Raw genomic sequence first — 57,671 nt, 5'->3', positions numbered from 1 at the left:
TCCACATGGTGGAGATGGAGTTCCGTCAGCATTCGCTCGTACATTCGCGCGCATTGGAAGATATTCGTGAGCACGGCTTACATGGGGAGCGTGGTCCTCTGCAACCGATGACTCGTGAAGTTCTTGACACTTTCCGCGCTTTGGGAGCAATTCAAAAGCGGAACGGAATGAGAGCGGCTCGCCGTTACATTATTTCCTTCGCAAAGTCTGCTCAGCATGTTCGCGATGTATTTGAGCTTAATCGCCTTGCGTTCGCGCATCCACAGGATGCTCCAACAATTGACGTAATACCACTTTTTGAGCAGCTAGAAGATTTGCAGAATTCGGTTAATGTTCTGGAAGAAATCATTAAGATTCCAGAAGTCCAAGCTCGCTTAAAGGCTACTGGCAGAAAGATGGAAGTTATGCTCGGCTACTCCGATTCTTCCAAAGACGCAGGTCCTACTTCTGCAACACTTGCTTTACATTCTGCTCAAGAACGTATTGCAAAGTGGGCTAAGGATAATGACATTGATTTGACACTGTTCCACGGTAGAGGAGGAGCTGTTGGACGAGGCGGTGGTCCTGCAAACCGTGCTGTTTTGGCTCAGCCAGTTGGATCAGTAAATTGCCGATTTAAGCTTACTGAACAGGGTGAGGTTATTTTCGCTCGCTACGGAAACCCAATTCTTGCCATTCGTCACTTGGAATCAGTGGCTGCAGCAACTTTGCTTCAGTCTGCTCCAAGTGTTGAGAAAACAAATACAGAGATGACGCATAAGTATGCGGATATGGCTCAAAAGCTTGATGTTGCAGCGCATAATCGTTTTATTGATTTGCTTCAAACAGATGACTTTACGCCTTGGTTCTCAACTGTTACTCCGCTTAGTGAGATTGGTTTGCTTCCAATCGGCTCTCGCCCTGCAAAGCGTGGTTTAGGAGCAAAGTCTTTGGACGATTTGCGCACGATTCCATGGGTGTTCTCTTGGGCACAAGCTCGAATCAACTTGGCAGCGTGGTATGGCTTGGGTACTGCTTGCGAAAAGTTTGGCGACTTGGAAACTTTGCGCAGAGCTTACGAAGAGTGGCCGCTGTTTAGTACTTTTATTGACAATATTGAGATGTCTTTGGCTAAAACAGATGAGCGAATTGCTCGCATGTATCTAAGCCTTGGAGATCGTGAAGATTTGAGCAATAAGGTGCTTTCGGAGATGCAGCTTACGCGCAAGTGGGTTTTGCAAATTGTTGACGACAAGTGGCCGTTGCAACATCGCCATGTGCTTGGTCAAGCGATTCGCGTGCGCTCGCCTTATGTTGATGCTCTGTCTGTAATTCAGTCACTTGCTCTGCATAAGCTTCGCAACAAGGTAGATAAGGAAGAATTGAGCGAAAGCCAGCAGGCAGAGTTCATCTACCTGATTCTCTGCACTGTTTCTGGTGTTGCTGCAGGCTTGCAAAACACTGGATGATTTTAATAAATTACTGAATCAAGAAGGCTCTCGTATTTGCGAATTGCAATACGGGAGCTTTTTTGATAATAGGCTTATATTCTTAAACAAAATTCTTATTTACTACGAAAGATACAATATATTCTAAGTCAAAAATTTTAAACTTTAAGCAACTGAAAATATTGCCAATGCCAGTGTAGGAGGTAATAATGCAAGAAGAAGTCAGCGAAGATTTTGCTAATGAAGAGTCAATTTTAGCTACATCGGTATTAAGCGCAATGCTTGCGGGGAATCGCAAATTTGCAGACGGCAATTCAGCGCATGCAGGCGTAAATTCAGAATCGCGCATGAAACTTATTGACGGTCAGCATCCTGGAGCTGTTGTGCTTTCGTGCGCAGATTCACGAGTTGCTCCAGAATTTATATTCGACGCCGGTTTGGGCGATATTTTTTCTGTTCGCACAGCTGGAGAAGTGTTGGATGATGCCGTAATAGCTTCGCTAGAATACGCTGTAAGTGATTTGGGAGTAAAAGTGTTGGTTGTGCTCGGTCATGAGCATTGCGGTGCCGTACGGGCTGTTTTGCCGAACGTGCAAAAGCTGGTTTCTGAATACGGTGAAGATAAAACAAGCGAAATAATTGAGTCGAGCGAGTCAATATTGCTGCGTTCTTTAGGGCCTGCTGCGCTCGCAGGTGTTGAGGAAAATTTAGATACAGATGATATTGAACGTATTCACGTGTCTAATATTTTGGCTGAAATTTGCGAAAAATCACAAATAATTCGCGAAGCTGTTTTCAAAGACACTTTGATGCTTGTTGGAGCAAGGTATCGAATGAGTGACGGCTTGGTGGAAGTGTTGTCATGCTAAAAACAGAAACCGAAGCAAAAACAACGAGCCAAGTAGAAAAAGCAAGTAAAGCAAGTAAAGCAAATTCTGCAAACTATCTTTTTTTGATTGCAGGAGTGCCTTTTGCAGCTCTTATTATTGCAATGCTTCCAGCTTTGCAAGCGCGCAACCCGTGGATGCCTGTAAACACTATTATTAGGGGTGTTTCTGGGCTACTTTTGCAAGCTGTTCCTTTTACGCTAATTGGCGTGCTTGTTTCTGCTGCTGTAGAAACGTGGATTACAGCAGATTTTATTGAAAAACATGCTCCAAAGTCTATTGCAAATGGGTTTTTAGCAGCAATTCTTGCTGGAGTCTGTGTGCCAGTATGTGATTGTGTTGTTGTTCCAACGTTTTCTCGTCTTGTGGCTCGAAGATTGCCATTGCCTTGTGCTGTAACGTTTTTGTGCGCTGTGCCAGTAGTGAACCCTGTTTCTATTTGGGCAACTTGGTACGCATTTGCGGATGTTCCAGCAGTTGCTGTAACTCGAGTGGCTTTGGGTGTTGGTGTGGCTCTTTTAGTGGGGATTAGCTTTGTGATTTTTCCAGTAAAATCATTTGTTTTAAGAGAAAAATTTTTTATAAAATCATGTGGATCAACATGTGATTCTTGTGATTCTTGTGATTCTGACAATAATGATGGACCTTTAATAAGTTTTAAAGATCATTTAAAAGTTTATGCTCATCACATCTATGCGGATTTTATGCGATTAATGCCAATAATATTGTTTGGAACAACTGTAGCTTCGATTATTCGCGTTTGGCTTGGATCAGATCCTGCATCAAAAATAAACACAACAACAGTTTTTGTGGCGATTCCAGCAATGATGCTAATAGCATACGCAAGCTCCTTATGCTCAAGCTCCGACGCAGTAATTGCGCGCTCTTTGGCCGCTTCTCTTCCAATGAGTTCAGTAATCGTTTTTCTACTTTTTGGACCAATGCTAGATATTAAAAATACTCTTATGCTTGTTGAGGATTGCAAAGGAAAATTTGTGATACGTCTAACAGCAACTATTGCTGTTATTTGCTTACTCGCAGCGCTTCTTGTGCACCTTGCATGGGGTGTGATGCTATGAGTAGTGTAAATGTTGTATGCAATGCTGATTGTAATAATGTGGATTGCAATAAAACTAAGCATAAAATTACTTTTGTTCAGATTGTGCAATCGTTGTGTTTTCTTTGCTTTTCAACCACACTAATGTGGAGCGCGTTAAGTGGATGCTACACAATTCTTACCACTCCGCGCGCATTCGTATACCTTATTTTTGCTGCGATTTTAATGATTTGTTTAAGCATTTGCTCGCTTTTTGGTATTATTCCAGTTTTTGCAAAAGATTCCAAACGCTTGCTTGTTTCTCTAATAATTCCAATGCTCGTGATTTTAATTCCACTTCAAATGTCAAAATCGGCATTAGATCAAGGTTTTACAAAGTCTGCAGGTTTTGACGAGTACGCTTCTGGGCGCGCAATAGCAATCGCGTCTAATCGTAAAAATAATAAAAAAACTTTAAGCGGATTAGATGTAGATAATAAAAAAATTATTATTTCAGACGATGATTTTGGAAATTGGTATGACGAAATTGACCATAATTTAGAGAAATATCAGGGATATGAAATTGTGGTAAAAGGTTTTATAAGTCGAGAAAACACGCTTTCTAAAAATCAGGTTCGCATATCTAGACAATTCATGTCGTGCTGCATTCTAGATATGTCTCCATTTGGGTTTGTTGCAGATTTTTCTAAAAACTTACGATTTAAAAATCACCAATGGGTGATTGTAAAAGCTAATATTTCACTAGGTAATATTGGTGTTAGTGGATATTCACACAAAGGTGTGGTTCTTAAAGTTGAATCCATTAAAGAGATAAGTAAAGCCCCATCTGGTTATTTTTATAGAACCTGATTGTGTATATTATTTCGATATTAAGCACAAAGCTTTTTATATATGTTAAATTCAACTAAGATAGCAAGTATGTCGTTGGGTTTTAACATTGCACTTATTGTGATTTTCCTACTGTTCGGCTCCATTTTTGCTGCCACTGAACTTGCGCTAGTTAATTTGCGAACATCGCAATTAGACCGTATGGAAACGCAGGATGCTCGTGGGAAAAGAGTTGCAAAAATAGCCCGAGATCCAAATACTTTTCTTTCCACTCTTCAAATTGGTGTTACGCTTTCGGGATTTCTTTCGGCGTCTTTTGGCGAATCTGCAATCGCACCTCATATTGTGCCAATTGTAAAGTCTTGGGGAGTTCCAAATCACATTGCAGGACCATTAACGACTCTTGTTTTAACGCTTATAATATCGTATTTTTCAATAGTAATTTCTGAACTTGTGCCAAAGAGAATAGCAATGCAGCGCTCTGAGCAAATCGCTCGAGCAGTTGTTCCAGCAGTAGATATATTCTCCAAAATATGCAAGCCGCTAATATGGTTGATTGCTAAGAATACCAACGGTTTTGTGCGACTTCTTGGATTCGATCCAAACGAAAAGGAAAGTGAAGTTTCCGACGAAGAGCTACGTGTTTTAGTTAACTCGAATAAAAAGCTTAGCCAAGATGAGCGCACAATTTTAGACGATGTTTTTGATGCTTCTGAAACGATTGTTGCCGAAGTTATGCGTCCTCGTGCAGACGTTGAGTTTTTGGACGGATCTTTAAGTCTTGAAGAAGCTGCTGCAAAAATTAGAGAATTGCCATATTCTAGATATCCTGTAACAGGCAAAGATTTTGACGATGTTATTGGATTTGTGCATGTACGCGATTTGTTAGATGTTAGAGATCCTAATGCTAAAACAGTTGCAGATGTAACTCGAGAAGGAATAAGTCTTCCTGGAACGTCTAAATTGCTTCCAAGCTTGGAGCTGCTCAGAAAACGTGGAATACATCTTGCTGTTGTTATTGACGAGTATGGCGGAACGGATGGAATAGTAACTCTTGAAGACATGACCGAGGAATTGGTTGGAGATATTAGAGATGAATACGATTTGCCAGACGAGTCAGATTTGAAGCGTGATAGTAAAGCTACTGTGTTTGTAAACGGAGTGGCTACGGTTGACGGTGGAATGACTATAGAAGATTTTGCAGATGTGACTGGAATTGAGCTAGAGGATGGACCTTATGAAACGGTTGCAGGCTATTTCCTTGCTCATACTGGCTCAATGGGCAAAGTTGGAGCTATTTTGCACGATGCAGATGGCTACGATATGACAGTTACGGAGGTTGATGGGCGTAGAATAGCTACGATTGAAGTCAGAAAAACCGAAGTAAATTAAAGATTTGAATAAAATTAAACAAAAATAAACAAAAAATGGAGGATACCAATATGGCTTTAACTCATATTGTGCCAGGTCTTGATGAATCGTCTAGCGAGAAAGCAATCGATATTTTGCAGAATCGCTTAAGTCACGAGCAGGAAGCTGCTTTAATTTTAAAGCATGCACATTGGAATGTTACGGGTCCAGATTTTATTGCAGTTCATGAAATGCTTGATCCTCAGGTGGCAGAAGTTTTAGCTCAAGCAGATGAAACAGCTGAGCGAATTGCAACGCTTGGTGGATCCCCACTTGGTCGTGCAGACGATGTTGTAGCTTCGCGTACTTGGAAGCGTTTTGCTCTTAGTGGTAGAAAGTCTACCAAAGAGTATTTGCAAGCATTAATTGAGTATTACAACGATATGATTGCAGATGATCGTAAGGCGATTTCTCAGCTTGATGATCTTGATATTGTTAGCTCTAATATTATTCAAGATCATGTTCAGCAGCTTGAAAAGTTCCAGTGGTTTATGCGCAGTCATTTAGAATAATTTTGCGACACGCTTAGATTTGCTATTTGACATTTTTATTTCATGTGCTAATCTAACTACTTGTATGTTTTCAACATACAAGTTGGGCCCGTAGCTCAGGTGGTTAGAGCGCATCCCTGATAAGGATGAGGTCGGAGGTTCAAGTCCTCCCGGGCCCACGATAGAATGAACATCATTCTTTCGAATGGGGCTATGGCGCAGCTGGTAGCGCATCTGCTTTGCAAGCAGAGGGTCAGGAGTTCGAGTCTCCTTAGCTCCACAAATAGGGTTTCTAGCCAATCGCTAGAAACCCTTTTTCATACATTCGCAATGCTGTCTTCTCGCGTGTGTTCCTTGTTCTTGCGGGCATATTGTTATATGAGAATGTTTCTCATCAAGGCGTTTTGCTAAACTGAACGCTAATAAGTGAATATAGATATCTTTACGCCGTGTATTGTGCATGCTTAAGTGGGTGCTCAATGGGTTAACAAGGCGTGAAATCGTGTGTTAACAACGTTTATACGCGGTTAACCTGATCAGCGTAAGGAAAGTGTATGCGTAGATTTTTATCGTATTGCCGTCGTGCTCCGCAATTAGTAGCTGCTTTAGTTTCATTACCGTTTATTGCAGTGTTTTATTCTAGTAATCTGACTTTTATACTCGATTTTTGCAAAGTTATAAGCAAAGCGTTAAATTGCCTGCTTTCGTTAATAAAAGTTGATTTTAATGCGCAAATAAGCCTTACAGTTGGGCAAAGCATAATAACATGTTTAGTTCTATACACATGTGTTAAGTCGCTTTTAAGTATGGTTGACGACTTAACGCATGGCACGCTTGGAATTGACCTGCTGGCGTTTGTTGCATTGCTTTCCACGCTTTGCATAGGCGAATTTTGGGCAAGTTATTTGATTGTTGTAATGGTGTTTACGGGTGAGGCAATAGAAGACTTTGCACAAAATGCGGCGCAAAAAAATCTGTCTCTTTTAGTGAGCGCATCACCTCAAACAGCACATTTAATGACGCTTCCTGGAATTGGATGCTGTGGATTGAGCGAAGAATCGGGGTGTGAATCGGGGTGTGAATCCTGCAAGGAGTGTGCTCTACTTGAACATAACCATTTTAGAAGAGTAAGCGAGGATTCTGCACCAGAGATTGAATTAGATTCCAACAATCATGAATTATGTGAAAAATGTCATAATCATTCTCAAAAGTGCCCAATATTGCAATCAACCAAATCCTCTGAACAATTACAAAGATTTAAAACAGTTCCAGTTGAGGATTTAAAAATAGGAAACGTAATACTTGTTCTTCCAGGAGAAACAGTTCCAGTAGACGGACAACTTTTAAGCGGTTCCGCGGTTCTTGACACAAGCGCAATAAACGGAGAGTCTCTTCCGCGCGAAGTTTTTGCAGGAGCACATATATTATCTGGCTGTGTAAATGGCGGTGTTGTGCTGATTATGCGCGTAACTAAATTGTCAGAAAATTCACAATACCAAAAAATCATGAAGCTGGTGGAATCTGCAAGATCTTCTAAAGCTGCAGTAGTGCGATTTGCGGATATGCTTTCTGTGCCTTTTACTGTGCTTTCATTTGTGATTGCAGGCATTGCCTGGGCAGTATCTGGGCAAGCTTTAAGATTTGCGCAAGTTTTGGTATTGGCTACTCCTTGCCCGCTCTTGATCGCTGTTCCAGTGGCGTTTATGGCAGGAACAGGAAGACTCGCAAAACTTGGTATTGTGGTAAAAAGCCAAGATGTTTTAGAGCAGCTAAGCAGAGTAACAGATGTGTTCTTTGACAAAACGGGTACGCTTACAATAAAGCAACCTCAGGTTGTTAGAGTGGATTTAGCGAATCATCAAGATAGCGAAAATCATGAAAATAGTGGGTTGCAAAATAGAATACTAATGTTTGCTGGTGTTCTAGAAACATACTCACAACACATTCTTGCAGGAGGAATTGCAAAAGCAGGATCGGATCTTTGGCAAAACACGCATCCATCTGCCGTTCCGCAACTTCCAAGCGTGAGAGAATATCCTGTTGTGCAGAATGTCAAAGAAACAGCAGGTCAGGGCATACGCGGAGTTGTGGATGGAATAAACGTTAGAGTAGGTCGCAAAAAATATGTTTTGCAGGCGTCAGCTGGCAATCCCGAGGATAAGTCGCCAGCAACCGAAGATAAAGCCAAACGCGCAAATATAGAAAATATAGAAAACAATTTTGAAGAGCTTTCTGCCGACGAAATGGCGACATACGTTTCTTTTAATGGCAAACTTGTTGGGCGAATTGTTCTAAAAGACGTTCCGCGAGAAAATGCAAAATCTACAATTCAAAAACTCAGAGAACTTGGTGTTCGTTCAATAAGCATGCTTACTGGAGATGGTCTGCAAGCGGCTCAAACAATAGCAAAAAGCGTTGGAATTGAGAATGTGAAAGCGAATTTGCTTCCAGAAGACAAGCTTGAGTGCGTAAAACAGCACTATAAGAATATGGATAGTGTTAATGCGGATAATAAGTATTCGGAAGATAGCACAGGGTTGCTAGGTGCGGAAGCTTTCGACTTTTCTGGCGGAAAAACACAAAAACGTAGCATAACGATGATGGTTGGAGATGGAGTAAACGATGCACCAGTTTTGGCTGCAGCAAGCATCGGAGTGGCTTTGACAGATGGCACAGACACGGCTGCATCAGAATGTGCACAAGTTGTGATTATGAACAACAATATTTATGCTGTAGCAAACGCAGTGAGTGTAGCCAAACGCACAAAGCGTGTTATGGTTCAGGCTGTTATGTTGGGAATCGGTTTAGCTGTTATAAGCATGATTGCGGCGGCTTTTGGTCTAATTCCTGCGGTTCTTGGGGCTATGATGCAAGAGATGATTGATGTTGTGTCTATTTTATGGGCGCTTACTGCATTGAGATCTAAGTAAACAAGCTAGTTTGGTAATAGCTAAAATTAATGCAAGATAATTTGAGTCAATGCTAGATAATGTTAGATAATTCTAAATAATTCTAGTAAAACCTTAATAGTCTGCGTTAGTGAGCGTATTAGCAGCTTTAGTGACAATATTTTATTTAGTGACAATATTCACTTGAGTCTTTTCTCAAACCAATCAAGGCGATAATCTATTTATTGGAGCATTTAAGGAAGCGACTTATAAAACAGTTTACAAAAGAGTTCAAAAATGCTTAAGAATGCTTGAAATACTCAATATGGGGAAATTTTATGGAAACGAATTATAATGCGGATGCGAGCGAATTGCGAATCGCAGTTATTGGCGCGGGGCCTGCTGGAATATACTCGTCAGATATTTTTCTTCGTCAGCTTAAAAAATTGGGTGACGAAATGGGATTAGGTACGAGCGCTAGAATCGATTTATTTGAAAAACTACCAGTTCCATTCGGGCTGGTTCGATATGGAGTTGCGCCAGACCATCCGAGCATAAAATTCATTGCAGATGCTTTGGCTAAAACGCTTGATAATCCAAATATTCACTTGTATGCGAATGTTGAATTTGGCAAAGATATTACGCTAGAAGATTTATTGCCTCGCTACGATGCAATTCTGTTTGCTACTGGCGCTGTAGAAGATAAGCCGCTTAGTATTCCAGGAGCATCATTAAACGGCGTTTATGGCGCTGCAAAGTTTGTGGAATGGTACGACGGATATCCTACCAGCGAGCGTACGTGGCCGCTTGATGCAAGCGAAGTGGCTGTTATTGGTGGTGGAAATGTTGCTATGGATGTTGCGCGCGAGCTTTTGCGAGATGCAGATTATCTTAGAGAACACACGGATATTTCCGACGACGTTTACAATGGTTTGCTTAAAAACCAGGCTAAAACATTGCACTTGTTTATTCGACGAGGCGTTGCTCAAGCTAAATTCTCCGTGCAAGAATTGCGCGAGATGGAAAAGCTTTCTGGCGTGCAAATAGTTGTAAATGAAAACGATTTTGACTTGGATGACGAAACGATTGATGTTGCTGGAAAAGACAAATTGACTCGTCAAATGGTAGAAGAGCTTTTTGCTATACGCGATTTGAGCGAAGATATGGAAGATAGTGGAAACGTTGATTTTGAAGGCAATCCTGCAAATCGACGCTATATTATTCACTTCAATTCTGATCCAGTTGAAATTCTGGGAGAAGATGGGCGAGTGCGCGCTATTCGTGTAGAGCGTACAGTTACAAGCGCGGACGGAAAAATGACTCGTACTGGAGAGTTTGAAGAATACCCTGTTCAAGCGGTTTACCATGCGATTGGATATAAGCCTGCTAAGGTTTCTGGCGTTGCTTACGATGAGAATAAAACTCTTCTTGCGAATAAAGATGGTCGCATAGTAACTGATCCAGATGGTGATGTTGTGCGTCCACGCTTGTATGCAACTGGCTGGGCTAAGCGAGGACCTGTTGGATTAATTGGTTCTACAAAGTCAGACGCTTTGCAAATCGTTGAAAATATGTTGGAAGACTTAGCAAAAAGCTCGCTCGAAGAATGTGAATCCGCACTTCCTGGCAGATTGGCAATAGATAGAGAGCCTAAATCTATCGAAAATCTTCTCGCTTCCAGAGGCGTGGATGTAGTTGATTTTGATGGGTGGAAAAGAGTTGACGATTTTGAAGTTGAATCTGGTATGGCAGAAAATCGCGCTCGCAAAAAAGTTGTATCTAAGCAAATGCTTATAGATATAGCGAATCATCAACAATAGTTTGTTAATTTTTAGTGGTCACTTACGTTATGCACATTTGCAAAACGTAAGCGACCACTTGTTAACAGATTATAAATCTTAAATACACTAATTATCATTAATCTTAAACATATTAATTATAAATATACAGTTTTCATTCAGCAAAATTACAGTTCCGATTATTAGAATCGTAAACATGTTCAGCAATATAGGAATGCGATGCCGCAATTATCTGAAAACAGCAGCACTGTTCTCAGTAATCTGGTTGATTCTTGCCTTAATTTGGGCTGCCTGTGGATTGCGCTTGCCTATGCTGATTTGGTTTGTAGTTTTAGGAATAATTCTCAGTGTGTGCGCGTATTGGCTTTCTGGCAAGCTCGCAATTCGCATAGTGAATGCTATAGAAGTCAGTGAAGATGAAGAGCCAATCTTGTATGGTATTGTTCGCGAGATTTCTGCGAGAATCGAAAGACCGATGCCGCATCTTTATGTTGCTCCAATGGATAGTCCTAATGTTTTTGCAATTGGTCGCAGTGAAAGACATTCTGTTATTTGTTGTACGCGTGGACTCTTAAACATTCTGAACGAGCGTGAGTTGCGTGGAGTTGTAAGTCATGAGCTGATTCATATTTATAATCATGATATTTTGAATTCCACTATTGCTTCAGCTATTGCGACAATTATGACTTATGTTGGCTATGTTCTTACGTATTCCAAAAAGAAGCATACTGCTGATAGTGAGTTTGCTGTTAGATCAGAATCTTCTAAAAGCCGTTGCCCAGTGTTAAAGATTGTTGGTCAAGTTTTAAATGTGATTTTTGTGCCAGTTGGAGCATTGATGATTAAGCTGGTGGTTTCTAGAAGCCGCGAATTTGACGCAGATAAAAGCGCTGGAATGCTTACGGGAGATCCTGCAGCTTTGGCTTCTGCTCTAAATAAAATTTCTTACGGTGCAAAAATACATGAGATGAGTAGAGCCGCTGGATTGCAGGCAATGTCTTCGCTGATGATTGTAAATCCATTTGAAGATAATAAATCAAAATTATTGAAGATGTTTTCTAATCAGTCAGCTGTTAAAGAACGAGTTAACTTCTTGAGACTAATGGCTAAGTCGCAAGAGGATAATGCTGAGTATTCTGGGTATGCGGAAATGTCTTATGAAAATAAAACTGCTGCAAGATCAGATGAATTTGATAAGTCTGAATCTGTATTCAACATCCGATATGGGAGAAGATTCCCTAGTGGAGTTGTAGCCGTAAGCGGAGCATGATATCCTTATATGGTTTGTTGTCTAGATTGATTAATCGAGTCATTTGAAGGTATTAATCGCCAGCAGCCGAACATGCGGACATAGTTCATCGGTAGAATGGAAGCTTCCCAAGCTTCAGAGGCGGGTTCGATTCCCGTTGTCCGCTCCAATTAAAAAACGTTGATATATCAACGTTTTTCGCTTGTTCTTATGTCTTAGAAGTACGCTAAATGTGAAAATAATGTGTAAAATTCTGTGATTTTTTTTTTTAATCTTGACGCGAAAATCTTAGTTAAATTAAAATTGTATTGAATCCGCTATGGAAGAGGATTTAATTGGTCAGGAGGGTTTTATGTTAGATATGTTGTTTGCACTTGTTGCTGTTATATCAATGCTAATAGGCTTGGTTTTGTCTGTAATGCTTTGGGTTAAAAGCAGCAAGTCAGTTAAAGAATTGTATAAAAACGCATATGCATATGCAATTATTGATGTTGTATTAGGCGTATTGTCGTATATATCTTATGCTGCGACTATCAATTCTGTAGACATTGATGTGCGTGAGTTCTACACAAATTATTTCACGGCGCCATTGATTGTTCTTGCTGTTCTTGTTGTAAGTATTGCTGCTATAACTCTTTTTAAGAGTAAAAAAATAGCTATGTAAAATAACTAGATTAAACAGTTTACCCAATAATAATAGCCTTCTGAATTTAATTAAGATTCAGAAGGCTATGTTTGTCATATGTTGTGTTTGGTTTGATTGTGATTTGTTGATTTCAGTCTGAATTTTGTGTGTGATATTTAGACAAAAGATGCATAAATCGTATTTTTTGTACATTGGGTGTATAAAAAATTGTACATTGAATGTACAAAAAATACGTTTTTGTGTATACAAGTTCTCATAAGCACGCGGTTGTAACGCAATGCGTTTGAGTGAATATTGCATAAGTTTCATTTGGAGAATGTTTTAGTCTGGTCTTATCTGGATGCTGGAATACTAGACAATAGTTCAGCTCGCCCGAGTCTTCTCGGTGTGGGCTGATCTTCTTTCTTCACTAGGATGTTCTCGTGTTAGATAAAATCTTTAGGAGTGCACCACTAATAGAGGATAGTTGGATTAATCAATATAAAAAGCGCTAACTTATTTATGCATTAATACAGTAAGTCAGCGCTTAGTTTATTGTTAGTAAATTACATGAACTAGTTGCCTATTGCTAATTACAAGTTGCTAATTAACAATAGTCGATAAATTAGAACGTGCGAACATTGTAGAAATTATTAAGTTCTTCCATCCAACGTCCGGTACCTGATATATCTCCTCTAGTTCCTACGGTAAACCCTGGGAAATTGTTCATTCGTGGTTCAAAGTAGCTTCGAGAGCCATGCCCTTCTGCAGAATTGCCAACACTTATAGCTCCTGCAAAATTACCGACAGAACGAATAACTCTGTCGTTGTCTACTTTGTAATGAACAGCATAACCTTCGCGAGTCAGACGATTCCCTGCGTTTGCTGCAGTGCGAAGCCAACGGTTGAAGATATTTCCCCAAATTTGAGGAGCATTGAAAGTGTAGATTTTCTTAAGCCAAGAATATCCTTTACCGTCTGCGCGAATCAAAGCTCGTTGAGCCAAATAGCCTCCAAGAGAATGACCAGTAATATATAGATTATTTACAGTATGTTCTCTGCCATAACGCTCAATAAGTTGTTCAACATCGTAAGCCTGATCTGGATTGCGACCTACAGCTATTGCGAGATCATCGTCATAATCGTTGAATTGAGAAGTTCCACGAATTGCAAGAACTTGAACAGTTCCTTGCTCTAAGAACGGATAAGGACTTACATTTTCAAACAAGACAGCGTCAAAACCACCCCTATTGTGGTAGGTTTCTTTAACTTTCCAGAACGGGGCTATCTCATTGTGCATAAGACGATATTCATTGCGGTTCTTATAAATGTCATGAAGTGGTTTAGTGTAATCAAGAACCTTGTTTATATAACTATCATCGCGATAAGAAAGTTCAGAAAATAGTGTCATATCTCGTGGGCTTATATCCCATCTGCGAGGATTGCTGTCTTGATTATCTGGAATACCATCGCCATCGGTGTCATTCATCATAGGGTGAGAATTGTACCCATAATAAGCTTTACCGTTTTTAGTATAAGTGTAAATTTCTTGTCTATTAGTTAAGCCGTCGCCATCTAAATCAGCATTTGGGTCGAGAGGCGTTTTGTGATACAAAGCCATGTCTAAAGCTCCAGGAAGCTCCAGCTTTATATCTCCATTTGAAATCTGTTTAGCTGTTTCCTGTGTAAGAGGAGTATGTTTTTCTGTAAGCTGCTCGTTTTGAGTATACGCCATCGCTGGTGTAGTAATACTTAACATGCTTAGCATAAGACACAGGCTTGCAGATAAGCCTACAAGTTTGAAGCTTTTCTTCATGATTCCTCCTACTTTTGTAATCTATGTTGGGAATTAACCCGAATTAACTCGTTTTGGGAATTAATCCTTTTTTATTATCTCGCTAGTGCGTTTTACGCTTAAAGCTACAAATAGCAAGTTGTGTAATCTGCACCTTCGCTTAATTACAATTACAGTAATGCTTAATTTTCTTCAATAACTCTCTGCAATCAACTTTGACGATATGAGTTTGATTAAGAAAATCCTAGATTCTTCTAAGTATTCTTATATGCTCAAGTCCGCACTTGATGTGCACAAATCTACGCTTGTATTGGTGTAGATTCTATGACCATGCTACAGCATTAATGAATTAATTGCATTATTAATTAACCTAAAATAAGCGAGAATTGTTACGTTAATGTTGTTATGTTGTTATGTTGTTTTAGTAATTGTTGTGTTGATATAGTGACTTAATACTGTTTTGTTTTACCTCGTTATCCTGTAAATTACACCATGTTGTAAAGATTTATCAGACGTCTGACGAATTGTAGTGTGATTGGTGTAATCTACGAATCAAAAGACAAATCTAAAGATAAGTCAAAAGACAAATCAGCTACGATTTCAAGGAGGATATCATGCTGAAAGCTAAGTTTGTTGTAGGTGCATATGCATCGTTGCCAAAAACTCGCGAAGATCAAGAAAAATACTACGATTTGTTAGGCAAGCAAAACTGGATTGCTGGAACAGAGATCCCTTACCCAGGAGATTTAGCAGATCCACAAAATCGCACGTGGCTAGCATCTGCAATACCAGCACATTGGCATGCTAACACCATAACCGCAATACCTGGGACAATGAGGCACATAAACTTTGACCCAGATCCAGAATTTGGACTTGCAAGCCCAAGCGAAGAGGGCAGACATCGTGCGCTCGCATTCTTTAAGGATATTCGCGAAGCCATAGCTGATGTTGCAGATAAACGAGACAGTTGTGATATATCGCACGTGGAAATACACACAGCGCCAACTCGAATAGCACAAGCAGACGCAATGAAAAAGTCGTTGGAAGAACTAGCACAACTAGATTGGTGTGGAGCAAAACTGGTTATAGAACACTGCGACAGATATATCGAAGGACAGAATCCAGAAAAAGGATTCTTATCACTAGAAGAAGAGATTCAAATTGCTAAAAATGCTGGGATTGGAATCACAATCAACTGGGGAAGAAGCGTTGTAGAAGAGCGAAAGGCTCAAGCTGCTATAGGACATGTGCACGAAGCAAGACGCGCAGGAGTATTACAAGGTTTAATGTTTTCGGGAGCTGGACCAGAAGCAACGCAATACGGATATGAGTGGATTGATGGTCATTTGCCAATGAACCCAGATGAACCAACGTCATTAATGACGTCTAAAGAAATTCAAGAAACTACTCTAGAGGCGCTAAAAGACGATTATGCAATCGACTATTTGGGTGCAAAAGTGTGCGTTCCGCAAGACGCGAGCGTTGAAGAGCGCTTGGGGTACTTATCGCGTATTCATGACGCTGTGAGCGCTGCGCAGGGCGAGTAAATAGGCAAAGTCGCAAACGCAAGAAAGAAAACGGAAACTACTTATGAATGAAACAAAAGATTCTCGCCCTACATATCTTGCTTTTGACATAGGCGGAACAAAAATCGCCTATGGATTGGTGACTTTGCCAGATTCTAATATTCGCCAAGAGAATGCAGATTACGTATCTCCAACAGTGCAAGAGCATGGTTCAATGCCAACAGAAGCTGCAAAAGGTGGAGAAAGTATAAAGAATCGCTTAGTGGAAAAAGCGTCGCAAATCATAGAAGAAGCGCAGAAAAATGGCAAAACTATTAGCGGAATTGGAATAGCAGCTGCAGGAGTGCCAAATAGCAAAACTGGCGAAATTGTAGCCGCTACAGACATTCTGCCAGGTTGGCGAGGACAGCGAATTTATGACGCATTTAAGAGCGTAACTGACTTGCCAGTTTATATGATTGGCGATGTTGGTGGACATGGTTTAGGCGAAGCCATTTACGGCGCAGGTCGCGGAAAATCAATTGTATTTTCTGTTGGAATAGGCACTGGAATTGGTGGTGCGATTATTATAAACGGCAAGCTGTTTACAGGAGCGCACGGAGTTGCTGGTCATGCTGGTCACGTTGTTAGTGATTTGGGAGTAGGTTTTGATTGTTCTTGCGGAGCAAATGCTGGACATATTGAGCCAGTTGCTTCTGGAACAGGTCTTGCGACTCTTTACAATCGAAATCTTCCAGCTGGTACTCAAGAAGCACAAAATGGTTATGATGTTTGCGTAAGAGCAAATTCTGGTGAAGAATATGCAAAAGAAATTCTTGCTAGAAGCGGTAAGGCTTTGGGTGAGTGCGTAGCTGGAATGGCTAATCTTATAGATCCAGATGTGATTGTGCTTTCTGGGTCTGTTGTAGAAGCTGGTGATATTTGGTGGAATGCTATGCGAAGTGGATTTGAAGATTCTGCTTTGGCATTGATTAAGAACACCCCAATTTTAAAGGGTCAACTTGGAGGATCTGCTCCTTTGATTGGTGCTGCTTGGGCTGTTCATTTAAGTTTGAACCATTTTTAAGTTATTTTTGAACCATTTTTAATCATTTTAAAAAGGAGGAATCTATATGAATCCTGTAATTGAAAAAATTAAAGGTGGCTTAGTCGTTAGCTGCCAAGCTTATCCTGGAGAGCCACTAAGACACCCAGAAACAATGGCACAAATGGCAATGGCCGCCGTAGAAGGTGGTGCTGTTGGCATTAGATGCCAAGGATTGTCTGATATTTCCGCGATTAAAGGGCAGGTTGATGTTCCTGTAATTGGAATTTGGAAAGACGGTCATGAGGGAGTTTATATTACGCCAACTTTGCGCCACGCACGCTGCTGTGCTGCTGCTGGGGCAGATATTATTGCGATTGATGCTACGGATAGACCGCGTCCAGATGGTCTGACTTACGAGCAGACCGTTCGTGCTTTGCATGACGAAGGCATAGTTGTTATGGCTGATTGCGGAAACTTCGACGATGCTAAGCGCGCGGCTGATTGCGGAACAGATATTATATCTACGACTTTGGCTGGTACTTCTCCAGGAAGACCAAAGACTGATGGTCCTGATTTTGAACTTTTAGGCCAGATTTTGCAAGCTTTCCCAAACTATCCGATTATTTGCGAAGGGCGTATTCATACTCCTGATCAGTTGCATAAGGTTATGCAAATGGGAGCTTGGGCTGCGGTGGTTGGAACTGCAATTACACACCCAACGTCGATTACGCGCTGGTTTGCGGCAAAGCTGTAGGCGGTGCATTGTAGGCGGATTTATCGCCAGCAACCGTACTTGATAAAGTAAACAATTAAATAAAAGTATTGATTATATGTGTGTTGATTTTGTGCGGTTTTGTGCTAATTTAATGACTTTAAAAATTAAATCAAAATTTTCACAAATTCGACACACTTATAACTTGACATCAGACATCAGACCTCTTATGTTTAAAGTAACGCGAAAATAACGCACGCGCTATAATTTAAAACGTTTTCGCATTCGAGGATGAAATGCGAAGAAAACAAACTCAATGGTGAGGAGAAAATATGGCACGAATTAACTCAAAGCTAACCGCGGTAATCGCTGCAGGTGTAGCCGCATTAATGATGCTTTCTGGCTGCGGTGGAGCAAAAACCCACAAGGCGTCAAAAGCAAAGACTGCTGTTAAAGATACAATCACAGCTCAAGTCGCATATGCAAGCCGTGACTTTGCGCCATCCACTACTTCGGGCGCATTGCCAATGGCAGCAAACTGGCATGTGACAGAGCCGCTCTATGCTCTTGATTACAGCAATTTTAAAGTCTTCAACGCTCTTGCAAAAGGTGAGCCAAAGAAGATTTCCGACACCGAATATGAGGTAACAATTCGCGATGCTGCAAAGTTCTCGGATGGAACTGAAGTAACAGCAGGAGACGTAGTATCTTCCTTCAAGCGCACAACTGCAAAAGGCAGCCTCTATATATCTATGCTCGACTTTATTGATTCAGTTGAAGCAAAAGACAATCGTCATGTAATCTTCAAGCTAAAGAAAGCATTCCCACTGTTCAAGCAGCGTCTTGCTTTAATCCAGATTGTTCCAACAGCAAAGTCTGACGCAGATCTTAAGAACATGCCAATCGGCTCTGGTCCATGGAAGTATGTGTCCATTACAGATAACCAAGTAAAGTTTGAGCGCAACGATCTTTATAACGGCAAGTACAAGGCACAGACCAAGAAGATGGTTTGGAACGTAACCGTTGACGATACTGCTCGCGTAACCGCAATGCAAGGCGGAAAGACAGACGTAATGGAAATGGTTCCAGCACAAGCATTCAACACTTTGAAGGCGTCTGGTTCCGAGCTTAAGACCGCACAGGGCTTCACGCTTCCATTCGTTATGTTCAACACAAAGCAAAAGCCATTTGATGATAAGCGAGTCCGCCAAGCAGCTCTCTACGCGATTGATGTGAACAAGCTCATCACCAACCAAATGAGCGGTCAGGGTGAGCCAGCAACAAGCTTCTTGCCAAAGAATTACGCAAACTATCATAAGGCAAAGAACGTTTACACCAAGAACATTGCTAAGGCAAAGAGCTTGCTTAAGGAAGCTGGTGTAAGCGGTCCACTAAAGTTCACTCTTTACACCACAGACCACACTTGGATTACTCAGCTCGCTCCGCAGATCAAGAACGATCTTGCTGAGATTGGTATGGATGTAGAAATCAAGTCCATGAAGTCTTCTGCACTTTACCCACAGATTACCGACCGCGACGATGCAAACTACTCCATGGTCCTCGCTCCAGGCGACCCATCTGTATTCGGCAACGACCCAGACTTGTTGATGAGCTGGTGGTATGGCGACAATGCTTGGACCCGTCAGCGCACATTCTGGAAGAACTCCGAAGGATACGCAAAGCTTCACAAGCTCATGGATTCAGCTCTTGAAGCCGCCAAGCCAGCAGATCGTCAGAAGTACTGGAACCAGTGCTTCGATTTGATCAGCGACGAAGTTCCTCTGTACCCACTCTTCCATCGTAAGACTACGACTGCAGTAAAGAAGGGCGCGTTGGCTGAGTGGAATGCAATCGGCTCCACTGGCATCAACCTTGTAAAAGCAAAGCTAACAAAGTAGGTGCAAGCTAAAAAATAACAAACTTCATTTTCCCTAACCTCTAACCGCAAAACCGGCCCGGCTGTTTACCTTTCTCGCCTTTGTGCAGATGGGCCGGTTTTGTTATGCCTTAATAACAAATTTCTTCAATGGATGTGTGGATGTCTTATGAGTAATTTTCTTAGACTTTTAGGTAGGCGATTAATCGCACTGCCATTCATGGCATTCGGTGTTACGTTCCTCGTATTCTTCCTTATGTCATTTTCAAAATATGATCCAGCAGTTGCAGCATTAGGTGAAAACTCATCGCCAGCAGCACTTGCCGCATTCCGCCATGAAATGGGTTACGATCGTCCGTGGTGGGAGCAGTTTGGGTCTTACATAGTTGGACTATTCCAAGGAAACATGGGTGTTTACGGTGTAAATAAGGATTCTGTAGCTCAGAGAGTGGCAGATGCCTTCCCGATCACCTTGCAACTAACCTTCATTGGTTTGTTGATAGCAATAATCTTTGCAGTAATCTTCGGCGTTTTTGCAGCTCTTTACCGCGACACTTGGGTGGACCAAACAGTCCGCGTGCTTTCGATTATTGCAATCGCAACTCCATCCTTCTGGCTCGGTGTGCTTTTGATTTACGTCTTGCAAATCAAGCTTGCATGGCTCCCAGGATCTGGCGATTTTGTGCCGTTTTTTGAGGATCCAGAAGCTTACATCGCTAGAATGGCAATGCCTTGCTTCGCATTAGGTCTTCCAGTAGCAGGTCAGCTTACGCGAATCATACGAACCTCGATGGTAGAAGAATTGGATAAGGATTATGTGCGAACCGCAATCGGCGCAGGTATTCCAAAGAGTGTGGTGGTTGCTAGAAACGTGTTCCGCAACGCTCTGATTACACCAATCACGACTCTTGGTATGAAGATCGGTTACCTCATGGGTGGTGCAATCGTTATCGAAGTTATTTTTGCACTCCCAGGAATGGGCACTGCAATGTTCGACGGCATTAATGGCAACCAACCAATGCTTGTTCAAGGTGTTGTTTTGGTTGTTGCAATTGCATTCATCTTCATAAACATTATTGTTGATTTGCTTTACGTGTTAATCAACCCAAGAATTAGGACGGTGTGACATGCTATTCGGAAAGAATCAGGTAGTAGATGCCGCATCTAAGCCAGGCATCAAATTTAACAGATTTAAAAGCATGAGCTTAGGGTCTAAAATATCGCTTATTGTGATTGCAATACTGGCATTCTGCGCAGTATTCGCGCGATTCCTAGCTCCATGCGACCCAGTAAAGATTACGCAAAACTATCAGCCGCCAACAGGAGCGCACTGGTTTGGTACCGATAACCTTGGTAGAGACGTGTTCTCGCGCGTTATGTACGGCGCACGCTACTCGCTCGTAATAGGCTTGTCATCTGTTATCTTTGCTTTGGTAATGGGCTCAATAATCGGCGCAATCGCAGCTGTAAGCCGCACTTGGATATCTGAGCTTATAATGCGACTGATTGATATAGTAATGTCAATTCCAGGAATCGCATTAGCGGCTGTGTGCCTTGCAATTCTTGGACAATCCATGATTGGTATCATCATTTCCATCGGCGTGCTTTACGTTCCACAAATCGCAAGAATTGTGCGCGCAAACATTATAAGCGAATATGGAAAAGATTATGTACGTGCAGTAATTGTTTCTGGCGCTCGCGCACCTTGGATTTTGCTCAAGCATGTAACTCGTAATATTGCAGCTCCAGTTATGGTGTTCACAACCCTTTCTGTGGCAGACGCAATCGTGTTCGAAGCTTCTCTTAGCTTCATCAACGCTGGTATTCCAGAGCCAACGCCAACATGGGGCAACATTTTGTCTTCTGCTAAAGCAGGCGTTATCTTCGGATACTGGTGGCAGGCATTGTTCCCAGGCTTAGCAATCATGATTACCGTTTTGTGCCTCAACATTCTTTCTGAGGGCATTACGGACGCAATGGTTGCAGCTCCAACCGCTCCAGTGGCTAAGAGTGCTGCAGATGCGGATGCGGCTCGCAAGGAAGACAGGATTCTCACCGACCCAGTTGCCGCTTACAAGGAGCAGCACGACGCTTTGGTTGAGTCCTTGGCAAAGCTTCGCGAAGCCGAGCTAAAGCGCACGGATCGCTTGCAGCCAACGTCTACTGAGCCTCCAGTTATTGAAGTTAAAGACTTGTGCATTCAGTTCCCACGCTACGGCAGCGTAAATGTTGTAGATCACCTGAGCTTCTCTGTTCGTCCAGGCGAAACAATGGGCTTGGTTGGTGAATCTGGCTGCGGTAAGTCAATCACTTCGCTTGCGATTATGGGCTTGCTTGATCCAAAAGCTAAGATTAGTGGACAAATCCTCTTTAACGGCAAGGATCTTGTAAAGCTTAGCCCAAAGGAGCACAATGCTTTGCGCGGACACGAAATCGCAATGGTTTACCAAGACGCGTTGTCTTCCTTAAATCCATCAATGCTTATTAAAGCGCAAATGAAGCAGCTGACTTCTAGAGGTGGTACTCGTAGCGCCGAAGAGTTGCTGGAGCTTGTAGGCTTGGATCCAAAGCGCACGCTTGAATCCTACCCACACGAGCTTTCTGGTGGCCAGCGTCAGCGTGTGTTGATCGCAATGGCACTTACGCGAGATCCAAAGTTGATAATCGCAGATGAGCCAACAACCGCTTTGGACGTTACTGTTCAAAAGCAGGTGATTGACCTTCTTAACGAATTGCGCGAAAAGCTTGGATTCGCAATGGTGTTTGTAAGCCACGATTTGGCTCTTGTAGCAAAGGTTGCGCACTCGATTACCGTAATGTACGCAGGTCAGGTTGTTGAGCAAGGCTCCACCAAGGAAATCCTCACCGATCCGCATCACGAGTACACGCGCGGCTTGCTTGGCTCCGTAACCTCCATTGAGGCTGGCGCTCCAAGATTGCATCAGGTTCCAGGAACGGTTCCAAGCCCATCCGACTTCCCTAAGGGAGATCGATTCGCACCGCGTTCTTCTCATCCAGATCAAGGACTTGATGTGCGCCCAATAATGAAGCGTATTCCAGGAACATGGCACTTCTACGCTGCACCTCCAGAGCCTGAAACGGATGCACCTTCCGCAATTTTGACCAACTCCGATAAAGGAGATGTGCGATGAACATGAATGTTAATGACGCAAACAAAAATCAAAGCGAAAATGGCGATGTTCCAATCATCGAGTTGCGTGACGCCGAAGTGGTGTTCACTACTCGAGCAGGATCTGGCTTATTCCATAAGAACAAGATTACAGCCGTAAACAAGGTGAATCTTAAGCTTATGCCAGGCAAGACGATTGGTATTGTTGGCGAATCTGGTTGCGGAAAGTCTACTACTGCAAACATTATGTGCGGCCTTCAGCAAGTTACAAGCGGCAAGGTTTTGTTCAAAGGTCAAGACGTTACGCATAGAACTGCAAAAGAGCGTATGGATATTGGACGCGTGGTTTCCGTTGTGTTCCAGGATCCAGCAATGGCTTTGAATGCGCGCATGAGTGTGATTGACCAGTTGATTGATCCGCTTGTTGTGCACAAGATTGGAAGCAAAGCCGAGCGCGATGCTAGAGCCAAGGAGCTAATCCGAATGGTTGGTTTGCCTCATTCTGTTCTTGGCGCTTTGCCAGGTCAGCTTTCTGGCGGTCAGCGTCAGCGTGTGGCAATTGCTCGTGCACTTTCGCTTAACCCAGATGCAATAATCGCAGATGAGCCAACTTCCGCTTTGGATGTTTCTGTGCGTGCTCAGATTTTGAATCTTCTTTCCGACTTAAAGAAGAAGCTGAATCTTTCAATGGTGTTTATTAGCCACGATATTCAAACAATCCGATACATATCCGACGAAGTTGTTGTTATGAATCATGGAACGATTGTTGAGCGCGGCGAAACTCACCAAGTGATTAACAATCCGCAAGATGAGTACACAAAGATTTTGATGGGCGCGGCGCCTTCGCTATTGCATCCAACGGAAGAAGAGTGCAAGTAGTGTGAGCAAGCGCTAGTTGTTAGTTGTTGGTCGCTAGCTTAAATGCGCGGGCGGTCTGTTAAGACCTTGCAGTAAATCCATGCAGGCCGCCCATTAATTCCAAAATCTAAAGTCATAAGTCATAAATCATAAAAAGTCATAAATATAAATACGAAAGAAGTTTAATCATGGCAGAAAAATTCCATGGTGTTATTCCACCAGTAGTTACGCCATTAACGGCAGATGGCGAAGTAGACGTTGTTAGCTTTGAGCGTTCGCTTAACCGAATGATTGAGGCAGGCGTAGACGGCCTGTTTACGCTTGGATCTTCTGGCGAAGTGGCATTTAGCACGGATAAGCGCCGTCGCGAAATCATTGAAACCGTAATGCGCATTGTTGACGGCCGCGTGCCAGTGTTGGTTGGGTGCATCGATACGGAAACAAACCGCGTTATTGAGCATGCAAAGGAAGCTAAGGAGCTTGGAGCGGCTGCAATCGTTGCAACAGCGCCATTCTACGCACTCGGCGGCATGGCAGAAGTTGAGCGCCACTTCCGTCTTATTCACGAAGCTGTTCCAGATTTGCCACTGTTCGCTTACGATATTCCAGTTTGCGTGCACACAAAGCTTCCAGGCGCTTTGCTTGTAAAGCTTGGTAAAGATGGCGTTCTTGCAGGCGTTAAGGATTCTTCCAACGATGACGTTTCGTTCAGGTTCCTTGTAGATGACAACAATAAGGCTGGTCACCCATTGACTTTGCTTACGGGTCAAGAGGTTGTTGTTGACGGCGCATACATGGCTGGCGCAGACGGTTCTGTTCCAGGACTTGCAAACGTTGAGGCCACTGGATACGTGCGCATGTGGAAGGCTGCTCAGGCTGGCGATTGGGCAACGGTTAAGAAGGAGCAGGATTGGCTTGCTGCTTTGATGCGAATCGTTACTGTTCCTAGCGGAGTGGCAGGCTTCGGCGCTGGCGTTGGAGCATTTAAGACCGCAATGGCGTTGCTTGGCGTGTTTGACACAAATCAGATGCCAGATCCAGTTTGCCCACTTAAGGGAGAAAATGTTGAAGCCGTGGCTCGCGTTCTTAAGGAAGTTGGCTTGACTTTGGCAAAGACCCCAGAAGAAGTAAGCGATTCTACTAAGTGAGTATTTTTATCAGATAATTTAAGCAAATAATTTAAACAAAATCGTTTATTCATGGTGCATAGTAAATAAATGGTATTGCGGCGTACGCTTAAACGTATGCCGCAATGCTAGTATTTGCTTGGAGTATTTGCAGAATCAAAAATCACCGAAGCTTTAAAGGAGAAGCTAAAGATGGCTGAAGTTATTATTGTAAAAGATCAGGATGAGGCAGGCGAGCTATACGCCGAATCTGTTGTAGATTTGATTAGTCGCAAGCCAGATGCAGTACTAGGGTTGGCAACAGGATCAAGCCCATTAAAAGCCTACGAGCATCTTGCAAAGCTTGTAAAAGACAAGAATGTTGACGTAAGTCGCGTGCGTGGATTTGCGCTTGACGAATACATTGGATTGCCGTTAGAGCACGAACAGTCTTACCACAGCACAATTCGCAGAACCGTAACCGATTTAATCGGCCTAAACCCAGATTTAGTTCATGTTCCAGGAGATGTTCTTAATGGAGCACCATTAAGCGAAGGTGATAAGATTGCGCACGCTGGAGCAGACTACGACGCTGCTATTGCTGCTGCTGGTGGGATTGACGTGCAAATCTTGGGAATTGGCTCCGACGGCCACGTTGGATTCAACGAGCCAGGATCTTCTCTTGCATCTGGTACTCGCGTTAAAACACTAACCGAGCAGACTCGCGTAGACAATCGCAGATTCTTTGACGGTGATATTAACCAAGTTCCAACTCACTGCATAACACAAGGAATTGGAACGATTTTGCGCGCTCGTCATCTCGTTCTTCTTGCGTTTGGTGAAAATAAGGCAGATGCGGTAGCTGCAACAGTAGAAGGTGGAGTAAGCTCGCTATGCCCAGCTTCTGCGCTTCAAATGCATCCTCATGCAACAGTGATTATAGATGAGGCTGCTGCAAGCAAACTTAAGCTTGCTGACTACTATCGCTGGGTGTATGCAAATAAGCCATCTTGGCAGGGGATCTGATACACAAGTCTGAAATTTAAGATAATAAATTTAAGATAATAAGATATCAAATAAGCACAAGCATAGGTGAATGGAATGTCAAAAGATGTGTATTTAGATGCCGTAAAGAAGATTGATGATTCACTAAAATCAAACGAAGAGCGCAATTTTGTAGTGCGCAATGTAAGTGTTGTGGATGCTCGAGGAATTGTGCCTAATTCGTGGATTTTGGTTAGTGACGGCGTAATTCTAGAGACTGGCATTTTAGACGAAGACCTTGCTTTAGCTATTAGCACTCGCGGCTTAAGCGCATCTGATTTAAGTGTTGTGGATGGGTGTGGCTGTTTTGCTACGCCAGGGTATATTGATCTGCACGCTCATGGAGCCTGGGAGCATTCGTTTGACGATGGTGCCGAAGGTATTGCTATAGCGCGCGCGTATCACATGCTTCATGGAACAACTAGGCAAGTTCTTAGCTTGATTACAAACCCTCTTGACGTAATGCAAGAGAATTTGCGTACTGTTAAGCGTGTTATGCAAACGCGTCCAGATGTGCTTGGGTCGCATTTAGAGGGTCCATTCTTGGCGCTGTCTAGAAAAGGCGCGCACGACCCTAATTGCCTAGTGGACCCTACTCCCGAGCGCGTTGAGGCGTTGCTCGAGGCAGCGGATGGAACTTTGCGCCAGATTACTTTGGCTCCAGAGCGAGAACACGGCATGGAAGCGATTAAGCGTTTTGTAGAAGCTGGCGTGATTCCAGCAGTGGGGCATTGTGATGCAGATTATAAAACCGCGCGCGCGGCTTTTAATGCTGGCTCTACGCTTATGACTCACATGTTTAACGCCATGAACGGCATTCATCACCGTAAGCCAGGTCCAATTCCTGCAGCCTTGGAGGATTCGCGCGTAACGATTGAGCTTATTAACGATGGTTTCCACGTTGAAAACCCAGTTTTGAGAATGGCTTTTGATGCTGCTCCTAATCGCATTGCGTTTGTAACAGATGCTATGGCTGCAACAGGTTGTGCGGATGGTGCTTACAAGCTTGGCGCTCTAGACGTTACGGTTACGAGCGGCCATGCAAGGCTTGTTTCTAATGGAGCTATTGCAGGATCTACCCTGATCTTGGAAGTGGCAGTTAAGCGCGCTGTTAAAGAACTTGGCATTGGTTTGCCAGCAGCGATTGCTGCTGCAACTCTTATTCCTGCACGTGCGCTTGGAGTGGATAAGCCGAATGCTATAACTAGCGCTCCTTTGGGCTTGGTCGAAAAAGGATACGCTGCCGATTTGCTTTTGCTAAATCCAGGAACTTTGGCAGTTGAGCACGTTTGGTGTGACGGCCATAAAATTTCGTAACGGAAATCGTATCGTTGCGATTAAAGTGATGTCAATGTACTCAGGCATCACCATTGAAGATGAAAGAACCGCTCTCGTTTGGGGGCGGTTCTTCCATTTCATATGCATAAAGTGTGGTGTTCTTCTACTGTGGCAAAGATGTGAGTGTGTTTTCCCTTACTTGGTATTGCGCGAGGTTTGAGTATTTCTCTCCTCGCAAGTCCCGTCGCTACGCTCCTCTTTTATTGCTCGTAGAGAAATACATCAAACCTTCTGAATGTCTAGAACTTTTGCGTGTCTTTTATCACCGAGATTCTCGATTTTTCTTCTTCATTCGATGAATCACCACCTTCGGCGCTGAGGTTCATCTCATTCAGTGCGAAAAATCTCGAATCTCTACCTAACCTGGCAGCGTTATCTAATCAATTGCGGATAATTCGTAAACAACACACAAGTGTCAATATTTGCTAAACGGCTGCAAATATGGTAGCTTTGTGCTCTGTATGCGAACGTGGCGGAATGGTAGACGCGCTGTCTTCAGGTGGCAGTGAGTGTATGCTCATGCGGGTTCAAGTCCCGCCGTTCGCACTCTTTAAGAACGTTGATTTTTCAACGTTCTTTTTTATTTTGTGACATCATCTTACAGCAGTTGCGCGTTTGCATAAAAATATGTGATAGACTAAATAAGTAGATGTCGTAAGACGTCAGACGTGTTAAAACATAGTGGTTTTAATTTTTCTGGTCATGGAGGACTAAAGATGGAACGCCGTTCAACGAAGACGACGAGCCTTATTGAAGATATCGCGGATATCGAGGGTTCGAAGCATACGCGATTCAGCCATGCCACAATAAAAATTACACCATCTAGCGAAAACGCATCATGCCTCAATCGTAAAGATAAAAACGAAGGAATAAATCAAAACGAAGGAATAATAGGATTTAAATTTGTAGCAAATGCGGATTGTGATTTATTAGATATTAAGCCCGCGCAAAAGTCGGAAGCTTCTGCACAACAAGAGCACACAACTCCAATAATAAAAATAAGTATTAAAGAAGACGCTCCACTGCTTAGTGCACAAAATCTTTTAGAAGATATCGCAGACGCAAACGGCGCGAAAGAAATTGTGCTACACATGGAAGACGCCTTAAACATAAGCAACGGGCGCGAACACGATTTTGCAATAACGTACGGAAGTTTTGGAAGCCGATTCTATTTAGACGGATACCAATGCTTTGCAAGCGCGACTAATCTTGGGCCGCAAAGAGTGAGTGCAAAAGCGGCTGAGGCGTGTGCAGCAACGAAAAAATCTTCGCAAATCTATGATTTTTATTACTCAAGTCACTTGCCAAATCCAGGAGAAATTGCAAATTCGTCCACTCAGGCACAGCCAGACATATGGTTTGCAGGACCTACTATTTGTGCAAGAGACATAAAACGCGTATCTTGCAAAACGAGCGGAACTCTGCACATTCAATTCAGATTGCGCGGACCAGGTCAGCACGGAGTGCTTTTTGCTGCTGGAACAAAAACTAAACAAGAATTTAGCGAAAAAATAAGCGTGTATGCAGGGCAAGAAGGTATAAAAATCACGCTAATCGACGACGAAACAGGCGTAAAAAGCGTAATCGAAGCAGCCGCAAGCGTTGACGACGGCGAATGGCACGACTTGATTATTCGCGCAAATCGCGGAGCAACAGACATTTGCGTAGACGGTTACAGCGAGTCGCACAACATAGGACAATTCTGGTTTGCAAACATAACGGGATTAAACGCCGTAAGCATTGGCGAAGACTTGCGCGGAGTGCGATTAATGGGCGAAGCCAGAACGGGAGGAATTTACTTTAGCGCGCTCACCGAAGGACAAATCCAAAGAATATCGAAAGTAAAGCCACTTGTAACAACAGCATTATTTGACACGGGATATGCAGAATCTCGCAGCTACAGAATACCATCTCTTGTAAAAACGCGCATGGGAACGCTAATTGCAGGAGCCGATCAGCGAACAAGCGTTTCAAACGACGCCCCAAACCACATAAACTTTGTAATTCGCAGATCCACAGATGGCGGAAAAACGTGGGGTCCTTTGCAAACAGTAATCAACATGCCTGGCAAAAACCTTGGAAAACTGGGCGCGAGCGCAATCGACTCCTGCCCTATTTTAGATCCAGCGGGAAAAAGCGAAAGAATTAACGTATTAATAGATCTTAATCCTGGCGGAATTGGGTTAACAAATTGCAAAACCGCTGTAGGCGTGGACGAATGCGGAAGAATCAAGCTGGAAGATCGCTTTGGCAGACACTACGCAGCATTAATGGATGGGAGCGCGGCCGTAAAACTGCCATGCGATTCTAGCGAAAAAGAATGCTTAACAAAGTGGCTAGTTTTCCCAGACGGAAGTATAAAAAATAGCGATTTGAGTGATGATTTGAATGGTGATTTGAATCGTAACTTGAACAGCACTTTAAGCAATAATCAAACTTGCGACAGTTCCACGTGGAACATATGGAAATCGCAAGAAATTGCAAGCGAAAGTCAGCCATTATTCGCCGAAAAAACGTGTTATATAGCGCAAATCTACTCGGATGACGACGGCAAAACGTGGAGCGCGCCACGTCTAATCGATCACATGGTTAAAGAGCCATGGATGAGCTTCGCTGGAGTATGCCCAGGGAATGGAATTGTTATTAGACAAAGCGAAAAACATTACGGCAGAATACTCGTGCCATTCTATTGCAGCGCTCAAAGCAAATCACACTATTCTTCGGGAGCGCTTATTTCGGATGACGACGGCAAAACATGGCGCCGAGGCAAAATGATTAACGAAGGACGATTAATCAACGGAAAAATCGTAGATCCTATAACAATGCAAGACGACGATGCCACAAGCTCCGAAACTGTGTTTGTTGAACGCAAAAATGGCGATATTTTAGCTTTCTTCCGAAATCAAAATCGCTCGGGATGTGTAGGCAAAGCCATTAGTCATGATTGCGGAGAAACGTGGAGCGAGCTGATTTTTGACACAAGTTTGCCAGAAATATTCAGCCAGCCGAGCACAACCTGTTTTAACAGCGAAAATGCAGATTGCATAGCCTTTGCAAACGCGAGCCAAATGATGCCCTATCGCGGCCGCGGAGTTGTGCGATTCAGCTACGACGGTGGGCAAACGTGGGCAAAAAACGTGTGCATAAACCCATTCCATCACGTTTATCAATGCCTTAGCTCTAGCAATAAACGAACTTTGCAACTACTGTGGGAAAGAGAGACTACTGGAATCTATATAACAGCAATAGATTCCAATCTTTGGAAGCAGGATAATTTACAAATAGGTTTTAAAAGCAATGCAAAAAGTTTAAACAATACAGATTTAGATTGTATAAAAAATAAAATAAACACAAGTGAAAAAATGAAAGATTTAGAAGAAGGAAGCCTTACGCGAACTGAAAGGAGCCAACATGGAAGAGACATTTAGCAGCCATGAAGACGACGAGATGACAACACTAGATCGTTTATCTTTCTTACAGGCAAGCTCAAACTCAAACTCCGCTCCAATCACAGCTAGAAAACGCTGCGATGAAACAATGGATGCGATCAGGTCGCTCATATTAAGAGAACGCTTGCAGCCAAAAGACATGCTACCAACAGAACCAATGCTTTGTAACTTGATTGGCGCATCAAGATCTTCGGTGCGCGAGGCAATTCGTAAGCTTGAAGCGCTTAATATTGTGGAAGTTAAGCAAGGAAAAGGCATGTTCGTTGGCTCATTATCGCTTGACCCAATGGTGGAAACACTTGCATTCCGCTCTTTAATCTCAATAAATAAGAATTTTGAAGATTTAAGCGATGTTGTAGAAATGCGAAAATTCCTAGACCTTGGGTGCGCGGATAAGGTGGTTGAGTCACTTAAAGGAACGCAGCAGCCAGAGCTGGAAACGCTTTCGGAAATAATGGCTAAAGAGGCGCACGCTGGAAAAACGTTCCTAGAACAAGACATTGCTTTCCACACTGGTATTTTGCACGCGGTAAACAATACGATTGCAGAGCAATTCGTGCGATGCTTGTGGCTTGTGCATATGGCGGTTTTGCCACAATTGGGATTGGAAGTTTCGGACGAACTTGAAAAGACAGCTAGAGCGCACGAGCTTATGCTTAAAACAGCTATTGCGGGAGACGCAGATGGGTATAGGCAGGCTGTAAACGACCATTATGAGCCAATTCAGTCTATTTTGCTCAATAGACTGCATAAGCACTAAAGCACGTAATTCCCTTACGAATAGACGATTTCGAGCTGCGTAATGCGTAAACTATTCCCGCTTTTTGTTGTTAGACACGCCGTTTAGAGCTACAAAAAGCGGAAAAATCGCTCTCGCTGACTGCATCACGTACGGTAGAGATTCGAGATTTTTCGCCGCGAGCGAGGTGAGCCTCAGCGCCGAAGGTGGTGACTCGCCGAGAGAGCAAGAAAAATCGAGAATCTCGGTGATGAAAAACACGCAAAAGTTCTAGATATCCAGAAGGTTTGATGTATTTCTCTACGAGCAATAAATAGCGCCATACTGAGGCCTTGGAATATTAACGTTCATAAGACCCCCGTAAAGGAGCGCGTCACTTGCGAGGAGAGAAATACTCAAACCTCGCGCAATACCAAGCAAGGAGCGCGCAACACCAGATAAATTATCCGCGCGAGCCATTTTCGTAGTAGTGTGCAAGCGATTCATCGCGGAAGTTTTCAAAATATCCGCCGTCAATCGATGCACGAATATCGTCTAGAAGTTTAATAAAGAATCGCTCGTTGTGAATAGTGGCAAGCGTGTATCCGTTCATCTCTTTAGCGCGTAGCAAATGATTTACATACATGCGCGAATAATGCGTGCAAGTGTAGCAATCGCATCCAGCTTCAAGCGGACCCTGATCGTGCTTAAATTCTGCGCGCTTCACGTTGTATCGTCCGTGGCGAGTAAAAATCGCGCCGTTTCGTCCGCATCGTGCAGGAGCCACACAATCAAAAGTATCGCCGCCGTTTTCTACGCAAGCAAAAATGTCGTCTACAGCAGCAATTCCAAGCACATGGCGAGGGCGATTTTCTGGCATAGCGTCGCAAATCCAAGCGCAAGTATCCCCAATAATGCGCTTTTCAATCGCTCCGCCAATACCGACTCCGTCAAAGTCAAGTGAAGCAATCTGCTCTGCAGCATGTCTACGCAAATCTTCGTAATTAGCACCTTGAACTACTCCATACAACGCTTGATATGGCTTTCCCAATCGCGCCTCGGTTAATCGCTTGTGTTCAGCAACACAACGCTTAGCCCAGCGGAAAGTGCGCTCAACAGACTCCTCTTGATAACGGCGAGTGTTCATAAGAGTTGTAAGCTCATCGAAAGCAAACATAATATCAGCGCCAAGCTTATGCTGAATACCCATTGAGATTTCAGCACTGAATCGGTGAGTTGAGCCGTTGAGCGGCGACTTAAAAGTAACGCCATCTTCGTCAACGAAGGCCATACGCTCTTTGCCTTCTGCAATAACGTCGTCGGATTTCATTCCAGTAACGTCCATTGCAAGAGTTTTTTTAAATCCCGCTCCAAGCGAAAGCACTTGGAAGCCGCCAGAATCCGTAAAAGTTGGACCATTCCAGTTCATAAACTTTGCAAGCCCGCCAGCTTCGTCTAGAATGTCTTCGCCAGGACGCTCATATAAGTGGAATGCGTTAGAAAGCATGCATTGGCCGCCCAAGTCTTTTATTGACTCTGGCAGCACGGCCTTCATTGCGGCTTGAGTTGCAACAGGCACAAAAGCAGGCGTATGAATATCTCCATGAGGCGTGTGAATCACGCCTGTACGTCCGTATCTTGCGCCGTCACGCCCCTTGCCGTCCGCCGTATTTTCTAAACGCGTTTTCGTTACAAACGAGAATTCTCTGCGATCTCCTGGTTTACCAGGCTCTGCTCCGCGTGGGTGTTCAATAAGATTAGTCATACCTTTTACTCTATTAGAAGGTATGACGATATGCTCATAAGTTGCGGCATTGTGCGCGGAAAAGTCGCCAGCAACCGTTCGCTAAATTCTACGTGTTTATGTATTTTCTATAAAAACCGCTAGCTAATTTTACGGTATTCATACGGTAACTATATGGTATTTATACGGTATTATATGGCTAAATATTCAGGTAATTTTAAGAGCAAAACGGTTAACTCGTATTGTAAGAAAATTAAATCTTAGATTTTAACTTACGCTTTATTTGAGTGTAGAGAGATTAAATCGCGTAAAAATCGCATATTAACTTGTATGAATGCGTGTAGTCAGATTAGAGTATGTTGTGTTAAAAGATTTAAGGAGGATTAATGGCTGACGATATTTATGATTCTAAGGCCTATGATTCTAGTGATGTGCAATCTGAGCAGTCTTCACAAGGACAGTCGCAGACGGAGAATGCTAAGCAGACTGGTCAGGATGAGCCTCAGATTTATCGTCCTGCTCCAGAATATGGTGCATATGGTCCTGTTGATACTGGTGACGGAAGCGATGAAAATAATTCTGCAAACTCTTCGGTTGCTGGCGACTCTTCTGCTAATGATGGTGAAGAATCGTCAAGAAACACAGTTAACGGAGATTATGCGCGTTCGGATGACAATTTGGATAATCCGTTCTTGCCTTATGCTGATCCTTATAGCAGCAATATTAAAAATTCTAGGTTTGGGAATCCTTATGATTTGAGTGATGATGCTGTTGGCGATGATGCTGCTGATGGAGATGCTGGCGATAATCAGGGTGATGCAGTTCATGGCGAAGTACAGGTCGTAAATCAGGGTTCAAATCAGAATCCAAATCAGAATCCAAATCAAGGTCCACATGTAGTGTACAAAAAGCGTGGCGCTAGAAAAGAGTCCAGAGAAAACTCAAATATAACAGTGGCGATTGTGTCGTCAATTATTTCTGCAGTGGTATGTGTTGTTGTAATGTCATTCGCTATTACTCAAGGACTAATTTCTATTCCAGGTTCGGGAACGCTTGCAGATGTAGGCGCGCAATCATCTTCAAAAGGCACGGCAGTAGTAAAAGGTGGTCAATCTCCAGATTGGCGTTCGGTTGCTAAAAACGTTTCTGGCGGCGTTGTGTCTATTCAAGCGCGCAATGACAAGAATATGAGCAAAGGCTCTGGGGCAATAATCGACAAGCAAGGTCATGTTGTTACAAATAATCACGTTATTGCTGGAATGCAACAGTTGCAAGTAACGCTTTCTAATGGTCAGATTTACAAGGCAAAGCTTGTTGGAACCGATAAAACTACCGATTTGGCTGTGCTTAAAGTAGACGGTTTGCCAAGTAATGTAAAGCCAGTTGAGTTTGCTGATTCTGATGCGCTTGCTGTTGGAGAACCTGTGATGGCAATTGGAAATCCTCTTGGATACGACGATACTGCTACAACAGGCATTGTTTCCGCGCTTAATCGCCCAGTTTCCGTTATGGATGATCAGAGTCGTTCGGAGATCGTAACAAATGCTGTGCAAATTGACGCTGCAATCAATCCTGGTAATTCTGGTGGACCAACTTTTGACGCTGCTGGAAAAGTAATCGGTATTAATTCTTCTATTGCCGCGACTTCTGCTAGAGGTGGCACAGCAGGGTCTATTGGAATTGGATTTGCTATTCCGTCTAATCTTGTTAAGCGCGTAGTAAACGAGATTATTAAGAATGGTTCTGTAAAACACGTTGCTCTTGGAATTATGGTTAAAAGCGTGAACGTAACGCAAAATAACATTACGCGTGGCGGCGCTCAAGTGGCGTCTGTAACTCCTGGTGCTCCTGCAGCAAAAGGCGGAATGCGTGCTGGAGATACAATCGTGGCGTTTAATGGAAAGCCTGTAACAAGCAATTATTCGCTTTTGGGATTTGTGCGTGCTACCGCTTTGGGAGATAAGGCGACAATAACTGTTGTTCGTGGTAATGGAACTGTTAATTTAACGGTTAAGTTTAACCAAGAAGAAGCTGCTGTTAATGGCGCAACTCGTCAAGACCCTCGCTCCTTGAGGAAGCGCGGAAGTAAAAAGCCTGATTCTTCAGATAAGAAGAGCCAGAATGACAATGGAGGCGATTCTTCAGATGGAGATGATGATTCTTTGGATCAGCTCCCTCGAGGCGGAGACGACGATTCCGACGATGGTGGCATTTTTGACCCATTCGGTTTCTGGTAAACTGATAGCATGACTTACAAAGATTTTTGCCAACTTGCATCGGAACGTTTTTCCGCGCGCGACTTTTTGGATAAGCCGATTGAGCAAAACGTTTTAGAGTCAATATTGCATACTGCTTCTCTTGCGCCAAGCTGGAGCAACACAAGAGCTTACGCGCTTGCGATTGCGCAAGGTGGCAAAAAAGATCGCATTGTGAAAGCTTATTCAGATAAGTGCAATGCAATGCTTAAAGCCAAAGATAAGAGTTTGAGCGAATCTGAGCGCGCTCAGTTTGCTCAAGAGTCAGCGCCTAATGGCGACGTTCCTGTTGCAAAGCCGTACCCAGACGATTTAAAACAGCGAAGCGCTAAACTCGGTCTAGCGTTATATTCGCATTTAGGAATTGAAAGGCACGATTTTGCAGCTAGGAACGCCCATACGCGCAGGAATTTCGAGGCTTTTGGAGCACCCGTTATTGGCTTTGTTTTAGCTAGACGCGATTTTATGCCATTTGCTGCAATGGATGAAGGTCTTATGCTACAAACGCTGTTTCTTGCTGCTAAAGATTTAGGTGTTGACTCTTGTCCGCTTGGAGTTTTGGCTACTTGGCGAGATCCGTTAGATGCGGAGTTTGATGTTCCAGAAAACATGGAGCTTTTAACTGGATTTGCGCTTGGATATGCTAGCGATTCGCATACGAACGAGTTTAGAGCAGAGCATCCAAAGATTGAGCTGCTTTAGCGATTGTTTTTGCTTATTTTATATGCGCTTTGCGCTCGTAAATAGTAGACGTGCTTTCATAAACCCAAGCTTTCCAAGATGTTTTAACGTTGGAAACAGCGTGCGCATTGTAATGCGAAATGTTGTAGTTTAATGCCAAGAAGTAGTACCACGGTTGGCTGGATTCGCTAACAAAAAATTCTGGCTCGCCCTTTGATGCGCACGCTGCCAACTCTTGTACTTGCTGGCTTGCGGTAGGGCTTTCATTCGTTATAAAAGTCTTGTTTTTGTAAGCGCAATCTATAAGATTTTTAGAAAAATAAGGGTTTGCGCCTATTAAAAGCCACGAATATTGGTGAGTGTCGTTTTCTTCGTGAGAAATAACTTTTCCACTTTCGTCAACCTGCTCGTCGTTATGAAGCCAAGATGCTACAAAACGCTTATTTTGCAAGTGATTACTAGATATGTATTGTGCTACAGCTCTAGAAGGCGAATAGTCAAACAGAATGTCGTTTACGCAAGCAAACGCGTTCCAAATTAGGCTTGGTGCAAGGATTATTGATATTAGTAGGTTGATTTTAAAAGCTTTGTTTTCGGTAATTTTTGTTTTATTTTGATAAAGATTAGTCGGCTTTATTTTAGCTAGTGCAGATTTTGTAAAAATGGCGACTTTAACAAAAATCGCAGGAATATCTTTTGTACTAAGCGGCTCTTTGATGTGACTAATCCAAAGTATGCTTAGCAGAAACACAAAGATTAGACCTGCGTGGTGAAGCGTAAAATAGCGAACGGCTACGATTGTAAGGACAAGATAAGGGATTACAAGAACTGTAAGAAGTTTTCTGCGCTTGGCGATTCTAATTGCAAATGCCCAAATCGCAAGACTAAAAATCGTGCATATTGTGATTGGCAAAAAGTCAAAAGGCATTCTTCGCATTGAAATATCGCCATAAAAGCTTGTGAACATGCTTTCGGAAGGCATTACAAATATAAAAGCGAAGCATTTTGCGATTGTTGAATTACCATCAATCGTTGCGCGAGTGGCGAATGCGTTTTTTGCTGGCCATGCAAGAGCAAGGTTTGCAATGCCAAAAATGGCGATTAATCCCCAAGATATAAGTCGTGCTAAATTTGATGCTACTGTTATTCTAATTGCATTAAAAGTGGAACTAAAATTAGGAGTTTTGTTAGGAGCTTCGTTAATGTTCTTGCTAAAAACTCGCCAAATCCAAGCAATCGTAAATCCTGCAGCAAACGCAATTCCGTATACGCTAAGCAAGCACATAAACATAAGACTAATCGCCAGTTTCCAAGCGCTAGAAGTCTTAGAATCCGCACTATTCCAATAATGTGCCGTCACTAGCAAGCTTAAGCAAAGCAAAGCGTACGGTCGCGATGTAACTCCGTATTGGAAGCAAGCAAAATAAGTAAACGGAATAAGAAAAGTTGCAAGGCTGCTTGCGTGTTTAAAAGGCGACTTAAAAATAAGCCACGCACCTAGTAGGCTTGCACAAACCAGTTGAATGCCCTTAATTCCAAACTCGTATGGAACGCCATTTTTAGCTGCAATCGCAAGTAAAAGATTCCAAAAAGGAGGGTGACCCTCGTAATGCGTTCTAACGCTAATAATGTCTGCAAGCGACGAGTCGCGCGCAATCAGCCAGCTTTGAGCTTCGTCAAACCAAGGTTCGTGGAAACACATTACGATTGCAATAATCGCAATGTATAAAACAAAAGCTACTAATAAAGCTAATGTGCGCGCGTTATGTGAATCTTGTAAATTGCGTGGCTTAAAAATCCGCATTCGCATTACTGTTAACTCTTAATCGCAATGCGAATTACTAATTTTGACTCAAGGCGGCAAGCCTACGAGCGTTAGCAACAGCATACAAGCTGATTCCAGCTGCAACGGATGCGTTAAGCGATTCAACAGCGCTAGAGATTGGGATTCCAGCAATAGCATCGCAAGCTTCACGCGTTAGGCGACTCATGCCCTTGCCTTCGCTTCCAAGAACTACAACAAGCGGATCGGTTTCAAAACCAGTTTCGCCAACAAGCTTGTCGCCGCCGCCATCAAGACCAATCGCGTACCATCCGCGTTCGCGCAAACCTTGAATCGCCTTGTTTAAATTCACAACGCGAGCAACAGGCAAGTGTGCTGCAGCTCCTGCAGAAACCTTCCAAGCGGCAGCCGTAACAGATGCGCTCCTGCGCTCAGGCAAGATTACACCATTTGCGCCAAAAGCTGCTGCGGAACGAATAACAGCACCAAGATTTTGCGGATCAGTAACGCCATCTAGGGCTATAAACAATGGGCGCGCGTTAATGCGAGCGGCTGCAGAATCTGCCGCCTCCATAGCGCGAGCCTTCTTTTCTGCGCGATCAACAAGCTCTTGCAACGAATAGTATTGATAAGGCTGCACTTTTAATATAATGCCTTGATGATTAGTGCTGTGAGCAATGCGATCCATTTCCAAGCGGTCCGCTTCCAAAAGTCGCAAGCCTTGCATGCCAGCAAGCTTAACGATTTCGCGCGTGCGATCGTCGTGCTCAATACGATTTGCCACATAAAGTTGCGTGCTAGGAACGCCTACGCGCAAAGCTTCAAGAGCTGCATTTCGCCCAATCACCAACTCGTCGCTATCTGTGCCCAACTTATCTACTCTGCGTCTAGCCGCCAAACGTGGATCTGCAAACGTGCGCTTAATCGCAGCTTTTTTAGCGAAATAAGCCTTATGATACACGCGATCTTCTGCTTTAGGAGTAGGTCCTTTGCCGCGCAATGCATTACGATGTTTTCCACCCGACCCCTTGGTCGGTCCTTTTTTCATAGCCATATTCCTATTTTCACATGCCCCCGAGGCATTGACGATGCTTTGGTGCTGCATTAGCGAGGCATTAGTATTTGGCGCTTTATGTGGCATAATAGAACGGTACTTAATTATTGTTATTGCAATAATCCACAACCGCGCAATAATCAAAATTTTGAGTTAACTTTGCATAAAATCTTGATTATTGACTACTCCGCGGCGCTCCCAAGGGGGAAAATATGGTTGATCAAAGTGATCAATCCAAAGATCCGTCATTGCAAGACGTGCAAAATGTTGCAAATGCGCTTAATGTAAACGTTTCTACGGGTTTAAGTAGTGATGAGGCAGCTAAAAGGCTTGCGCAATTTGGACCAAACGTTTTAGCTAGCGCTCCTAAAACACCAGCGTGGAAGAGGTTCCTCGAACAGTTTAAAGATCCGCTTGTTTACCTGCTTATAGCGGCTACTATTATTTCCGCAATCGCATGGTTTGTTGAGCGCGCTCAACATGGTGGCGAAAGTGGCGGCGAAGTTCTGCCGTTTGACTCAATAGTTATAATCGTGATTCTTATAGCAAACGCTGTTTTGGGCTATATTCAAGAGTCGCGTGCGCAAGAAGCGGTTGAAGCTCTGGCAAAAATGAGTGCTCCGCAAACGTCTGTTCTCAGAGATGGGCGAGTTATGCGCATAGATACGGCGGATGTTGTGCCTGGAGATATTTTGGTTCTTGGCGAAGGCGATGCCGTTTCTGCAGATGCAAGGCTTATTGCAGCCGCTTCTTTGCGCGTTGCAGAAGCAAGCCTTACAGGCGAATCTGTTGCTGTCGGCAAACGTCCAGAAACTCTAACTTCGCCAAAATCTTTGGCAGACCGTACAAACATGGTGTTTAATGGCACTGCCGTAACGCAGGGCACTGGTCGCGCAATTGTCACGTCTACTGGCATGAAAACTCAGGTTGGAAAAATCGCGGATATGCTTTCTAGTGCGCAAGAAGAAGCTACTCCTCTCGAGAAGGAGATGGTTCGCGTATCTAAGGTGCTTGGAATCGCAGTGTGCATTATTGCAGCCGTTGTGCTTGCGTCTATGTGGGCGCTTGAAGGATTCCGCACTATTGAAGATGTTATAGATTCTTTGCTCCTTTCGGTATCTCTTGCTGTTGCTGCTGTTCCAGAAGGTTTAGCGGCGATTTTGACAGTAGTTCTTGCTTTGGGCGTTCAGCGTATGGTAAAGCATCATGCTGTTGTTAAAAAGCTTTCGTCAGTGGAAACGCTTGGATCTGCATCTGTTATTTGCTCCGACAAAACTGGTACTTTAACTCGAAACGAGATGACTGTTGAGCGTGTTATAACGCCTAGTGGCCAAGTGCAGCTTACAGGTAGCGGATATAAGCCAGAAGGACGAATGGTTTTGCTTGATTCTTTAGATGCGGATTTGGCAGTTCCTCCAGCTCTGGCTACAGAGGTGATTGGTGCGCTCGGCTCTGGGTATTTGGCAAACGATGGCGACTTGCATCATAATGAATCGTCTGACGCATGGCAGCCAGTTGGCGACCCTACCGAGGTTTCGCTTATTGTTGCGGCGCGCAAAACCAAGGCGGACAAGCGTTACGCGCATCTTAGTCGCGTTGCGGAAGTGCCATTTACTTCTGAGCGCAAACGCATGTCTGTTGTTGTTAAAGATGGCTCGGATTCTGGAAATCTTATTGTTTGTGCTAAAGGCGCTCCAGATGTTTTGCTCTCTTATTGCACGCGAATCGCAGTGTCTGGCGCTGTTCGTCCGCTTACAGATGGCGATCGCGAAGAAATTCTTGCAAACGTGGAAAAGCTATCTGGAGAAGCGTATCGCACGCTTGCAATGGCGTATAGGCCGCTTGGCGTAGATAGTTTAGCTAAAGTTGACGGCATGGTTTCTAATGCTGCTGGCCAAATCGCAGATGTTGCTGAACAAAGTGATGTTTTGGAGTCTGATTTGATTTGGAACGGCATGGTTGCGATTATTGATCCTCCTAGAATCGAAGTTCGAGATAGCGTTGCTCAAGCGCATCGTGCTGGAATCAGAACTGTTATGATTACTGGCGATCACCCGCTTACTGCTGCTCGAATCGCTCGCGACCTTGGCATTATTGGAAAAGATGAGCATGCGCTTACAGGCGATGAGCTTGACGAATTGCTCTCGCGCAACGACGATAATATTGCTTTTGATGAAGCTATAAGTAAAACTAGCGTGTACGCGCGCGTTGCTCCAGAACACAAGCTTGCGATTGTTTCCTCGCTTCAAAGGCAAGGCAATATTGTTGCTATGACTGGTGACGGCGTAAACGATGCTCCTGCTGTAAAGTCGGCAGATATTGGTGTTGCAATGGGCATTACGGGTACGGAAGTCACTAAAGAATCTGCCAAGATGATTTTGGCTGACGATAACTTCTCTACAATTGTTGCAGCCGTGCGCGAAGGTCGCGGAATTTTCGACAATATTCGTAAATTCTTGCGATACTTGCTTAGCTCCAACGTTGGAGAAGTGTTTACCGTTTTTGGTGGCGTAGTGTTTGCTGGCGCTTTGGGAATTACGCAGCCAAATTCTGTTGGCGTAACTTTGCCTTTGCTGGCAACTCAGCTTTTGTGGATTAATCTGCTTACGGACGCTGCTCCTGCGCTCGCAATGGGCGTTGATCCGCAAACGGATGATGTTATGAATAGGCGTCCGCGAAGACTTACGGATAGCGTTATTGATAAGCCAATGTGGGGAGACATTGTGTTTATTGGTGTGATTATGGCAGCTATAACGCTGATTGGCATGGACATGCATTTGGCTGGCGGATTGTTTACAGACCGCTCCACAACTGTTTTAACTCATGCCGCTCAAATGACTCACGCGCGCACAATGGGCTTCACTATTCTTGTGTTTGCGCAAATGCTTAATGCTTTGGCTTCTCGCTCGCATTTGCAAAGCGTGTTTGTTGGTTTGTTTGCAAATCGTTGGCTTTGGGGTGCAATCGCAGTTTCTGTAGTGTTGCAGCTTGCTGTAATTTATATACCATTCCTTAATGGTCCGTTTGGCACGGTTCCGCTCGACTTTATGGAGTGGGTGGAGTGCCTTGGGCTTTCAATGGTTGTGCTTATTGCTTCGGAGTTAAGAAAGTGCGTTTTGCGTTTTATGGCTCACAAGAAGTCTGCATCTGCTGTTGCGATTTCTGCTTAATATTTTCGACCGCGGCACGCGCTACACTTGGCGTATCAGTGTTTAAGTGTTTGTTTTACGAAGTTTTATCGCAAGGAGATTTGACGTTATGCTGTTGTCTGATCGCGACATCCTCAAAGCTCATGACGAGGGTCATATTGATTTGACCCCATGGACCCCAGAAATGGTACAGCCTGCGTCGATTGATGTGCGGCTCGATCGATTCTTCCGATTGTTCAATAATCACGCTTACACCTACGTGGATCCTGCAGAAAATCAAGGCGAGCTTACTGAGCAGTTTGCGGTTGCCCCTGATGAACCTTGGATTTTGCATCCTGGCGAGTTTGCGCTTGGTTCCACTTGGGAGTATGTGAAGTTGGATTCAACGATTGCTGCGCGCTTAGAAGGTAAAAGCTCGCTTGGTCGTCTTGGAATTTTAACTCATTCCACGGCTGGCTTTATTGACCCAGGTTTTGAAGGCCATATCACCTTGGAGCTTTCAAACGTTAGCACTCTGCCAGTTAAATTGTGGCCAGGCATGAAGATTGGCCAAATGTGCTTCTTCCAGCTAAGCTCTCCATGCGAAAATCCTTACGGATCTTCTGTTAACGGATCTCACTATCAAGGTCAGCGTGGTCCAACACCATCTAGGTCTTATGAGAACTTCTATCGCGCAAATTTGGAAGATTAAATTTATAAGATTAAAGTTAAAAATCTAGATTTGAAAGTCTAAATTTGTAAGATTAGCAACGAATATCAAGAAAAATCAGGGGAAAAGTAGCAAACTTTCAGGAACTTATCAGCTAATGTACTAGCAGCACTAAGGATTATGTGTTTTCATAATATTAGTGAAAAACTTAAAAAGTAATTCACGAAAGCTTATTCATATTTTTTCCTTTAATTTAAACCCCGACTTAAACGGTCGGGGTTAAATTTTTATGTAGCGTTTATGCGTTTAGCGCAGTGTTCGGGTTACAAGGGTTATAAATGCCAAAGCTGTGCCGTATGCTGTAGATATGACTAATCATAACGGTGTGATCTCAGATGAGTTCGACAACGGCGAGTTTGACAATAACGACAATAATGGCGATTTTGGCAGCGAAGACAGTGCTGCAAGCGCTTCAAATGGTCTCCATGCTGGTCGCGAATCTAGTGTTGTTCCAGGACGTTTCGGCGAAGATCTACATGTAAGCGCTGCCAAGTATTCTCGCGGAGAAGCGTCGGCTTACGCTACAAGACCTCTTCTTTTGCTTCTGCATGGATGGGGTTCCAATGAGGATGATTTGCTTGACTTGCTGCGCGTTGTTGCCCCCTATAATGATGCGATTTCTTTGCGCGCTCCGCTTCGATTAGATCAAGGCGCTTACAGCTGGTTCCATGATGCTGTTCCTCAGGGAGATGACTTAGATCGAGATATGTACGCTGCAGCTGCTGCAATTGACGAGTGGGTTGCTGCGAACGTTCCTGAAGATCGCGCTGTTGTGCCATTTGGTTTTTCGCAGGGTGCTGCTCTTGCTGTTCATATTCTCAGGCTTAACCCTGAGCGTTATCGTGCAGCCGTTGCACTTTCTGGCTTTGTAGCTCCTAATATTGCCAAGGATATTTCTCTTAATGATGATGTTCTTGCGGATCTTAATACGCCTGTTTTCTTTGGTTATGGTTTGGATGATGCTGTTATTGCTCCTTACGAGTTTTCAGCGGCTGCAGCCTGGCTTGAGGAACATACGTGGCTTGAGGAGAAACGTTATCGCGGGCTTGACCATGCTGTTCATATGGAAGAACTTGGTGATATTCGCTCTTGGCTTGCGCTGCACAATATTTCTTCGGGGTTAATGTGACTTTCGGCGCGCGCGAATATGTTCCACTCATGCAAGAAGCTTTGCGACTTGCGCGAACTGCTGCCGATTGCGGAGAAGTTCCAGTTGGAGCTGTTGTTGTAGACGGCTCTGGAGTGATTATTGGGCGCGGCTCTAATCTTCGTGAGCGAGACTCTGACCCTCTTTCTCACGCAGAAGTTCTTGCGATTAGGCAAGCAGCAGAGGGTCAAAAGTCTTGGAATCTTAGTGATTGCACGCTTGTTGTTACTTTAGAACCTTGTCCTATGTGCGCTGGCGCGATTTTACAAACACATATAAAGCGTGTTGTTTTTGGCGCATGGGATTCAAAACTTGGCGCATGTGGATCTGTTTGGGATATTCTGCGAGATCCTCATGTTGGCTCGCATCCGCAAGTTTTTGGTTCTGTTTGTGAATCGCAGTGTGTTCAGATTCTAAGCGATTTTTTTAAGAATTGCAGGTAGATTTTTAAGAGTAGATTTTTAAGAATCGCAGGTAGGTTTGATTTACTCAAGTCTTTTCTAGCTGTCTTCTCTAGCTTTGTTTAGTCTTGTTTAATATAGCCTAGTTTCGTCTTCTTTTATTGTGTCTTATTTAATCTTATCTATTCGTATTTTTAGATTATTTCATTTTACTAATAATTATTTTAATAATATAAATTTCTTAGTATTTTTATCTTGCAATTGCGCTTTTTAAATGTTATAGTTGCGGTAACGTTACCGCACAAGACTTACTACGGAAGTAAGAAGGGTGTGAAAACGTTATCTCATGGGTGACTTTGGTCAGCGCTGATGAAGCTACTTAGTGAGATTGAGGTTAGTAAAAACATCGTATGCATAGATGCATAGTGTGATTCTCTCAAAAGAGAGGAGTATATGGAAAAACGTAATTTAGAATATAGAATACAAGAGAAAATCAGAGCATATAAATTGCAATGTAAATAATCTTAAATGCTGTACTTGTATAGTTTTGTATAGTGTTACCGATGGGAGGTGCTATGACGTATATTACGATTCGCGATGTTGCACAACATGCTGGAATATCAGTGTCAACTGTGTCTCGTGCATTAAACAACACGGGTCGTATATCGGCAAACACCAAGGCAAAAGTTGAGCGTGCGGTTGCTCAATTAGGTTATATCCCAGATTCGCGCGCGCAAGCAATGCGATCGTTACGCACAAAAACAGTAGGACTGCTTGTGCCAGACATTCGTAACGCATATTTTGCCGAACTCGCTTACACTGTTCAAGACTCATTGTTTGAGGCAGGCTATTGTGCATTTATAGGAACATCATCTGAAAGTGCATCTCGTCAAGATTCATTTATAACCAGTATTCTTTCTCAACGTATTGATGGGGCGATTATAGTTCCTCAAGGCGAAGTTACTGAAGCTATGAGAAAGCTGATTGAGCAGCGACTCCCTATGCTGTTTATGGATCGCCACGTAGAACCGCAAGCTGGCGGCTTAGAACACGTGCCAGTAGTTGATTCAGACCCGGCAAAGGGCATTCGTGATGCGCTGTTAGATGTTCTGCAACATGGTTTTCACTCAGTTGGCTATATTTCTGGCCCAATTATTGCTTCGCCATCGTTGCAAGAACGTGAGCAAGCATTTAGAACCGTGGCTTCAGAGATATTTGGCGAAGAGCATGTATTCGTAGAATCAACAGGATTTGACCAGTCGTCGTGTGCAAGCGTAATGCATCGCATGATTAATGTTGGAGTGAAAGCTCTTATTATTGGCTATTCGCCAGATGCGTTGCGAGTAATGCAAGTGATGGCTCAAGAAGGATTAGTAATAGGCAAAGATATATCATTGATTTCTTTCGATGATGTAGAAGTGTTTCGCCTAGCAACTCCACGTATTTCTGTGATTTCACAGCAAGTTCAACGCATTGGCCACATAAGTGCTGCACTGTTTTTAGATATGCTTGAGAATAATGGTGACGTTAAATCGCAGCGTGTAGAAACTGTGTATATCCCTCGCGAATCGCTAGGGCGAGCATAGATTCGTAAAAAGCTGCAAAATATCGTCATTATTTAATGGTTTATCTATCAGTATCTCAACTGATTATTGCACTGTAACTTTGTTGTACGTGTATTAATTGTTTGAGTGAACATTGTTCGTACTCTGTACTCTGCGCATTGTACTTAATGTTGTATTCGCAATTTGCAAGTCAATATAAACGTAATTAAACAAACAATAACTTGACGTAATCAATGGTAATTTCGCGATTGCATTGTTGCTATAGCGAAGGAAGAGGCTAAACATGACGGAGCTGTCATTAGTAGGAGTATCGAAAATATTCGGTAATTCTACTGTAGTTGACAATGTGTCAGTAAAAGTAAAGCCAGGTGAAGTTCATGTTCTACTTGGTGAAAATGGTGCTGGCAAGTCAACTGTTATTAAAATGATGAGTGGCATTTATCAGCCAGATAAAGGTCATATTGAGATTAACGGCAAAACGGTGCGTATTCCTAATGTAGATTCTGCGCGCAAATTAGGTATTGCTGTAATACACCAAGAGTTAAATTTAGTGCCTGAACTTTCCATTATGGAAAATCTGTTTCTTGGCATGCTACCGACCAAAGCTGGTTTTGTTGATCGCGCAACTATGCGATCTAAAGCAAAAGAGGCATTGCAAGTTATTGGCTTAGAAGAAGATGTAGATAAGCCAATGGGAGAGCTTGGAGTGGCTCGTCAACAAATGGTAGAAATTGCTAAAGCGCTTATGCAACATGCATCTATTCTTATTCTTGACGAACCAACAGCAGCACTTACAAAGCGTGAGTGTGAACAATTATTCAGCATTATTGCAGATCTGAAATCTAAAAATGTTGGAATGGTATTTATTTCTCACCATTTGGACGAGATTGCACGAGTTGGAGATGTAGTAACCGTACTTCGAGATGGAAAATACGTTGACACTGTTAGTGCAGATGTTCCAGAAAAAGAACTTGTAAGGTTAATGGTTGGACGCGATATAACTAATCAGTTCCCACATGGAAATAGGCATCAAGGCAAGGAATTGCTAAAAGTAGAAGGATTAACGCGAAAAGGTGCTATTGAGGATGTGTCTTTTAGCGTTCATGCTGGAGAAGTCGTTGGGCTTGCGGGCTTGGTTGGTGCTGGTAGGACTGAGGTTCTTCGTGCAATATTTGGAGCGGATACTTACGATTCGGGATCTGTTACTGTAGACGGAAAAGTGATTCCTAAAGCAAATATTGCTGGCAGCATTGCTGCAGGTCTTGGATTAGTGCCAGAAGATCGTCGCGTGCAAGGCCTTATTTTGGAAGCCTCTGTTGCAGATAATCTTGGAATCTCTACGTTAATTCCTACATCTCATGCTGGTTTTGCAGATTTGAAAGGTCAGCGTGCGCATGAAGAAGAGACTGCAGAGAAATTGCGTATTCGCATGGCAAATATTGATCAGCTTGCTGGTTCACTTTCTGGTGGAAATCAGCAAAAAATCGTATTTGGCAAGTGGTCTATGGCAAACGTAAAAGTGCTGCTTTTGGATGAGCCTACTCGTGGCGTTGATGTTGGCGCTCGCGTTGAAATCTATGAGCTTATTAACAATATCGTTGAAAACGGTGGAGCAGTACTTATGGCTTCGTCAGATTTACCTGAAGTTCTAGGAATGTCTGATCGTATTCTTGTAATGTCAAACGGCAAGATCAGTGGAGAGCTTGCTGCAAGCGAGGCTACGCAGGAAAAGGTTATGGAACTTGCTGTAACGCATCTTAGTGAATCAGATAAATAGCAATAAATAACAATAAACAACATGGCGTGAAGTCATATTGAAAAATTAAAAATTGAAAGATTACTTGTAAAACGTAAAACTTGCGTTCTGCAGTTTGAAAAGCGCAAATAGGTGCTGTGAACTGTTGGAAACTCGTTAAAGGAGTATTTGTTATGGGTGCTACAAAGAGCGAAAAATCTCACCGTTTAGGGTATGGTGCAGACGACAAAGGCTTTTTGCCAACGTTAAAAAAGTTTGCATCTCGTAATGGTGCACTTATTGGTTTGATTATTTTGTGTGCAGCGCTTTCTTGCGCTACGCCTGCATTTTTAACAAGTGTAAATATTCTCAACGTTGGCATTCAAGCTGCTACGGTAGCAATTTTGGCATTTGGTCAAACTTTCGTAATCGTTTCCGCTGGAATTGATTTGTCGGTTGGTGCAGTTGCTGCGATTTCTAGCATGCTTGTTGCTTACACTGGCGCTTCTATGGGCTTACCTCCAATATTGACTATTGTTATTGGTGTAGCTACAGGTGCAGTTTTTGGCTTAATTTCTGGCGTTGCTAATGCTTTTCTTAAGCTGCCGTCGTTTATTGCCACGTTGGCAATGATGTCTGTGGCTCGTGGACTTACGCTGGTTGTTTCGGATGGTCGTCCTATTTCCACTTCGGGCATGGTGAATTTCTTCGGAGCAACAATATGCGGAATCCCTATGCCAATAGTGATGATGATTATTATGGGCGTTATTTCCGCAATAATCTTGAACTTCACTACTACAGGTCGTTCAATGTATGCTGTTGGCGGAAATATGGAAGCATCTCGTCTTTCTGGCATAAACATTCATAAAACTCAAATTATGGTGTTTATTCTTTCTGGCGTTTTTGCTGCTGTAGCTGGTTTAGTGATTGCAGGGCGTTTGCATTCTGCTCAGCCTCAAGCAGCTACCGGTTACGAGATGGATGCTATAGCGTCTGTGGTTATTGGTGGCGCATCGCTTTCTGGAGGCAAAGGTAAGATTTCAGGCACATTCGTAGGCGCAATACTTTTGGCTGTTATTCGTAATGGCTTGAACATTTTGAACGTTTCTTCCTTCTGGCAGCAAGTTGTTATTGGCTTGGTGATTGCGTTTGCTGTAAGCCTCGATACTTTGCGACGCAAGGAAGATACTCACTGAAATAAGGCATACTAAGCAATTAATAGACATAAATTAATAGACATATTAATAATCCGTAGAAACTTGATCTCCTTGCTTAGAAGGGGGGTGTTTATAAAGGTATTGACTTAATGGTGGCAAGCATCAATGCCTAAATGCAGCAAAAATATAATAAGAAATCTAACAAAAATCTAATAAAAATAATTTAAATTATAACTGAAAACAATTTAACAATATGGTAAATAAATGGCAAAAACATCAGCCTTATTTATGCAAATAATGTTTTAAATATTGTGATTTGCGATTAATAAGGCAATAGTCAAAGGAGATATGATGAATTATCTAGTTATGCGCCGTGGTATGAAGCTCGCTTGTGCTGTTGCAGCAGCATCGGCTCTTGTTTTCAGCATGAGTGCGTGTGGAAATGCAAGCTCTAACGACAAGGTCGCGCTGTTAGTGTCTACGCTAAATAATCCATTCTTTGTGGATTTGCGTGATGGTGCGCAAGCGGAAGCCAAGAAGCTGGGAGTTGATTTACAGGTTTCAGATGCTCAGAACGATTCTTCTAAGCAGCAAGATCAAGCTCAAAACGCGCAATCTCAAGGTGCTAAAGCAGTAATTATAAATCCTGTGGATTCCGATGCTGCTGGTCCAGCTGTTGCGCCACTTCTTAGCTCTGGTATGCCTGTGATTTCTGTGGATCGTTCCGTAACTGGCGAAAAAGTTACTTCTCACATTGCTTCCGATAATGTGGCTGGAGGTGCTCAAGCTGCCGATGCGCTCGCTAAGAGCATGGGAGAAAAAGGCGAAGTTCTGATTTTGCAAGGTATTCCAGGTGCTGCTTCTACACGAGATCGTGGCAAAGGTTTTAAGGACCGCATTAAGAAGTATCCAAATATTAAGGTTGTTGCAGAGCAGACTGCTAACTTTGATCGTGCTGAGGCATTGAACGTTGCAACCAACTTGTTGCAATCTCATCCAAATGCAGCTGGCATTTACGCAGAGAATGACGAGATGGCATTAGGTGCAATACAATCATTAGGTGCTAAAGCTGGTAAAGATGTTAAGGTAGTTGGCTTTGATGGTACTGCCGATGGTATGAAGGCAATTAAGGCTGGAACAATGGCTGGTACTATTGCTCAGCAACCAAAGGAGCTTGGACGTTCTGCTGTTGCTGCAGCTGTAAAAGCCATTAAGAAGCAAACTGTTCCAAAGACTGAGCCAATTACTGTGAAAACAGTTACAGCAAAGAATGTAGCTGATTTCGAGTAATAGTAAATCAAGTAGTACAAAAAGTAGTACAACAAATAGTACAAAAAAGTAGTAAACCAAATAGTGTGAAAAGTGTACAAAAAGTAGTACAACATTTATATGGCGTTGAAATCGTTGACTTGTATGCTGAGCGTAACAATTAATACGATTTTATTGCATATGCAACGTGTATGTTGTCATCGTTTTCAACGCCGCACTATTTGTGGTTTTTAATATCACGTTATTTTTGATGCGTTATTTTGGATGTACTATTTTGGTCATATTATTTTTGATGCATTATTTGTAAATATATAAAAGTAAATATTTAAAATAAAGTAAATACAAATAAGTAGATATTTAGTCTTACAACAATCATTACAGCAAGCATTTAAGCTTGATGAGCATTTGCTATTATGCGATTATCACTGTTGATAGTCACTAATGCAAGGTAAAAATTTAATATCATAAGGAGGAAAAATGTTAACTCATGGCATCTTGAACTCGCAATTAGCGGCTGCTCTGGCAAAGCTTAGGCATAAGGATCAATTTGTTATTTCTGATTGTGGATTACCAGTTCCGCAAGGCGTAGAAGTAATAGATTTAGCTTTAATATTTGGGATTCCGCGATTTAGCGATGTGCTGAATGCAATCAAAGATGATTTGGTACTTGAATCAGGCATAATGGCTAAAGAAGCGTGCAATAAAAAGCCAGAAGAGTGGGTAAAAGAATCCTTAGGTGTGCCACTAACGTATGTTCCGCACGATGGCGATGAAGGTTTTAAAGCTTTAGTTTCACAGGCAAAATTTGTGATTCGTACAGGCGAAACTACGCCATATTCCAACGTTTTGTTGCGCTGTGGTGTTCCTTTCTAAATTTCTAAATTATAGGTTCTTTTATTAAATTTTAATATTAAAGATTAGTTGCTAATTTAGGAGAAAAATGCATTGTTATAGTGAGCTTGATTCATTAAGTGGATTGGAAAATATAGCGTCGCTTCGCTTAAATGATTTAAAAGTTACGCAAGAGAATATGCAAGAATCGCATAAAGCAGATTCAAACGCTATTGCAATAGTCGGCTCTATGAACGCGGATTACACTATTGTGGCAGATCGTCTTCCTAATCCAGGAGAAACCATTAATGGAAACGAGATTCGCGTATTGCCAGGCGGAAAATCTGGCAACCAAGCTGTATCGGCTGCAAAACTAGGTGCCAACGTTAAAATGTTTGGCGCAGTTGGCAACGATTCCAATGCTGATTTTCTCCTAAATTCTTTGCAATCTTCTGGAGTTGATACAACTTGTGTTCGTTGCGTAGAAAATAAAAAGAGCGGCGCAACGGTGATTACTGTAGATGCTCATAGCGGTGAAAACACTATTGTGTATGCTCCAGGTTCTAATTCTTTAGTCGATTGTGAGTATGTTCAATCGCCATTAGTAAAATCCGCTCTTACTAGCGCAAAAGTTCTTGGCCTTTGTTTAGAAAGTCCTTTAAAAACTGTAACTATGTGCGCGCAACTAGCGCATGAAAACGGCGTAAAAGTGCTTCTTAACGATTCGCCATTTTTAAACAAGTTGCCTAAAGATTTGATTGATTCTGCAGATATTTTGCTTGTTAACGAGCACGAGATGGCGCAACTTTTGAATATTGAAGAGCCAGAAGATGGTGATTGGTGTTCTTTTGATTGGAATCATGTAGCTCACGCTATGCATGATTTTGGCTTTGATGAATCTGTAGTTACGCTTGGCTCTAAAGGCTCTGTAGTGTTGGATTATTCCAAGGAAGATTGCGTATGCATGATTTCCCCTCAGCGCGTTAAAGCTGTTGATACAACTGGCTGCGGTGATGCTTTTATGGGCACAATACTAGCTTGTTTGTCTGTAGATATGCGATTAGACGAAGCTGCTGCGCTAGCGTCTTATGTTTCTGCGTATGCAGCTACTGGTTTTGGCGCTCAAGCTTCCTATGGCACAGTTGAACAAATTCGTCAATTCTTTAATGCTTAAGTGACTGAGTTGTAGGTGATTACGTTGTAGGTGCTTGCGATATGCGTATTTTTGTTATGCGTGCTTGCGAGATCCGCATATTGGCTCGCATCCGCAAGTTTTTGGTTCTGTTTGTGAATCGGAGTGTGCGCAATTATTGCGTAATTTTTTCGAAAATCATAGATAAAACTGAATAATTTTTTAATTAGAAACGCCGCAAAGATGCAATTAGAAAAATTTTGACATTCTCCCAAAACTGTGTAATATGCTATAAAAACAAAAAGCAGTTGGCTGATTTTAGTCACTACAATCAGCCTTACTGCTTTTTACTATATTCATAGTCGCTTCGACGAATTTCCATGTATGTACGAATTTCGCCTAAGCACATTTTTACCTAAAAGGAGGTGTCACTATGAGTGGCATGAAATATGCAATGATCGGTTCTGGAGCTATGGGGTATCGCTATGGCGTTTTGTTGCAGGAAACGGCTGGTATTCATGTTGATTTCATTGATGCCTGGGATGAAAATGTGAATAAAGTCCGCGAGCAAGGCGGAGTAATGGTGAGCCGAGATCATGAAAATCGTCATCTTGTGCCAATAAATATGTATACTCCGGAAGATTATGACGGAGATCCAGATGTGTGGATTGTGTTTATGAAGCAGATGCAGCTTGCGGAAATGTTGGAGCGTTGCAAGCATTTGTTTAAGGATCATCAGGTTGTGTTCGCTGCAATGAATGGTTGGGGTCATTTCGAAAAGCTTCAGCAGTATTTCTCGGATGATCGTATTTACGGCGGAACTGCCATGATTGCAACCGTACTGAATGGCCCCGGAGACGTTGATTTTATTGGTAAAGTCGGCGTTGGTACGATGAATATGTGTGCATTGAATGAGCAGGTGAGTGATGTTGAGCTTGCTATGCGAGACGACTTTAAAGCTGCTGGCTTGAATCCTACAATTACGGAAGATTTCAAGGGTACGTGCATGGCGAAGGTAGTTTTTAATTCCGTAGTTAACACTTTGTGCACAATGTATCAGATTCAGATGGGTCAGTTTATTTCGTACCCAGGAGCTATGGATATGGCTCGACAGCTTATTAATGAAGCGTATGACGTGTGCGATCGTGCAGGAATTCGTATGGTTAATACTCGTCAGCAGGAGTTGGAGGCTATTGACTACGTGAGCCGAGTCGCAAATCCTTTACATTATCCTTCAATGTACCAAGATATGAGTCGCGGACGAAAGACAGAAGTTGATTATATCAACGGATATATTGCAAAGCTTGGTCGCGAAAATGATTATGTGTGCCGTACTCACGAGTTCTTGACTCACGGAGTTCATTTGGCGGAGCTTGCATTCAAATTGCATAATCAGCAATAAATAATCAGCAATAAGAGGTATCTAATTCTGTATTTTATTTGGTATCTAATTTGGTATCTAATTTTGCAGAACTTACAGTGAATGAGAAGGAGACGCGGCTCGTGGTTTTTACTGCGGGCCGCTTTTTATTCTATTTTAACTATAATATTTACAAGTGCAACAACTTTCATATATACTTGTGAAAAACATAGTAAATATATGTGTATTAAGTATGTGTATGGATTGTCTGTAGAAAAGTTAGGGTAATGCATATGGTTACAGTCGCTCCGATAAGCACTATGGTTCCGATTAGTGCTTTTAGTAACGGTAAATCTGCACAGGCTTTTGCCAAGGTGAGTTCTGGTATGCCGGTTACAGTGCTAAAAAATAATCAACCAATGTACTTCATTATTAACCGTGAAGATTTTGAGCGTTATCAATCACTCGAAGAACAACTTCAAAAGTATATTGAAGAAGCTATCGAAAATAAAAACAATGAAGCTCGTAAGCAAGTTCAAAATCGCGAATTTACCCATGAATCACATACTGCTTCTGACATGATGGATTACCTAAATGGTCTGTGAAAAGAGACGTCTTCTTACAATCAAGTCATTTGATAATGACTATAAAAAGATTCGTAAAAAGCATATTAACACTGAAGATTTTCTTGCCGTATTTCAGGCTCTTATAGATAATAATCAACAGCTATTAAAGAGTAAATATCGTGACCATGCTCTTACTGGTAGTTGGAAAGGATACCGTGAGTTGCATGTACAGCCAGATTTACTACTTATTTATTGGGTTGATGGATTGTCTGTTTCTTTAGTATTGGTAAGAGCGGGGAATCATGATGAATTATTCTCTAATGCTCATACTAATTCTAAAATTATTCGCAAGTATTCTGAGATGGTAAGTAATACTTTAACGTTGCTTGCAAAATCCAAAGATAGCTAAAATAAAGATAGCTAAAATATAGAATAATAAAAATATAGATAATTAGAATATTAATGGGGATTAAATGACTACTTTTGACAGAGCAAACTTGCCAAAATCCGTGCGCACAAACGGCGCTACGCCAAACCCTTGGTGGGCAAATGCAGTTGTGTATCAGATTTATCCGCGAAGCTTTCAGGATACTAACGGCGACGGCATTGGCGATTTGAAGGGAATCACTTCTCGTCTTGATTATTTGGCTGATTTAGGTGTTGACGTGCTCTGGCTTAGCCCTGTTTACAAGTCTCCGCAAGACGATAACGGCTACGATATTTCCGATTATCAAGATATTGATCCACTTTTTGGCACTCTGGAAGATATGGACGAGCTTCTGGCAGAAGCGCATAAGCGCGGACTTAAAGTCGTGATGGATTTAGTAGTAAATCACACTTCCGACGAGCATGCGTGGTTCCAGGCTTCAAGAGATGCTTCTAGCGACTATGCAGACTGGTATTGGTGGAGGCCAGTGCGCAAAGGGCATGTGCATGGAGAGCCAGGTGCGGAGCCAAATAAATGGGGTTCGTATTTCGGCGGTTCCGCGTGGACTTACGATCCGAAGCGCGGAGAATACTATTTCCACCAGTATTCGCCAAAGCAGCCAGATTTGAATTGGGAAAATCCTGCGGTTCGTGCTGCCGTATACAAGATGATGAATTGGTGGATGGATCGCGGAATTGACGGTTTCCGCATGGATGTGATCACGCAAATTTCTAAGCGCATAGATAGCGAAGGACGTTTGCCTGGAGAATGCGGTTCGCAGATTGAGGATGCGCCGGCAGGCGACGACGGCTACTCTTCGCCGTATTTCTTCTGCTCCGATGGCCCTCGTTTAGACGAGTTTTTGCGCGAGATGCGCGAAGCGGTTTTCAAAGGTCGCGAAGGTTTCTTAACTGTTGGCGAGGCTCCTGGAATTTCCGCGCATCGAAACACTTATATTACAAATCCTGCTAATGGTGAGCTAGACATGCTCTTCTTGTTTGATCAAGTTAATGTTGATTGCGCAAATGGAACTAAGTGGAATCCTATTCCTCTTAAGTTGACGGCATTAAAACGCGCAATGGCAGATCAGCAGCAGGCTGTTAGCGAGGCTGGTTGGGCGAGCCTGTTCTTTAATAATCACGATCAGCCGCGTGCGCTTTCTCGCTGGGGTAGTGAGGCTAGCGATGAGATGCGCGTGCTTTCCGCTAAGGCGATTGCCATGCTTCTCCATATGCACCGAGGCACTCCATACGTGTATCAGGGTGAAGAAATTGGTATGACTAACGCGCACTTTACTCGTCTCGAGCAGTATCGTGATTTGGAAGCGTTGAATATGTTTAAGCAGCGCGTAGAAGAAGCGCATATTCAGTCGGCGGAATCGATGATGGATGCGCTCGCAAAGCGTGGTCGCGATAATTCTCGAACTCCTATGCAATGGAATGCGTCTAAATATGCAGGATTTATGCCTTTTAATGTTCCGTCGCAAAATAATGCGCAGCCGTGGATTAGTGTGAATCCTAATTATGTAGATATTAATGCTGCTGAGCAAATGGAAGATTCGGATTCCGTTTATTCGTTCTATAAGCGTTTGATTGCGTTGCGTCATTTGCAGCCTGTTGTTTCGGCTGGATCTTGGAATTTGATTGATGCGGATGATGAGTGTGTTTACGCGTTTATTAGGCAGGTTGAGCAGACTTGTGAAAATGCTAAGGCAGATGTGGCAGGTAAGGCAGGTCTTGAGAATGGTGTGAATTCTTCAAGCGCGGTTGCTGGCGATTTGCCTTGCGCTTCTGTAAAGAAGTTGCTCGTAATGATAAATATGACGGATTCATCTGTAGCAATACCTGATCAAAGTGCCGGATTGTTGCGTAATATCGCCTCTAACAGCGTATCGTATGATGATGTGATGATTTCTACTTACAGCGCGGATCATGCCCTTAAATCGCTTAAAAATGGCATGCTTGCGCCTTGGGAGGGAATCGCTGTTGGCTTGCAATAATTATTTTGTAATAGTCACTTTGCAATATTCACTTTGCAATAGTTTCGTCTACTAACTTTGGCAGAGCTTTCGCAATATCTTCGCGTATTATGCGCTCTGCCAAATAATCGTATTGCGTAGCGCCCAGGTTCATTATCGTAATCGGCACTCCTACGCGAGCAGCTAGTGGCACAAGGCTGGCAGCTGGAAACACTTCTAGCGTGGAGCCAATAACCCACAGTTCGCTTGCTTGCATAATCGCCTGCGCGCTGCGTTCCATCGCGCCTTCGGGAAGTGCTTCTCCAAAATATACTACGTCCGTTTTTATAAGACCGTTGCAAGGCATATTTCCGCGATACGGCAGCGCGCGCCTGCAATGTGGATCTGGGTGCGCGTCTAAGTCGCGCATAATGTCTGCTGTATTGTAGCTCGCGTGGCAGCTCATGCAATGCGATGTTCCGATGCTTCCGTGCAAGTTCACTACAATATCTGGGCTGTTTCCAGCTTTTTCGTGAAGCGCATCAAAGTTTTGAGTGGCGATTAAGTCAAGCATCCCAGCTTTCTCAAGTTTTACTAGCGACTTGTGCGCTGCTCCAGGAGCCGCGTTCCAAACTGGCGACTCTTTTTGCCATCGCCAAGAATAAATGCGTTCTTCTTCACTGCTTAAAAACGCGTCTATATCGTAAACATTCATTTGCCCTGGGTGCTTAGTCCAAACTCCATCTGGACCTCGAAAATCAGGAATGCCTGCGCTTGTAGATATTCCTGCGCCTGTTAGAACCACAATGTGGTGGTGTGGGTTGTTGTTAGTGTTTTTCTCGCTATTTCTCATATCTATATATATAGCACGCATATATATGGTGCGCATATATGGTGTTCATATGTAGTGCGCATTTCGTTTATGTTGTGAATTTTGTGGATATTGTGTATATTGCTTTGCGCGACACTCCCGGGTTTTGTGTTTTTTATGGTTTTTTGTTTGTTTTTTGGGTTGTTTTTGGTTTTGTGTTGGTGGTTGTGGTGGTTTGTTGTGGTTTTTTGCGTGTTTTCGACACGCCGATGTTTTGGCTTGTTTTCAATGGTTTTGTGGTGTTTGTTTAATGTTGGTTTGCGTTTTGGTGGGGTTTGGTGTAAGTTTATCTCTTGCTGCTCAGCGCGGCTGGTTCTCCTCGGTTGAGGTTGATGGGCCGGCTGGTGTGGTGGTGGTTTGAGAACTCAAGAGCGTGTCTGTACTACTTATTAGTTAATTATTGCCAGTTCATTGTCAGCCTCACGGATTGTGGGGTGCCTGAGAGATGGTTAAATGATGGTGAGGTTTTTTGTTGGGATGTTCTTTCCTTAAAGAATGTCTCGTCTTTTTCTTTTATATTGGAGCCTTTTGTTGGCTCTTCATTGAAGTTTTTCGTGGAGGGTTCGATTCTGGCTCAGGATGAACGCTGGCGGCGTGCTTAACACATGCAAGTCGAACGGGATCTGACCAGCTTGCTG

The 57,671-nt window shown here is 43.0% G+C and carries 43 protein-coding genes, 4 tRNA genes, 1 rRNA gene and 1 pseudogene (1 of these 49 running past the window's edge); 44 read left to right on the top strand and 5 right to left on the bottom strand.

All coding sequences use genetic code 11. The features are described from left to right. From ACJV45_RS00245 to ACJV45_RS00185, 13 genes are all read left to right on the top strand, one after another. Positions 1-1,448, top strand: the 3' portion of a protein-coding gene (locus ACJV45_RS00245; protein ID WP_419397374.1) for a phosphoenolpyruvate carboxylase. It extends 1,309 nt beyond the left edge of the window; the window shows 1,448 of its 2,757 coding nt (coding positions 1,310-2,757); the start codon falls outside the window, past its left edge; its stop codon occupies positions 1,446-1,448. 188 nt (positions 1,449-1,636) lie between these two features. Further along, entirely contained in the window at positions 1,637-2,296 is a 660-nt protein-coding gene (locus ACJV45_RS00240; RefSeq protein ID WP_419397373.1) for a carbonic anhydrase, read from the top strand. Beyond that, positions 2,290-3,393, top strand: coding sequence for a permease (locus ACJV45_RS00235; protein ID WP_019261496.1), 1,104 nt, complete (start codon positions 2,290-2,292; stop codon positions 3,391-3,393). Before ACJV45_RS00240 ends, ACJV45_RS00235 begins: the two co-directional genes overlap by 7 nt. Beyond that, positions 3,390-4,220, top strand: coding sequence for a TIGR03943 family putative permease subunit (locus ACJV45_RS00230; protein WP_019261495.1), 831 nt, complete (start codon positions 3,390-3,392; stop codon positions 4,218-4,220). The genes ACJV45_RS00235 and ACJV45_RS00230 overlap by 4 nt, the downstream gene beginning before the upstream one ends. Positions 4,221-4,289: 69 nt before the next feature. Beyond that, a complete protein-coding gene (locus tag ACJV45_RS00225; protein ID WP_004120126.1) occupies positions 4,290-5,591 on the top strand; it encodes a hemolysin family protein in 1,302 nt (433 codons plus the stop codon). Between the two features lie 50 nt (positions 5,592-5,641). Continuing rightward, on the top strand, positions 5,642-6,121 hold the full coding sequence (locus ACJV45_RS00220) for a Dps family protein (RefSeq protein ID WP_004123987.1): 480 nt from the start codon (positions 5,642-5,644) through the stop codon (positions 6,119-6,121). A gap of 84 nt (positions 6,122-6,205) precedes the next feature. Continuing rightward, positions 6,206-6,279, top strand: a tRNA-Ile gene (locus tag ACJV45_RS00215). 28 nt (positions 6,280-6,307) lie between these two features. Further along, a tRNA-Ala gene (locus ACJV45_RS00210) sits at positions 6,308-6,380 on the top strand. A 274-nt stretch (positions 6,381-6,654) separates the two neighbouring features. Then, entirely contained in the window at positions 6,655-9,030 is a 2,376-nt protein-coding gene (locus ACJV45_RS00205) for a heavy metal translocating P-type ATPase (RefSeq protein ID WP_419397372.1), read from the top strand. A 296-nt stretch (positions 9,031-9,326) separates the two neighbouring features. Beyond that, positions 9,327-10,808, top strand: a complete 1,482-nt coding sequence (locus tag ACJV45_RS00200) for an FAD-dependent oxidoreductase (RefSeq protein WP_419397371.1) — start codon at positions 9,327-9,329, stop codon at positions 10,806-10,808. 175 nt (positions 10,809-10,983) lie between these two features. Next, positions 10,984-12,057: a M48 family metalloprotease gene (locus tag ACJV45_RS00195; protein WP_419397370.1), complete on the top strand. Its 1,074-nt coding sequence runs from the start codon at positions 10,984-10,986 to the stop codon at positions 12,055-12,057. 74 nt (positions 12,058-12,131) lie between these two features. After that, a tRNA-Gly gene (locus tag ACJV45_RS00190) sits at positions 12,132-12,205 on the top strand. 183 nt (positions 12,206-12,388) lie between these two features. Then, positions 12,389-12,700, top strand: a complete 312-nt coding sequence (locus ACJV45_RS00185; RefSeq protein WP_004120120.1) for a hypothetical protein — start codon at positions 12,389-12,391, stop codon at positions 12,698-12,700. A gap of 586 nt (positions 12,701-13,286) precedes the next feature. Here the strand turns inward: ACJV45_RS00185 and ACJV45_RS00180 are convergent. After that, complete coding sequence (locus ACJV45_RS00180) at positions 13,287-14,477, bottom strand: lipase family protein (RefSeq protein ID WP_419397369.1); 1,191 nt, start codon at positions 14,475-14,477, stop codon at positions 13,287-13,289. Between the two features lie 593 nt (positions 14,478-15,070). On the opposite strand from ACJV45_RS00180, the gene ACJV45_RS00175 reads away from it, so the two are divergent. The 13 genes from ACJV45_RS00175 (at position 15,071) to ACJV45_RS00115 (ending at position 31,282) form a co-directional block, all read left to right on the top strand. After that, positions 15,071-16,003, top strand: a complete 933-nt coding sequence (locus tag ACJV45_RS00175) for a DUF4862 family protein (RefSeq protein WP_419397368.1) — start codon at positions 15,071-15,073, stop codon at positions 16,001-16,003. A gap of 43 nt (positions 16,004-16,046) precedes the next feature. Continuing rightward, the gene (locus ACJV45_RS00170) at positions 16,047-17,048 is read left to right on the top strand and encodes an ROK family protein (protein ID WP_419397367.1); all 1,002 of its coding nucleotides are present in this window, start codon (positions 16,047-16,049) and stop codon (positions 17,046-17,048) included. Between the two features lie 46 nt (positions 17,049-17,094). After that, on the top strand, positions 17,095-17,763 hold the full coding sequence (locus ACJV45_RS00165; RefSeq protein WP_004113937.1) for an N-acetylmannosamine-6-phosphate 2-epimerase: 669 nt from the start codon (positions 17,095-17,097) through the stop codon (positions 17,761-17,763). A 290-nt stretch (positions 17,764-18,053) separates the two neighbouring features. Next, entirely contained in the window at positions 18,054-19,619 is a 1,566-nt protein-coding gene (locus tag ACJV45_RS00160; RefSeq protein WP_419397366.1) for an ABC transporter substrate-binding protein, read from the top strand. 198 nt (positions 19,620-19,817) lie between these two features. Next, positions 19,818-20,723: an ABC transporter permease gene (locus ACJV45_RS00155; RefSeq protein ID WP_004113928.1), complete on the top strand. Its 906-nt coding sequence runs from the start codon at positions 19,818-19,820 to the stop codon at positions 20,721-20,723. A gap of 1 nt (position 20,724) precedes the next feature. Then, entirely contained in the window at positions 20,725-22,749 is a 2,025-nt protein-coding gene (locus tag ACJV45_RS00150) for a dipeptide/oligopeptide/nickel ABC transporter permease/ATP-binding protein (protein WP_004120111.1), read from the top strand. After that, positions 22,746-23,606 carry an ABC transporter ATP-binding protein gene (locus ACJV45_RS00145; RefSeq protein WP_004120109.1) on the top strand — a complete coding sequence of 287 codons (861 nt, stop codon included), beginning with the start codon at positions 22,746-22,748 and terminating at the stop codon, positions 23,604-23,606. The genes ACJV45_RS00150 and ACJV45_RS00145 overlap by 4 nt, the downstream gene beginning before the upstream one ends. 167 nt (positions 23,607-23,773) lie before the next feature. After that, the gene (locus ACJV45_RS00140) at positions 23,774-24,733 is read left to right on the top strand and encodes a dihydrodipicolinate synthase family protein (protein ID WP_004113922.1); all 960 of its coding nucleotides are present in this window, start codon (positions 23,774-23,776) and stop codon (positions 24,731-24,733) included. A 171-nt stretch (positions 24,734-24,904) separates the two neighbouring features. Further along, a complete protein-coding gene (gene nagB, locus ACJV45_RS00135) occupies positions 24,905-25,717 on the top strand; it encodes a glucosamine-6-phosphate deaminase (RefSeq protein WP_004116530.1) in 813 nt (270 codons plus the stop codon). Between the two features lie 75 nt (positions 25,718-25,792). Beyond that, entirely contained in the window at positions 25,793-27,052 is a 1,260-nt protein-coding gene (gene nagA, locus ACJV45_RS00130; RefSeq protein WP_419397365.1) for an N-acetylglucosamine-6-phosphate deacetylase, read from the top strand. A gap of 484 nt (positions 27,053-27,536) precedes the next feature. Further along, a tRNA-Leu gene (locus tag ACJV45_RS00125) sits at positions 27,537-27,619 on the top strand. A gap of 170 nt (positions 27,620-27,789) precedes the next feature. After that, positions 27,790-30,501 carry a sialidase family protein gene (locus tag ACJV45_RS00120; protein ID WP_353582464.1) on the top strand — a complete coding sequence of 904 codons (2,712 nt, stop codon included), beginning with the start codon at positions 27,790-27,792 and terminating at the stop codon, positions 30,499-30,501. Further along, complete coding sequence (locus tag ACJV45_RS00115) at positions 30,485-31,282, top strand: FadR/GntR family transcriptional regulator (RefSeq protein ID WP_353582463.1); 798 nt, start codon at positions 30,485-30,487, stop codon at positions 31,280-31,282. Before ACJV45_RS00120 ends, ACJV45_RS00115 begins: the two co-directional genes overlap by 17 nt. A gap of 421 nt (positions 31,283-31,703) precedes the next feature. On the opposite strand, the gene tgt is transcribed toward ACJV45_RS00115, so the two are convergent. After that, positions 31,704-33,005, bottom strand: coding sequence for a tRNA guanosine(34) transglycosylase Tgt (gene tgt, locus ACJV45_RS00110; RefSeq protein WP_004120099.1), 1,302 nt, complete (start codon positions 33,003-33,005; stop codon positions 31,704-31,706). A 365-nt stretch (positions 33,006-33,370) separates the two neighbouring features. On the opposite strand from tgt, the gene ACJV45_RS00105 reads away from it, so the two are divergent. Next, on the top strand, positions 33,371-35,221 hold the full coding sequence (locus ACJV45_RS00105; RefSeq protein ID WP_419397364.1) for a S1C family serine protease: 1,851 nt from the start codon (positions 33,371-33,373) through the stop codon (positions 35,219-35,221). A 9-nt stretch (positions 35,222-35,230) separates the two neighbouring features. Further along, positions 35,231-35,941: a nitroreductase family protein gene (locus ACJV45_RS00100; protein ID WP_419397363.1), complete on the top strand. Its 711-nt coding sequence runs from the start codon at positions 35,231-35,233 to the stop codon at positions 35,939-35,941. Between the two features lie 13 nt (positions 35,942-35,954). On the opposite strand, the gene ACJV45_RS00095 is transcribed toward ACJV45_RS00100, so the two are convergent. Together ACJV45_RS00095 and rlmB are read right to left on the bottom strand one after the other, a co-directional pair. Beyond that, positions 35,955-37,724 (bottom strand): ABC transporter ATP-binding protein, encoded by a 1,770-nt coding sequence (locus ACJV45_RS00095; protein ID WP_419397362.1) that lies wholly within the window; start codon positions 37,722-37,724, stop codon positions 35,955-35,957. A 37-nt stretch (positions 37,725-37,761) separates the two neighbouring features. Beyond that, positions 37,762-38,757: a 23S rRNA (guanosine(2251)-2'-O)-methyltransferase RlmB gene (gene rlmB / locus ACJV45_RS00090; RefSeq protein ID WP_032812547.1), complete on the bottom strand. Its 996-nt coding sequence runs from the start codon at positions 38,755-38,757 to the stop codon at positions 37,762-37,764. A gap of 212 nt (positions 38,758-38,969) precedes the next feature. On the opposite strand from rlmB, the gene ACJV45_RS00085 reads away from it, so the two are divergent. The 15 genes and pseudogenes from ACJV45_RS00085 (at position 38,970) to ACJV45_RS00015 (ending at position 56,204) form a co-directional block, all read left to right on the top strand. Beyond that, complete coding sequence (locus ACJV45_RS00085; protein ID WP_419397361.1) at positions 38,970-41,927, top strand: cation-translocating P-type ATPase; 2,958 nt, start codon at positions 38,970-38,972, stop codon at positions 41,925-41,927. Positions 41,928-42,015: 88 nt separating this feature from the next. Then, positions 42,016-42,597, top strand: coding sequence for a dCTP deaminase (dcd, locus tag ACJV45_RS00080; RefSeq protein WP_419397360.1), 582 nt, complete (start codon positions 42,016-42,018; stop codon positions 42,595-42,597). A gap of 325 nt (positions 42,598-42,922) precedes the next feature. Beyond that, complete coding sequence (locus ACJV45_RS00075; RefSeq protein WP_116692647.1) at positions 42,923-43,744, top strand: alpha/beta hydrolase; 822 nt, start codon at positions 42,923-42,925, stop codon at positions 43,742-43,744. Continuing rightward, positions 43,741-44,205 carry a nucleoside deaminase gene (locus tag ACJV45_RS00070; protein WP_353582457.1) on the top strand — a complete coding sequence of 155 codons (465 nt, stop codon included), beginning with the start codon at positions 43,741-43,743 and terminating at the stop codon, positions 44,203-44,205. Before ACJV45_RS00075 ends, ACJV45_RS00070 begins: the two co-directional genes overlap by 4 nt. Before the next feature lie 533 nt (positions 44,206-44,738). Then, a complete protein-coding gene (locus tag ACJV45_RS00065) occupies positions 44,739-45,749 on the top strand; it encodes a LacI family DNA-binding transcriptional regulator (protein WP_165847568.1) in 1,011 nt (336 codons plus the stop codon). Between the two features lie 262 nt (positions 45,750-46,011). Next, positions 46,012-47,505, top strand: a complete 1,494-nt coding sequence (locus ACJV45_RS00060) for a sugar ABC transporter ATP-binding protein (protein WP_116692434.1) — start codon at positions 46,012-46,014, stop codon at positions 47,503-47,505. A 152-nt stretch (positions 47,506-47,657) separates the two neighbouring features. After that, a complete protein-coding gene (locus tag ACJV45_RS00055; protein WP_419397359.1) occupies positions 47,658-48,659 on the top strand; it encodes an ABC transporter permease in 1,002 nt (333 codons plus the stop codon). A 312-nt stretch (positions 48,660-48,971) separates the two neighbouring features. Next, positions 48,972-49,910, top strand: coding sequence for a D-ribose ABC transporter substrate-binding protein (locus ACJV45_RS00050; RefSeq protein WP_019261473.1), 939 nt, complete (start codon positions 48,972-48,974; stop codon positions 49,908-49,910). Between the two features lie 456 nt (positions 49,911-50,366). Beyond that, positions 50,367-50,762, top strand: a complete 396-nt coding sequence (rbsD, locus tag ACJV45_RS00045) for a D-ribose pyranase (RefSeq protein ID WP_004120082.1) — start codon at positions 50,367-50,369, stop codon at positions 50,760-50,762. 67 nt (positions 50,763-50,829) lie between these two features. Further along, positions 50,830-51,894 carry a ribokinase gene (locus ACJV45_RS00040; protein WP_353582456.1) on the top strand — a complete coding sequence of 355 codons (1,065 nt, stop codon included), beginning with the start codon at positions 50,830-50,832 and terminating at the stop codon, positions 51,892-51,894. Positions 51,895-51,958: 64 nt separating this feature from the next. After that, positions 51,959-52,060: pseudogene (locus tag ACJV45_RS00035) on the top strand (nucleoside deaminase); the annotation flags it as partial. Between the two features lie 225 nt (positions 52,061-52,285). Next, on the top strand, positions 52,286-53,254 hold the full coding sequence (locus tag ACJV45_RS00030) for a ketopantoate reductase family protein (RefSeq protein WP_004120076.1): 969 nt from the start codon (positions 52,286-52,288) through the stop codon (positions 53,252-53,254). A gap of 251 nt (positions 53,255-53,505) precedes the next feature. Next, on the top strand, positions 53,506-53,817 hold the full coding sequence (locus ACJV45_RS00025; protein ID WP_004120074.1) for a type II toxin-antitoxin system Phd/YefM family antitoxin: 312 nt from the start codon (positions 53,506-53,508) through the stop codon (positions 53,815-53,817). Beyond that, the gene (locus ACJV45_RS00020; RefSeq protein ID WP_004120072.1) at positions 53,807-54,187 is read left to right on the top strand and encodes a type II toxin-antitoxin system YafQ family toxin; all 381 of its coding nucleotides are present in this window, start codon (positions 53,807-53,809) and stop codon (positions 54,185-54,187) included. Before ACJV45_RS00025 ends, ACJV45_RS00020 begins: the two co-directional genes overlap by 11 nt. A gap of 64 nt (positions 54,188-54,251) precedes the next feature. Next, entirely contained in the window at positions 54,252-56,204 is a 1,953-nt protein-coding gene (locus tag ACJV45_RS00015; protein WP_353582455.1) for an alpha-glucosidase, read from the top strand. A 28-nt stretch (positions 56,205-56,232) separates the two neighbouring features. Here the strand turns inward: ACJV45_RS00015 and ACJV45_RS00010 are convergent, their stop codons facing one another. Further along, positions 56,233-57,015 carry an SIR2 family NAD-dependent protein deacylase gene (locus tag ACJV45_RS00010; protein WP_419397536.1) on the bottom strand — a complete coding sequence of 261 codons (783 nt, stop codon included), beginning with the start codon at positions 57,013-57,015 and terminating at the stop codon, positions 56,233-56,235. A 569-nt stretch (positions 57,016-57,584) separates the two neighbouring features. Here ACJV45_RS00010 and ACJV45_RS00005 point away from each other — a divergent pair. Then, a 16S ribosomal RNA gene (locus ACJV45_RS00005) occupies positions 57,585-57,671 on the top strand; the annotation flags it as partial.

The organism is Gardnerella lacydonensis, from assembly GCF_048545055.1.
Taxonomy (GTDB): Bacteria; Actinomycetota; Actinomycetes; order Actinomycetales; family Bifidobacteriaceae; genus Bifidobacterium; species Bifidobacterium vaginale_C.
This window is presented reverse-complemented; position numbering and strand designations above follow the sequence as displayed.

What these genes read in the sequence shown, in the direction of transcription:
- ACJV45_RS00240 (WP_419397373.1), top strand. Translation starts at nt 1,637, where the DNA reads ATGCAAGAAGAAGTCAGCGAAGATTTTGCTAATGAAGAGTCAATTTTA.
- ACJV45_RS00235 (WP_019261496.1), top strand. Translation starts at nt 2,290, where the DNA reads ATGCTAAAAACAGAAACCGAAGCAAAAACAACGAGCCAAGTAGAAAAA.
- ACJV45_RS00230 (WP_019261495.1), top strand. Translation starts at nt 3,390, where the DNA reads ATGAGTAGTGTAAATGTTGTATGCAATGCTGATTGTAATAATGTGGAT.
- ACJV45_RS00225 (WP_004120126.1), top strand. Translation starts at nt 4,290, where the DNA reads ATGTCGTTGGGTTTTAACATTGCACTTATTGTGATTTTCCTACTGTTC.
- ACJV45_RS00220 (WP_004123987.1), top strand. Translation starts at nt 5,642, where the DNA reads ATGGCTTTAACTCATATTGTGCCAGGTCTTGATGAATCGTCTAGCGAG.
- ACJV45_RS00205 (WP_419397372.1), top strand. Translation starts at nt 6,655, where the DNA reads ATGCGTAGATTTTTATCGTATTGCCGTCGTGCTCCGCAATTAGTAGCT.
- ACJV45_RS00200 (WP_419397371.1), top strand. Translation starts at nt 9,327, where the DNA reads ATGGAAACGAATTATAATGCGGATGCGAGCGAATTGCGAATCGCAGTT.
- ACJV45_RS00195 (WP_419397370.1), top strand. Translation starts at nt 10,984, where the DNA reads ATGTTCAGCAATATAGGAATGCGATGCCGCAATTATCTGAAAACAGCA.
- ACJV45_RS00185 (WP_004120120.1), top strand. Translation starts at nt 12,389, where the DNA reads ATGTTAGATATGTTGTTTGCACTTGTTGCTGTTATATCAATGCTAATA.
- ACJV45_RS00180 (WP_419397369.1), bottom strand. Translation starts at nt 14,477, where the DNA reads ATGAAGAAAAGCTTCAAACTTGTAGGCTTATCTGCAAGCCTGTGTCTT.
- ACJV45_RS00175 (WP_419397368.1), top strand. Translation starts at nt 15,071, where the DNA reads ATGCTGAAAGCTAAGTTTGTTGTAGGTGCATATGCATCGTTGCCAAAA.
- ACJV45_RS00170 (WP_419397367.1), top strand. Translation starts at nt 16,047, where the DNA reads ATGAATGAAACAAAAGATTCTCGCCCTACATATCTTGCTTTTGACATA.
- ACJV45_RS00165 (WP_004113937.1), top strand. Translation starts at nt 17,095, where the DNA reads ATGAATCCTGTAATTGAAAAAATTAAAGGTGGCTTAGTCGTTAGCTGC.
- ACJV45_RS00160 (WP_419397366.1), top strand. Translation starts at nt 18,054, where the DNA reads ATGGCACGAATTAACTCAAAGCTAACCGCGGTAATCGCTGCAGGTGTA.
- ACJV45_RS00155 (WP_004113928.1), top strand. Translation starts at nt 19,818, where the DNA reads ATGGCATTCGGTGTTACGTTCCTCGTATTCTTCCTTATGTCATTTTCA.
- ACJV45_RS00150 (WP_004120111.1), top strand. Translation starts at nt 20,725, where the DNA reads ATGCTATTCGGAAAGAATCAGGTAGTAGATGCCGCATCTAAGCCAGGC.
- ACJV45_RS00145 (WP_004120109.1), top strand. Translation starts at nt 22,746, where the DNA reads ATGAACATGAATGTTAATGACGCAAACAAAAATCAAAGCGAAAATGGC.
- ACJV45_RS00140 (WP_004113922.1), top strand. Translation starts at nt 23,774, where the DNA reads ATGGCAGAAAAATTCCATGGTGTTATTCCACCAGTAGTTACGCCATTA.
- nagB (WP_004116530.1), top strand. Translation starts at nt 24,905, where the DNA reads ATGGCTGAAGTTATTATTGTAAAAGATCAGGATGAGGCAGGCGAGCTA.
- nagA (WP_419397365.1), top strand. Translation starts at nt 25,793, where the DNA reads ATGTCAAAAGATGTGTATTTAGATGCCGTAAAGAAGATTGATGATTCA.
- ACJV45_RS00120 (WP_353582464.1), top strand. Translation starts at nt 27,790, where the DNA reads ATGGAACGCCGTTCAACGAAGACGACGAGCCTTATTGAAGATATCGCG.
- ACJV45_RS00115 (WP_353582463.1), top strand. Translation starts at nt 30,485, where the DNA reads ATGGAAGAGACATTTAGCAGCCATGAAGACGACGAGATGACAACACTA.
- tgt (WP_004120099.1), bottom strand. Translation starts at nt 33,005, where the DNA reads ATGACTAATCTTATTGAACACCCACGCGGAGCAGAGCCTGGTAAACCA.
- ACJV45_RS00105 (WP_419397364.1), top strand. Translation starts at nt 33,371, where the DNA reads ATGGCTGACGATATTTATGATTCTAAGGCCTATGATTCTAGTGATGTG.
- ACJV45_RS00100 (WP_419397363.1), top strand. Translation starts at nt 35,231, where the DNA reads ATGACTTACAAAGATTTTTGCCAACTTGCATCGGAACGTTTTTCCGCG.
- ACJV45_RS00095 (WP_419397362.1), bottom strand. Translation starts at nt 37,724, where the DNA reads ATGCGGATTTTTAAGCCACGCAATTTACAAGATTCACATAACGCGCGC.
- rlmB (WP_032812547.1), bottom strand. Translation starts at nt 38,757, where the DNA reads ATGGCTATGAAAAAAGGACCGACCAAGGGGTCGGGTGGAAAACATCGT.
- ACJV45_RS00085 (WP_419397361.1), top strand. Translation starts at nt 38,970, where the DNA reads ATGGTTGATCAAAGTGATCAATCCAAAGATCCGTCATTGCAAGACGTG.
- dcd (WP_419397360.1), top strand. Translation starts at nt 42,016, where the DNA reads ATGCTGTTGTCTGATCGCGACATCCTCAAAGCTCATGACGAGGGTCAT.
- ACJV45_RS00075 (WP_116692647.1), top strand. Translation starts at nt 42,923, where the DNA reads ATGACTAATCATAACGGTGTGATCTCAGATGAGTTCGACAACGGCGAG.
- ACJV45_RS00065 (WP_165847568.1), top strand. Translation starts at nt 44,739, where the DNA reads ATGACGTATATTACGATTCGCGATGTTGCACAACATGCTGGAATATCA.
- ACJV45_RS00060 (WP_116692434.1), top strand. Translation starts at nt 46,012, where the DNA reads ATGACGGAGCTGTCATTAGTAGGAGTATCGAAAATATTCGGTAATTCT.
- ACJV45_RS00055 (WP_419397359.1), top strand. Translation starts at nt 47,658, where the DNA reads ATGGGTGCTACAAAGAGCGAAAAATCTCACCGTTTAGGGTATGGTGCA.
- ACJV45_RS00050 (WP_019261473.1), top strand. Translation starts at nt 48,972, where the DNA reads ATGAATTATCTAGTTATGCGCCGTGGTATGAAGCTCGCTTGTGCTGTT.
- rbsD (WP_004120082.1), top strand. Translation starts at nt 50,367, where the DNA reads ATGTTAACTCATGGCATCTTGAACTCGCAATTAGCGGCTGCTCTGGCA.
- ACJV45_RS00040 (WP_353582456.1), top strand. Translation starts at nt 50,830, where the DNA reads ATGCATTGTTATAGTGAGCTTGATTCATTAAGTGGATTGGAAAATATA.
- ACJV45_RS00030 (WP_004120076.1), top strand. Translation starts at nt 52,286, where the DNA reads ATGAGTGGCATGAAATATGCAATGATCGGTTCTGGAGCTATGGGGTAT.
- ACJV45_RS00025 (WP_004120074.1), top strand. Translation starts at nt 53,506, where the DNA reads ATGGTTACAGTCGCTCCGATAAGCACTATGGTTCCGATTAGTGCTTTT.
- ACJV45_RS00020 (WP_004120072.1), top strand. Translation starts at nt 53,807, where the DNA reads ATGGTCTGTGAAAAGAGACGTCTTCTTACAATCAAGTCATTTGATAAT.
- ACJV45_RS00015 (WP_353582455.1), top strand. Translation starts at nt 54,252, where the DNA reads ATGACTACTTTTGACAGAGCAAACTTGCCAAAATCCGTGCGCACAAAC.
- ACJV45_RS00010 (WP_419397536.1), bottom strand. Translation starts at nt 57,015, where the DNA reads ATGAGAAATAGCGAGAAAAACACTAACAACAACCCACACCACCACATT.